Genomic DNA, 57,671 nt, shown 5'->3' on the forward strand with positions numbered 1-57,671 from the left:
CTGCCGATCACCGCTGCCGGTGTGCTGTGGGGATGGATACTGAACCCGGTTGGGGTTCTCAATATGATTTTGCACGCCATTGGCTTGGGTGATCTGGCACAAAACTGGCTGGGCAACGCGACCTATGCTTTGCCGGCGGTGTCGCTGGTGATCGTGTGGATTCAAGTCGGGTATTGCCTCGTTGTCTTTATGGCGGGTCTGTCTCGGATTGACCCTTCGCTCTACGAGGCTGCCGAGCTTGATGGTGCTGGGTGGTGGCAGCGACTGGTAACCATCACCATTCCCCTGCTCGCGCCGGAAATTTTCGTTGTGGTGCTGACCACACTCATCGCAGCACTCAAAGTGTTCGCGCCGATTTTCGTGCTCACTGCTGGCGGTCCGGACAACGCCACCATGGTGCCGTCCTACCTCACTTACTACCACTTCTTCACCACGCAACGTGTCGGCTATGCGGCAGCCATTGCTGTGGTGCAAACGATCCTGACCATTGGGCTCGCAGTGATCTTTCTGCGCTTCCAATCCCGCCAAGAGGGGAGGAGCTAGACCATGGCCGACGTTACAGTTCAAACGCTCACCTCGCCCAAAGTTGCAGTGGGACGAAAAGACCAACGCAAGCTAGGTTGGACGCGCTGGGTGGTCCTCACGATAATCACGCTCCTGATGCTTTTCACTTTATTTCCGTTTTTCCTAGCGCTCAGCAACGCTGTGAAATCGGGGACCGATTATGCCATCAACGGCCCCCTGGCTTTGCCGCAATCTATAGACATGACGGCATTGACCAGCTTCTGGCAAATGTCTGACTTCACTCGGAAACTGCTCAATAGCGCGATCATTAGCCTTGCTGTTGCTACGGTGGGCGTGCTGCTGAGCCTGTTTAACGCCTATGCAATTGGCATCGGAAGAGTACGTGGCTCGCGTGCCATCCTCGTGGTGCTGCTGATCGGCATCATGGTGCCGCAGGAGTCTATCGTCTATCCGCTCTATTACATGGCGAAGGTGGCAGGCCTCTACGATAGCCAGCTGGCTGTCATAATCATCTGCTCAGTGCTGCAATGTGCCTTTGGCACCTACCTCCTCTCGTCAGTCCTCGGCAGTTTCCCGCGCGAGATCATCGAAGCAGCAGAAATGGACGGGGCCAGTCGCTGGCAAATTCTGTGGCATGTGGTGGTGCCAGTGTTGCGGCCATCGCTGATGGTGCTGGGAACCTTCTTTTTCATCTGGACCTGGAACGAATTCCTGATCCCGCTGGTGATGTTGGTGTCCAATAATAATCAGACGGTCTCTGTGGCAATGGCCCTAACGCGTGGCCAGCAAACGTCCGACCCAACTTTCCAAGCGGCTGCCGCTTTGCTGGGCATGGCACCTACCCTGATCTTCTTCCTCATTTTCCAGCGCACTCTGACGCGTGGCGTCGCCGTAGGCGCGGTCAAATGACCCCTATTAGAACTGCTTACATTGGAGACCTCAAGTGAGCGCTATCCAAATCGAGTTGACCAATATCGACAAGCACTACGGTGCCTATCACGCCCTCAAGAACGTAAGCTTGCGGATCGAAAAAGGCACTTTTGTTGCTTTGGTCGGTCCATCGGGCTGTGGCAAGTCTACCCTGCTGCGCTCGCTAGCTGGGCTCGAAACCATAACAAGCGGAAACATCACCATCGCCAATGAGGACGTGACACATGTGCCCCCTAGAAAGCGGGACGTGGCGATGGTGTTCCAATCCTATGCGCTTTACCCGCATATGACCGTGGCCGACAACCTGACTTATTCGCTGCGCATTAAGGGCGTGAAAAAGCCTGAAGCGCGCAAAGCGGCCGAAGAGATCGCCCTAACCACCGGCCTCACCGGCCTTCTGGATCGGTATCCGCGAGAATTGTCCGGTGGCCAGCGACAGCGCGTCGCCATGGGGCGGGCAATCATTCGCCACCCCAAGGCATTTTTGTTCGATGAACCACTGTCCAACCTTGACGCCGCGCTGAGGGTGCAGATGCGCAAGGAAATTCGGGCGTTACACGACCGCTTGGGCGCAACGTCTGTCTACGTCACACACGACCAGATCGAAGCCATGACCATGGCTGACCACGTTGTGGTCATGCGAGACGGAATTATTGAGCAACAGGGTTCGCCATTGGAGCTCTACGATAGTCCGGTAAACCAGTTCGTCGCAGGGTTCATCGGGTCGCCTGCAATGAACTTTGTTTCAGCAACAGCGCAAGCCGATGGACTGTCGGTCAAGCTAAACCTTCCTACCGCACCAGTGCTTGAGGTGTCGAAACGTCTCGCTCCTGGAAGTGAGGTCATTGTTGGACTACGGCCTGAGCACCTGAAATTACTGAGTCCGGACGAGCCGTCTGCGCAAGCTATAGCGGCGCAAGTCGGCATCGTTGAGTCTACTGGTTCAACCACTTTTGTCACCACTGTCGGTGAGCCCTCCCTTACCATAGTGGATCAGGGATCACGCAGGCTCAAACGCGGCGACCAGATCCGTCTCCACATCGCCCGCGAGCTCGTCCACGTTTTTGATAAAGATGGCCATCGGACGGCATAGAACAGCTACAGTATGAGAGGACGTTCTGCCTCTGAAACCGTTCGCGTCTTATGTAAATTGAGCCGACACCATTGTACGCGAGAGCTGCAATTGAGCGAGACGTTGCGCCCTTCCATAGCGGCGCAGCGTCTCACATAAGCGAAGTGCTACGCGATCAAGCAGATTCGTACCAAGATGTGAACCGCCAAGACGTTGGGGGCCCGCACGAGGCAAGCCGACGACCACTATCCCTGAGTTTTCTGATTACTCTAGGGACTTAAGGTATTCGACGATTGCCGCGGCCTGCTGGGGATCAAACTCAAACTCGGGCATGTCCGGATGGCCAGTGAAGATACCTTCAACCAATGCCTCACTGAGGAATTCGACGTCATAACGTAGATGTAGATCGCGGAACGCTGGCGCGATGGCGTGTGAGCTCTCGCCCTGACGACCGGTGGCGTGGCAATCGGCGCAATACATGGTTACCAGTGCTCGTCCCTCTTCGACCGGATTATACTCTTGCGCGGTCATGCCTTGTATCATCAATATGGTGAGTAGGCCCACTGCCGCTGTTTTCGATGCACGGCTCAGCTTTGACAGGCTCCTTTGTGGCACGGCGAAAGCTGTCATGCCGCGCTCCATCCCATATCGACCGGCAATACTGCGCCATTGAGATGGCGCGCTTCATCCGAGGCAACAAACAGTACGGCATTGGCGATGTCGTCCGGATCAAGCATCCCCGGATTGCTAGCCTGATAGGCACCCAAGCGCCCTAGCGCGGCTTGGTCCAACGCTTGGCCCTTAACGCTGTCCATGATGTTGGTGCGAACGCCTCCCAAAGCCAACGCGTTGCAGCGCAGGCCATACTTTGCATATTGAAAGGCGGTGCTCTTTGTCAGCCCAATGAGGGCGTGCTTTGACGCCGTGTAAGCGGCTCCCGCCGCGCCACCACCAATTGCCGCTACGGAAGCGATATTCACAATCGAGCCGCCACCTTGCGCGAGCATCAGCGGCACGGCCCGACGCATGGCATACATTGGCCCATCGACATTTACTGACATGCACCGGCGCCACGTGGCATTGTCGACGTCAGCGACCGACTGAAACAGGTCCATAACGCCAGCATTGTTCACCAAGATATCGAGGCGACCGAAGTCTGCGACAGCCCGGTCGATCATCGCAATACAGTCGGCTTCTTGGGCGACATCCCCCCTCACGCCGACAATAGCGCCATCGATCTCCGTGACTGCCGCATCAACAGCATCGGCATCCAGGTCAACAGCAACCACCTTCGCTCCTTCGGCTGCAAACCTTTTTGCAATTGCGAAACCTATGCCAGAACCAGCACCTGTAACGACCGCCACCTTGTCCTGTAACCGCATAGAGAACCTCCGTATCGCCCCCAATCTACGACCATCAAGTCGCTGCGCGTTGACGCAGATCAATCGCTCGGCCTAGGCCATGAGCATCCCAAGAAAGGATCCTCGCCGGCAGCAGCTGCCATGAACAGCACACCGTATAGGCACGGCGGCATCTATGATGCGCACGCCCTTCGCTAACGCAGTCAATTGACTCGCAGCTTGCGGCCCCGTTCCCTGCCAGCATCACAGACCAGCACCGAGGCCAGGAGCCGGATATAACGGCAGAGACAACGATCGTGATATCCACGCCCCCGTCGTGATCAAGGTTTCTGAGACCGCCTCGATTTCAACTGGCACCCCGATGAACCCATGATTAACCCCTGGCATATGCAAGTGGGTCACACATGCACCTCCCGAATCCAGATGCTGCACCAAAGCAGCCCCTTCGCTACTCAAGACGTCAAACTGCGCTGTAAGAATGGGTATTGGCGGTAGTGTGTGCACGTCAGGCATGTAAAGCGGCGAGCACCGCCAATCGAAACGATCAGCCTCCAGCGGTAGGTGTGGTTCGCATTCCACTGCATATCATCCGTAGACAACCCGACAGCGCCATCACGAAACTCACAACAGCTTTGTGATTTCCCGATTGTAGATATGTCGGTACTCGCGGCCCGACTCTTTAAACCATCCCAAACCGGAGCTCGTACCTGCCTTAGGCTTGTATTCGGCGCCAACCCAGCCGCTGTAACCCGCCTCGTCTAGCACCCGGAAAATATTGGGGTAATTGATTTCACCGGTCCCGGGTTCGTGGCGACCCGGATTGTCGGCAATCTGGACGTGAGCAATGCGGGACTGCAAGCGCTTAAAGCCGAAGATCAAATCCCCCTGCACGATCTGCATGTGATAGAAATCATACTGCAGATAGAGGTTGTCATGCCCCACGGCTTTGGCAATCCGCTCATAGTCATCGGTGGAGTTGATGAAAAAACCGGGAATGTCGCGGGTGTTGATCGGCTCGAGCAGGAGCTTGATACCGGCGGCTGAAAGGCGCGGTGCTGCGTAGCGGAGATTGTCGATGACCACGGCTTCTAGGTCGTCCCGCCCCATGCCAGTCGGCGCAATCCCAGCCAAACAATTGAGCTGCGTGCAGCCCGTCGCCTGTGCGTAGACAATGGCCCGATCCACGCCCTCGCGGAACTCAGCAATTCGGTCTGGGTGGCAGGCGATACCACGTTCGCCTCCGCCCCAATCGCCCGCAGGCAGATTGAACAGCGCCTGCGTTAAGCCATGGGCTTCCAGCTGAGCCTTAATGTCTTCCGGCTTGTGCTCATAAGCCCCCACATATTCGACCGCTTCAAAGCCATCAGCCGCCGCCGCCGCAAATCGCTCCATAAATGGCAATTCGCCATAGAGCATCGACAGGTTTGCAGAAAATCTTGGCATGTTGGCGTCCTTCAACGACTTAGGCAAGGGCTGGCCTCGCCGCCACGGCAAGCTTTTAGAGAGTTCAAAGCCGGACCCGACGCCGCCATTAGAAAAACCCTCATTGCTCAGAGCAGCGAATTCTTTCCGCGACGGACTGTAGGTCGACAAATGCGCCGTAGCGCTTCTGATGGAAAGATTGGCGGGCCACACTCGGTAAGATCACGTCTTGCGTGCTGGCCATTTGCGCCATTGCTTCGCTCAGCGCTTGATATGCACCAGCGGCAGTCGCGCCCAACATAGCGGAGCCGAGCAGCACAGGCTCAGGTGAACTGGTGACGGCCACAGGCACACCGACGCTATCGGCGAGAAGTTGGCGTACGAGCTTTGACTTACCAGCCCCGCCGCTAATGTAGATTGCTTCGACAGTGATACCGGACCCGGAGGACGCTTCAATGATCTGTCGTAGACCGTACCCAAGGCCCAAAAGTCCAGCAACATAGAGCGCCACAAGGCTCGCCTCTGTAGTGTCCATGCCGATGCCCGCAATGACCGCCTTCGCTAATGGGTTGGCATGGGGTGCCCTATTGCCTAAAAACTCAGGAACAACATGGAGGCCCTGCGCCAGCTGCGCAATGTCTGACGGTGTGGCTCCCGTGGCGTCGGCCAATTGTCCGAGATAGGCAGGCACGGACAGTCCTGCTGCAGTCGCCCTTTCACGCGCCGCAGCACCAAAAGGATGCAGAGTGACAAGATGGTCGAGCGCTGCACCGGCGGCAGATTGGCCACCTTCACTCAGCCATAAGCCCGGCACCATGGCGTCGTAATAAGGACCCCATACGCCGGAAACTGGCTTTGCCGTTTCAGTGGAGGCCATTGTGCAAGCCGAAGTCCCAAAGACATAGGCCATGCGCGAAATTATCGTCCCCGGCCCGCCTGCAGCGCCTAGCGTCCCAATGCCGCCGGCATGTGCGTCGATCAAAGCCGCGCCGACCGAAGTCCCCGCAACAAGGCCCAGTTCTGCACCCGCCTCTGCAGTCAGCCCGTTGCCCAATGGCGAACCGGGCGAGACAATGTCAGTGCCGATACGCGAAAAGCTTTCATCGGCGAGTGCACCCAAGCCAATGGCGCGGAAATAGCTCTCATCCCAACGCTGCTCGTGAGCCAAATAGGTCCACTTGCAGGTGACGGTGCAGGAAGACCGAGCAAGGCTTCCTGTTGCCTTCCAGGTCAGAAAATCGGGCAGATCGAAAAACTGCCAAGCACTCGCAAATACTTCCGGCTTGTTCTCCGCCAGCCACAGCAGTTTTGGCGTCTGCATTTCCGGAGAGATCCGCCCGCCAACGTAAGCCAGAACAGCATGATCACCGGCATTGATCCGCTCGGCCTGATCCAGCGCACGGTGGTCCATCCATACAATGATATCGCGGCTCGGATCGCTACTGTCACTGATTGAAAGTGGCTTCCCGCCTTCGCCCAACACTACCAAAGAGCACGTTGCGTCAAAGCCGATGCCATTGACATCGGCGGGAGCAACGCCTGCAAGGGCAACAGCCTCGCGGACCGTTTTGCAGACGGCCCGCCAAATATCGGCGCTTGAACTTTCCGCCCGTTCGCCGGGCTCTAAACAGAGTTTTATCGGATCAACCGCCGAGGCGAGCATTGTTCCTTGAGCATCGAACACCCCGGCGCGTGCGCTCGCGGTCCCAACGTCGACACCGATAAAATACTGTTTTTTCATGGCTTAAAGATCGTTGCGCTGCGGAAGAATGACGAGATCACGGATGGTAACACTGCGCTTACGCGTGAGCATAAAGACAACCGCGTCAGCGACCTCTTCTGGTTCCATCAGGTCACCTGCCGCCAAAGCGGCTTCCAGCTTTTCCTTTGGCCAGTCAGCAATCAGTGCTGTCCGCACCGGGCCGGGACACACTGCGCCGACGCGTATACCTGCCGGAGCCACCTGACGGCGCACCGTATGTACGAAAGCCTGCACGGCAAATTTGGAAGCGGTGTAAATCGGCTCCCATGCAACCGGGACAACGCCAGCAATCGAGCTGGTCATGATGATGTCGCCGGTTTTGCGCTCTGTCATATAGGGCAAGACGGCATGAACGGTGCGGAAGGCGGCATTGATATTCAGGTTCAACATCCGGTCCCAGTGGTCCGGATTGCCCTCGACAATTGGCCCGCCGATATAGGCGCCCGCATTGGCGTGGAAAATATCGAGCTTACCTGCACGATCAAGAATTGCGGGCAGCATGGTCGCAACACTGTCGGGCGAGAGGAGATCGACTTCGACGGCAAAAGCACCCTGCCCCAATTCTGCGCATGCCGAGGCCAGTGCAGCGGCATCGCGGTCAACCAAGGCGACCTGCGCTCCGGCCTCCGTAAGCGCCTTGGCACAGGCGAAACCGATTCCAGAGGCCGCCCCAGTAATCGCTGCAACTTGGCCCTTCAAAGACAGGCTCATTCGGTGGTCCTTTGTATGGTCGTAACGCAATCGAGCCACGCCTTAGCGTGGCCCGAGCAACTGTCATCTGCGCCAGCTTTAACGTGAAGTAAATGCCCGAAGTCGCGCAAAAAAGTCCCGAAGGATCGGATTGCGATCAACATAGGTCACATAGCGCAGCAAATGGCGGCCGCGATCTTCTGAGTAGGTAATATTGTCGGTCATAATCGGGGTATGCGCGATCACGCTTGGCGTCCAGCTTTCATCAAGCAACCAAGCCACAGCGGCCATGTCCCAAATCTCCTTAGCCCAACCGGTGTGGTTGTCCGAGTATTCTTTGAAACGCATCGACAAGAAGGCACCGATGTCGCCGCATGGCTCAACGTATTTCTCGATTTCAGGAACCGTGCTGTGGAGATGCGAAGTTACGCCCATGCAGGGAACGAGAACCAGCGGCACACCGCTGTCGTACAGCACCTGAACGCCACCAACGTCCTGCTTGAGATTGAACTCAACCTGATGCGGCCATTCAAACGCGTGCCCACCGAGCCACACAACAACTGTCCGATCGATAATATCCGGAGCCTTGAGCAGAGCCGAGGCCACGTTGCTGATCGCCCCGATGGCAACAACATACAGCGGATCTTCTGGTGTTGCAGAGCGGGCACGGGCAATCAAATCGTCGACCGCAGGAGCCTCGCGGGCAATTTTCTCGAAGCCGACATAGTCCGTAACGCCGCGATGAACCAAGCCCTCGGGATTGACATCCATACGCTTGAGGAGCTCAAGAATTTCCTGATAGCTCAGCTCCATTCCCTCGCCCGGACCTGAGGACCGATCATTGAAGAATGGCGCTGCGTAGACCGCTTCGAGGTTGATGCGCTCGGGCGACAGCAGAAGCTGCACAAGCGCAAACTGATCATCGATCTCGTTATAGGTATCGGTGTCCAACACCACGCGGAGTTTGCCGGCCCGAGGAGCGAGCAGCGCAAGACGCGCTTCGACAGAGAGCTGCGGCGCAGATTTTGCGGAAAGGGACATAGTTATTCCTTGCTACCGGTGGCTGCCACCGAGTTCGAAAAATACGGCTGGAAGAAAACGAGGATGATCATGGGAACCAGCGAAATAAACATCGCGCCGGCCATGATGGGACCAAAGGCGATGCCCCATGCGCTGCTGAATTGCGCGATAGACACAGCCGCAACCTTGTATTCGGTCGCTGGGGCAATCAGCAGCGGCCACAGATAGGCCTGCCACTGGAAGATGAACATGATGAGCCCGGCGCTGATCATGGCTGGGCCGGAAAGTGGCAGGTAGACGCGCCAGAAAACCTGGAACCACCCCATGCCGTCGACCATCGCCGCTTCGCGCAATTCTTTTGGAAGGCCAAGGAAGAACTGACGTAGCAGGAACACAGCAAGGCCATTGCCGAGACCTGGCAAGATGAGACCGAGGTAGCTGTTCTGCAGTTCTGCCCCCCGCATGATTTCATAGAGCGGCAGAGCAATTGCGTCGAACGGGATAAGGAAGCTGATGATCATGATCGTGAACACAAGATTCCGGCCCGGAAATTCGATCACTGACAGCGCAAATGCCGCCGTTGTGCAGACGACCAAGCCGCCCAAAACCGTCACGACGGCAACAAACAGCGAATTGAACAGTGCCTGACCAAATGTGCTCTGGAAGAGAGCAATAACGTGCTCGAACGTCCAGCGCGTGGGCAGGAAGGTCTCAATCGTAATCGGATTGAGGAACTTGAAAATGTCCGCTTCGGGACGGAAGGCACTGATAAAAATCCACCAGAGTGGCAGGAAAAAGATGATGCCTGTCGCAGCGATGACAGCGATATGCAGTACGGTTGTCGCCTTCAAGTTTTGCATCACTTCTCTCCCTTGTCGCTCATCATGCGGAACTGCAGCGCAACAATCGTGAGCATGAGCAGAATCAGCACGACGGTCGCGGCATAAGCACTGGCCTTGTCACCCGTCCCAAAAGCGCGCGTGTAAACTTCATGCATGATCAGATTGGTCGACCGCTGCGGACCGCCGCGCGTCAAAATCTGTACCGGCGCGAAAACGAGGAAATTAGATACGGTGTCTGCGACCAGCACGAACGTCAGCGGGCGCCGCAATTGTGGAACGGTTATCTTGGTGAACTGCTGCCACCAATTCATCCCGTCGATACGCGCCGCCTCGTAGAGCGACTTCGGGATGTCCTGCAACCCTGCCAGGAGAATAGTCATCCAATACCCGACCCCAATCCAGCTCGTCACCAGAATGATGCAAGCCAGCGCCTGTGATGGCGAGGTCAAGAACGGTTGCGGGCCAATCCCGAAGACGCCCAACAAAGCGTTAGCGAGCCCGTCAGGCCGGAGTGCAGCGGCCCAAACGACTGCCGAGACTGAAGCCGGGATCGCCACTGGTAGCAAAACCAGCGTGCGCCATAGCCCTGTGCCCGGCAGCTTATTGTTCAACAGAATTGCCAATCCGAGGGAAACGGCAATCTGCAACGGGTTCACAACGATGGAAAAGAATAGCGTCGTCCAGACCGAGGACTGGAAAACAGGATCCCCAAAAATATAGATATAGTTATCAAAACTGTAGGTCGTTGCCCGCGGAGCGAGCAACGATTCATGGACGGAAAGAAGCGCAGGCCAAATTCTCAGACAAATGACAGCCAGTAGTGCCGGAGCCAAAAAGGCCATGGCTATAGTTAGATTTCTGGTTTTAGACACGCGCTTCCCCCTAGTCGGTCTTACTGGATACGCGAGAGCGTCGAGGTCAGCTCACGCTGAGCATCTTCCAGCGTTGCCTTCACGTCAGCGCCGTTACGCAGATCGCCAAAGACGCGGTTCATGACTTCTTCAAATGCAACAAAGCCTGCAGAGAGCGGACGGCTCACAGCGGTATCGCGCAGTTCGTAGCCCATGATCTTCTGGGTATCATTGCCGTTGACTGGGAACTTTGGAGCGAACCACTCCGAGTAAATCTTGAAGGCTTCCAAGTTCACTGGCGGAATTGGGTTGGCCTCAACGGTCTTGAACGCACCCTGCGGATCAAGCGACATGAACTTGGCCAGCTTCATGGCTTCTTCTGGCTTTGACGAGTGCGGGCTAACTGCCAGCGCCCAAGAACCGGTTGGTGTCACAGCCTTACCACCAGCGTGGTAAGGAACTGGTGCAACGCCGAAGTTCAGGCCTTCCGTATTAGTGTAACCAGCGAGCTGCCATGGACCGCCGACGATGAAGGCCATTTCGCCTGAGGCGAACAGTGGCGGGACCTGGCCAGTGGGGATACCACGTGGCGAGATGCCGTCTTCAAACATCTTGGCGTAGAATGTCGCGCCTTCGATCCACTTGTCATTGGTAACGTCAGGGGTGAGGTTACCTTCCCCAGTCAAACCCGAGCCAGCACCGAGACCTTCAAAGATTGGCTGGAGCTGATAGTAGCGATCGATCTGCTCGAATGCGAAACCATACTTCGCACCAGCTTCCTGAGCCTTCTTGGCCTGCTCAAAAACCAGATCATAAGTCAGACGATCTGCCTGTTCCGAACTCGGATGGGCAATGCCAGCCTTATCGAGCAGGTCCTTGTTATAATACATGACCTGCGTAGAGGTCCAAAGCGGCAGCGTGTAGATCGTCCCGTCAACGCTGAGCGCATCAAGAGCGACTGGCGTGACCAAAGGTTCGATTTCCGAACGCAGATCTTCGAGCGACTTCAGGTAACCGCGCGAAACCATTGCGGCAACGCGTGGGCTATCGACCAGCAGCACGTCGATGCTGTCATCACCGCCCCCGATACGGGCTTCAATCGCCGCGTTCATGCTCTCGAACGGGATCGACTGATGCTCGACCGTAATGCCCGGATTGGCTTCTTCGAAGGCCGCAATAACCGGAGCGAGAACATCGTCGCGTTCAGCCGAAATAAGGGTCAATTTTACGTCTGCGGCAAGAACCGCACCCATGCTGACAGAGCTCAGGGCAGCCGCAAGCACAGCAGCACGAGCTGCTTTCTTCAAAATGATCAAGATTTCCTCCCACGGAAATGGCGAGTGTTTCTGCACCCGTGTGCAGAAACTTAGGAAGGAATGTCGCACCCTGTCAAGTACGACGAAGGATTGATCAGCGAGTCGTGCTGCGCAGCACCAATTGAGGGGTTATATCGATATGGCTCACGTCTACCGGACGGCCGTCGATTTTATCCATCAGGATACGGACCGCCTCTGCCGCCATCAGCGGCAGGTTCTGATCAACGCTGGTGAGTGCATGCAGAGTTGATTCTGCCAGAGCGGTATTGTCGTATCCGACGATACCAATATCGTCAGGAACAGCCTTGCCGAACTCCCCCTGGACAACTTCCATCGCTGCCAACGCCATCAGGTCGTTGGCGCAAAAGATTGCATCAGGAGGATTGGGCATGGCCATAAACTGACGCATGACCTGCTGCGTTACATCGCGGCGATCCTCGCCACTGGCACGCGCAGCAAGCGCTAAGCCGTGCTTGGCTAGACCATCCTGCACACCCCGGCCACGATCGACTGCCGAAGAGGTATCCTGTGGGCCTGACACGTAAGCGATACGTGAGAAGCCTTTTGCCACCAGCAAGTCAGCGACCATGACGCCGCCGGCATAGTTGTCACCCCCAACGGTAGTTACACTGCCCTCTCGTAGGTGGTGATTGACCAAAACAACCGGCCGTCCGCTCTGGTTGAGCTGTACCGCGAGTCGTGACGTGAGCTTAGAGGCAGGCAATAGAATGCCGTCGACTTGATAGGACAACAAGCGCTCAAGCAGCTCATCCATGCGTGAAGCATCACCGACGAGCAGAAGAATTCCGAGACCGCGCTGCTGCAAAGCAGTGGAGAGTAGCTCCAAAAGCTTCGCATAGAACGGATTGTTCAGATCAGAACAAACGACCCCAACCAGACCGCTGCGCCTCTTCGACAAAGAGCGAGCGATGGCGTTTGGCCGATAGCCCAGCATCTCTGCCGCTGCCATCACCTTCGCCCTTGTTTCAGCCGATACATATGCGTTTGGCGTAAAAGTCCGCGAAACAGCAGACCGAGAAACGCCTGCAAGCTTCGCCACATCCGCTGATGCAGGTTCTTTTTTCTTCATCCGGCCATATCGCCAGATTACGGCTTGACCGTCAATAACTCTCCACAATAGTCTGCACGCGGGTGCAGGAGGATATTGCATGAGTACGTTGACACTTCGCGGTGTGAAGAAATCCTATTCCGGGACGCAGGTTTTGCATTCCGTCGACTTGGATGTGGCGGAGGGCGAATTCGTCGTTCTTGTCGGCCCATCTGGATGCGGGAAATCGACACTTCTGCGAATGATTGCTGGCCTTGAAGATATCACCGAGGGTGACGTTCTGATTGACGGCAAGGTGGTCAACGCCGCTTCACCAAAAGAGCGAAATATCGCCATGGTGTTCCAGAACTACGCGCTTTATCCGCACATGAGCGTGCGTGAAAACATCGGCATCAACCTCAAAATCGCAGGTCTTTCAAAGGACGAGGTTGAAAAGCGCGTGCTCGACGCCGCAAAATTGCTCAATATCCAGCCCTACCTCGACCGTCGGCCGGGCCAGCTGTCTGGCGGCCAACGCCAACGCGTCGCCATGGGCCGCGCGATTGTGCGCAACCCAGCCGTGTTTCTGTTTGACGAGCCGCTGAGCAATCTTGACGCCAAGCTGCGCGTCCAAATGCGCTCCGAGATCAAGGCGCTGCAGACCAAGACGCCGCGCACATCCATCTACGTTACGCATGATCAGACCGAGGCCATGACGCTGGCTGATCGTGTGGTGATCATGAATTCGGGCCGCATCGAGCAAATCGGCTCAGCGATGGAAGTTTACTCCAAGCCCACCAATGTCTTTGTGGCGAGCTTCATCGGCTCGCCCGCCATGAATATTTTCGAAACCAGCATCACCGGCTCGTCGTTTGATCTTGGCGGAACACCGGTCTCTCTCGGCACCAAATCCGTAGCCGCCCAAACCGCGCTAATCGGGCTCCGTCCAGAACACATTCTCCTTGATGCCAATGGCCCGATCTCCGGCGAGGTCCAATTTGTTGAACCGATGGGCGCCCAAACGCAACTCAACGTGCGCGTTGGGTCCCGGGATCTCGTTGTCGTCTGCGCAGGTACAGCCATGCCCGTGCCCGGAGAAATTATCCGTCTCGCCGTCGATCCTGAGCTCATCCACGTCTTTGACGCACAGTCATCTCAGCGCATCTAATCAAGAGCCGGGTATCCATCCATGACCATGATTATCGGCCACCGTGGAGGTCGCAACCTCTGGCCTGAAAACAGCATCAGCGGATTTGTGAAAACACGTGACCTCGCGTTAGACGGCGTTGAGTTCGACGTGCACCTTACCAAAGCGGGTGAGTTGCTCGTCATCTACGATGCCACTCTAGAGCGCACAACCTCGGGTACAGGCCCGGTCGCCGACCTCCCACGAGGAGCGCACCAGACCACCCTTCTCAAAGGCACCGAAGAAGGAATTCCTCTCCTTAAGGACGTTCTCGCCCTCTTTGCCGACTCTGCCGGCGAGCTTCACATCGAGTTGAAAGACAACGTCAACGGCATCCCCTACCCGGGCCTCGTCGACGACATTTACGCCGAAGTTGAACGACACGGCCTATTGGGCCGTTCATTTCTGACAAGCTTTTCAGTGTCAGTTCTTGAAGAGCTCCGCGCAAAATACCCCCAAGCACGAACTCTTAACTCCATGCACGGCCCAAATGTGGACGCTGAGGGATTAATCCCAGCTATCGAAAAACGCCTGGCGGTCGCCGACGTCATCGCCATTCAAATTGACACCCTCAGGGATCATTGGTCCACGATCACCAGTCTTGTTCCGCTGGACAGGCTCGGCGCATGGGTCCCCAATAGCGAGGCAGATCTCAGCACCTGGCTGGATCGCGGCATCCGGCAGATTACCACTGATGAACCGGCGTTAGCACTACAAGCCCAAGCGAAAACATCGGCCTGACACGCCCTCAAAAGCAGAGACAGCAAGCCGCGCGCACCGCCCCCCGCACGACATAGTAATGAAGTGCTAGCGCGCGGCCAATGCCGCAAAACTGAGCGGATGGCAAAGTAAAGTCTCGCCCAGCTACGGGACAGACACGCGATTGAATGCGAAAACGATTATCTACTTTTGATCTGCTCCAACGAGGCTCAAAAGCTAAGGAGGCGAAACTGTTCGACGTCTGACGATGGGACAACCGTAGGCGCAGAATGCAACGAGCTAACACGCAACGTGTGCCGACAGAATTATACGCGTTCTTTTCACGCAGGTGACCGCCTTACCTTTGCCCACCCCGCAAACGTGGAAATGCTCGTATCAAAGCGTTGTAGCCAGTCACGCTGCGCAGGTATTTCAAGGCAGCCCATGGCGTTGATACCCTCTTCTTAAGCTCGCAAAAGGTATTTGAGCAGACCTTGGAGGGTGTTCACCCCTGCCCTCATTAGTTTGCCAGCATTAGTTCCCCAAAACTACAGACTAGAACCTGATTGGTAGTCACATCGAGATTTCGCCAAGCGCCCATCTGAGGGCCTAACAACGGGCAGTCTTCACTTTGATGAGCAAAGGCCGAAAGGACCTCGTTACGCACTCTCTATCCGGGTTGCCTAGCTCAACACACCGCCTAACGCAGAGCGATACTTTCGCTGCGCAGGCCGGCATAGGTAGCGGAAAGATTGTCCCTGAGCTGTCATCTCCAAGAATTTATGACTCCCAACCAAATACACGACCTCAGACACGATTGAATTGAAGTGTTGTTGGGTCTGAAGACGGTGCCTGAGTTCGGTTGCCTTGCGTCGCCCCCTCGGACGGCGTAACAAAACCTAGGTGAAGTCACGTTCGCGCCCGAGGCAAGCCTCCGTCCTTTCCGCTACAGACCATCAAAATCTCAAGCTCGCATGTTTCGACAGGCTCTAGGGTGACAGCATGGATATTGCTGCCTTCTCGGCGATCATTATGGTCGGAGAATTGGTATTGCCCGAGGTGATAAATGGCATCGCCGAGGCGTCCACCACACGCAACCCCTCGACGCCAAACACCTTGAGTGTCCCGTCAACGACGGCACTTGGGTCTGTCCTAACGCCCATCTTGGCCGTTCCAACAGGATGGAAGATTGTCGTCCCAATATCACCAGCGACTTGGGCCAATTCTGTGTCGCTTACCAAATGTGCACCAGGGCGATATTCTTCCGGCCGATACTTGGCCATAGCTGGTTGGGACATCACCTTACGGGCCCAACGAATGCTCTCCGCCGCCGTCTGTCGGTCGCCATCCGTTGCCAGATAGTTCGGCGCAATCTGTGGCGCTACCGCGGGGTCCTTAGATGTCACATGGACCGCACCCCGGCTCTCAGGACGCAAGTTGCAAACGCTCACGGTAATGGCGGGGAATTTGTGCATCGCGTCGCCAAATTTATCGAGCGACAACGGCTGAATATGAAACTGAATATTGGGCGTCTCGTGCCGCTCTGAAGAGCGTGTAAAAGCTCCCAATTGCGAGGGCGCCATGGTCAGTGCCCCACGACGACGGAACAGATACTCGGCTCCCATCATGCCGCGCCGGAATAGCGACTGATAGCGCATGTTCATGGTCGGCACATCATGAACCTTGTAGATCGGCCGAAGTTGCAAATGGTCCTGCAAATTCTGGCCCACCCCCGGCAAGTGCTGGACCACGTCAATGCCAAGACCTTGCAGACGTGCGCCATCACCAAGGCCAGACCGTTCTAGAATTGCCGGGCTAGCAACGGCACCAGACGACAGGACCACCTCGCGCCGCGCCCGGATGACTTCAGAACAGCCATTGCGCATCACCTGCACCCCAACAGCTTTGCCGTCGGCGACGATGACACGGTCCACCATTGTGCTTGTCAGCACAGTCAAATTGGGCCGCTTCAACGCTGGTTTGAGGAACCCGCGCGCCGAGCTCCAGCGCCGTCCAGTCTTCTGATTAACGTCAAAATACCCGCAGCCCTCATTGCTGCCCGTATTAAAATCGTCACTCTTGGGAATCCCAGCGCTTTCAGCCGCTTCGATAAATGTGTCGAGCACCTCCCAACGCAGGCGTGGCTGTTCCACACGCCATTCGCCACCAGCGCCATGTAGCGCCGAAGCGCCACGCCAATTGTCTTCATGCTTCTTGAATATGGGGAGCACATCATCCCAGCCCCACCCTTCGAGGCCCGCGTCTCGCCAGCGGTTATAGTCTGCCGCCTGGCCGCGCATATAGATCATTGCGTTGATTGCCGATGACCCACCCAAGACCTTGCCGCGCGGATAGGCCAGCTCACGCCCGTTGAGCCCGTCCGAAGGCTGTGTCCGGAACATCCAGTCCGCCCGTGGATTGCCAATGGCAAATAAATAGCCGACCGGAATATGGAACCAGATCCAATTATCCTTGCCACCTGCTTCAAGCAAAGCGACGGAGTATTTTCCGTTCTCAGACAAACGATTGGCCAACACGCATCCAGCCGAACCGCCACCACAAACGACGAAATCGAATTCCATAGAGCTCATCAGGCACTCCCTTTGGGCAAGGAAAATACTGCGCAGCCTGAGCCGCGGAAACAAATCGTTCTGAACATATGCTTTTCATAAATGGAGAAGATCAGACGCAGCCATGCGCCAAACCCGCGCCGGCTGCAAAGGTCCTGCGCATCAAGTCCTGTTGCCTTCCCTCCTTAGCGCAGTATGGTCATGTTTATATTCGGGCCTTGGACCACCTCGTGACCACTATAGACTTTCTGCGCCCCGGCCTCACCCGCCTCGACTGCCCCATGCCACGCTTCGCTTCGGTCAATGCCTATGTCATTGGGTCCCCCGGCCACCAATTGCTCATTGACACCGGCATGCCAGGTCTAGCCACGGAGGCAGTCTGGAAAGATGCAGAAAATCAGGGGCTTGTTTCTGGAGTTACCGATCTGGTCTGCACCCATATGCACCGCGACCACACAGGTCAGGCGCCGCGCCTCTTGGCACTCCACCAAGCAAAGCTGCGCATGTCACCGGCGGAACACAGCCACATCACTTGGGCCAGCTCCGCTGAGGAAAGCCGCCGGCAGTCCGCCACGCAGCGTTTCCTCCACATGGCGGGCGTCAACCCCGAACACGCCCAAAAATCCCGACCCATCGACTATTCAATGCTGGCCCCCTTCCCGCCTGATTATGCCCCCCTCGCAGATGGTGATCACCTCGCAGCAGGAGGCATCAACTGGGAGGTGATCATTGGCGGCGGTCATTCCAGCGCTGGCGTCTGTCTCCTCTCCGAAGACGAAACGCTCTTCGCGAGCGGAGACCAAATTCTCTCAGGCGCGGGTCCGCATGTGTCGGTCTGGAGCGAAACACCCGATGCCGATCCACTCGGGGACTATTTCGCTTATCTCGATCGCTTAGCATTCATCCCCGAGACGACGCTGGTATTGCCGGGGCATGGCAAGCCCTTCGCCAATCTGTCCGCTCAGGTCACGAAAATCGCTGCGGCGCATCACCGCCGACTTGATGCCATTATGGCGAGCGCCAACAAGGCGATGACTGTGCAATCCCTTTCAGAGTTTGCCTTCTCCGCACGTGCCGCTCAACGGTTCGGAGATCTTCTTCCCGGCATGGTCATGAGCCTCGCCAACTATCTTTGGCACCGCGAAAAACTCATCCGTACCGTTACCGATGATGGTGTCGCGCTCTTTGAGAAGGCCTAATTTAGAACGCGGATCGGAGCGTCCTTAAGAAACGCTGCGATATTCTCAACTGCATCGCCAAAATAGGCGGCAAAGTTCTGGTCGGTAACATAGCCCAAATGAGGCGTCGCCAACACTCGGTCAAAGGCAAACAGCGGGTTGTCGGCCTGCGTCGGCTCCGTAGCAAAGACGTCCAGCCCTACCCCGCCAAGTCGGTTGCTCTGCAAGGCCGAGATCAACGCGGCCTCGTCAATGAGGCCAGCACGCGAGGTATTCACTAAGAGCGCGTGTGGTTTCATCGCCGCGAGTAGATCGGCATTGACCAGACCTAGACTTGCCGCATTCAAGGTCGCATGGAGCGAAACAACATCACTCTGCTCGAATAGGGAGATTAGGCTTTCAGCACGGATTACCCCCGCTGCTGCTGCTCGCTCATCATTCAGCCGCGGCGACCAAGCCATGACGTTCATGCTAAATGCAGTTCCAACCAAGGCCACAGCCGTTCCAACGCGGCCTAGTCCCACAAGGCCTAAGACCCGCCCCTTCAGGCCCAGCCCTAAGCTGGACTGCCAAGCGCCAGCTTTAATGCCATTGGCTTCGGGCACGATGTTGCGTGCAAGTGCCAAGATCAGGGCCCAAGCGAGTTCGGCCGTCGGAGCTCCGGCATTGCCGGTACCACAAACAACAATGTTTCGCGCCCGGGCCGCCGCCATATCGATTGCTGCATTGCCCATGCCGGTGGTCACCAACAGTTTGAGCCGTGGCAACGCTGCCAAAACCTCACTATCAAACAGCGTCCGCTCACGATTGGCGACCACAATATCCGCAGCCGCCAACCGCGCAATCAACGCCTCTTTGCTCGCCAGATAACGCGTCTCAAACACCACATCGACGCTACCTTCCAACACCGACCAGTCCGCGCACTGCGCGGCAACTGATTGATAGTCGTCAAGCACGACGCAGTTGAAACGCTCATCTGCCATGTTCAATCCTAACTTGCCGCCTTGGCTTTGCCAAACGCCCCCGCAGCACGAAACGCCGCCACCTGCTCGGTTGAATAACCGAACTCGGCGAGCACTTCATCAATATCTCCACCCAATGCGGGTGGCGCGGTCACTGCACTGATGTCGACATCGGAGAACAAGAACGGCGAGGCCACTGAACCAATCACATGCTCGCCGACCTGCAAGTCAAGTCGCGCCCCAACAGCGGCCAATTGCGGATGGTCTGCTGCTTCGCCAATCGTGTTGACCTTGGTCGCCACCACCTTGGCCTCTTCGAGAATGGCCAGCAACTCAACACAGCTCTTGGTTTCGGTGATCGCCGAAACCGCTGCCACCAGTGCTACACGATTGCTTCGGCGGTCGAACACCCCGGCGAATTCCGGTCCACCCAGTTCATCTGGGCCAAGAGCCGCAACCAGCCGCTGCCACATGTCATTGGTAGAAGCGATGATAACCACTTCGCCATCGCGGGCCGGAAAGGCTTGGTTCGGCACAGACAGATGGTTAGCTGTGCCCATGGGCTTATGCATTGCCCCATCCATCCAGTACTCGGTGTAAAAATAGCTCATCAGATGGGCTGAGCTCAGGAGCAGGGAAGATTCAACGCGCTGCCCGACACCGGTTTTGACCCGGTGGAATAGCGCGGCCAGAATACCTGAAACGATAGCCAGCGAACCGTGGAGATCCACAATGGCCGAACCGCATCTTACCGGCGAGCGGTCTTCTTCACCCGTAATGCTGATCAGGCCACTATGTGCTTGTAGCGCGAGGTCATTCGCACCCGCTTTAGCCAGCGGCCCCGTGGTGCCAAAGGCTGAAAACTCCGCAAAAATCAGTCGAGGATTGATCGCTTTTAGATCTTCGTAGCCCAAACCCAGCCGTTCCATCACGCCGGGGCGGTAGTTGTGCACCACCACATCGCAATCCTTGGCGAGCCGCCGAGCGATCTCTTTGCCCTCATCAGTGCGCAGATCGATTTCCAGGCTGCGCTTATTGCGGTTCAACGCCAAGAAAGACGGGCTGACCCCGCCAAACTTTTCCAGACGCTCCTTCGTAACGCCGTAGTAGCGCGCCTCATCCCCGCCAGGCGGCTCAATTTTGAGAACATCCGCGCCCATATCGCCGAGCACTTGAGTGGCCGCAGGCCCCGCAAACACACGCGAGAAATCCAGAACCCGAATACCATCAAGAACATTTCCAGACATGAAGCACTCCCCAGAACCAAGCACGGCTATTGCCGCTTGAACTTGGTCAGAGTGCTAACACCCCGCTACTACCCCGATAATCACCGAATGCTGACTAGATTTATTGCAGAAAATGAAAAGGTCAGATGGACACGGTCTGGAAATGCTTCGCGAGAAAATCGATAAACACCCGCGCTTTGACCGGCAAATGTTTCGTAGGCGAATAGACCGCGTAGACGGCATTCTCAAATGAGGTGAAACTGATACGGTAATCTGGCAGCACGCGCACCAATTGCCCAGAGGCCAATTCCTGAGCAACTGCCCAGTCTGGCATCAGGGACAAGCCAAGGCCTTGCATCATCGCGACGTGCAAAGCAGGCCCATTGTTAGTCCGCAAGGACCCCTGCACCGCCACTTCGGTCAGCGCCCCATCTTCGGCCAGAAAACGCCAGGTCACCCCGCCCAGATTAATGCGATATGTCAGGCAATTATGCGCCAGTAAATCGTCCGGGGTTTTAATTTTCGGCCGGGCGGCCAGATAGTCCGGTGTCGCACACAAAATGCGTTCACTGGTCACCAGCTTCCTTGCAATCAACGAGCTGTCGGCAAGCGTGCCGATACGAATATCGACATCGATGTTATTCTCAACAATGTCGATATCCTCATTCGAGAGCGTAAAGTCGACACTGATTTCCGGGTATTGCTGCAAAAACGTTGGTAGCGCGGGTGCAATATATTGCAATCCGACCAGCAGCCGGGAATGCACATGCAGCACGCCTTGTGGCCTCACATGTTCTTGCGTGACCTCAATTTGCGTTTCGCGTACGTCGTTGAGAATACGCTCGGCACGCTGGTAGAAAATCGTACCCATGTCACTGAGTGAGAGCTTTCGACTGGTCCGATTGAGCAGCCGCACCCCCATGCGGTCTTCAAGCGCATTAATGTACCGCGAGACTGAAGCAGGTGAGAGGCCGAACCGACGACCTGCGGCAGAAAAATTCCCCGCTTGGACCACGGTGACAAACAATTCCATATCCCGGAGGCTGGGCAAGTCTTCAATGCGACGGCGTTCGCTCTGCACACCCGACTGTGCTGCCAGCTTACTCATTCCTCATCCCCCAATCTCGCCGAGCCCCTTTGGGAGCCTGCGCTCTTTAGAGCGTCTTCGGCAGCTGCTAATGCATCTAGCATATCAGTTTACACGTTTAATCACAGAGACTTTGGAGAACTCCTCCCCTAAACCCTCAGCTGTTTGAAGCATCTCAATTTGCCACTTTGTCGAAAGCGCATCAGCTTATGGCAAAACAACTTTGCAGATTATGCAAAATTGCACGCACAAGAAAAGGATTAAATGCGAGAGAGAAAATAGGCTTTCCTAGGGACCTCTATGACCGACATCCTTTATGCCGATAGTGCCATCGCATTGTCACCGGCAGTTAAATTTGATCGCCGGGAGAACATCGCGCTTATTTACATCGACAACCCCCCGGTGAACGCGAGCTCAGTTGCCGTGCGCCAGGGGCTCATGGCAGCCTTTGACACCATTTCAGCAGATGCAAGCATTAGTGGTGTTGTCATCGTCGGTGCAGGCAAGAGCTTCATCGCGGGCTCAGATATCAAAGAGTTCGGCAAGGCCCTGCCGCCGCCAGAACTGCCTGCAGTTCTTACTGCAATCGAAGCTTGTCATGCCCCTGTCATTGCCGCCATTCATGGCTCAGCGCTGGGTGGTGGTTACGAGCTAGCTTTGGCTTGCGATTGGCGCATTGCGGTTCCCGATGCTGTTGTGGGCCTTCCAGAAGTTAGCCTTGGCATGATCCCTGGCGCAGGTGGAACTCAGCGCCTTCCCCGCCTTATCGGCATTCCGCAGGCCATTGATATAGTAACCTCCTCTCGACGCGTTAATGGTGTTGAAGCTGCCCAATTGGGTATGGTCGATGCTATCGCATCTAACGATCTTGTGGCCGATGCCATTGCTTTCCTTTCGGGTAAACCCAAACGGCTCAGCGCTCAGCTCGTGGCCCCGCCTGCGTCTGCAGAAGCGATTGAATCTGCGACCAATACCGCACTCGCTAAAGGTAAAGGAAGAGAATGCGTAACAGAAGCTATACGTTCTGTACGCCTCGTCGAAACCACGCCGGTGGCCGAGGCGCTGGAGATTGAACGTGCCATCTTCCAGCGCTTGCGCACCGGCGAGGAAGCGTCAGCTTTACGTTACAATTTCTTTGGTGAACGCGCCGCTGCAAAACCACCAGTTACCGCCACAGCACTGAAGCCAAATGTCGTCGGCGTCGTTGGCGCTGGCACCATGGGTGCAGGTATAGCTCAGGTACTGCTCACCGCAGGTCTCAACACCGTCCTCGTCGACAGCAATGCCGAAGTAACCGCCCGCGCAATCGCCTCGATTACCAAGGGACTGTCCGAGGTCGAAAAGCTCGGCAAGCTCAATGGCGACACCGCCGAAACCCGCTTGGCCTTGCTTACCACATCCAACGACCTCTCGGCCCTCGCCGAAACAGATCTCGTCATCGAAGCCGTTTTTGAAGACCTCGCTGTCAAGACCAATGTGATCGCTAAGCTCGGCCAACTCATGCGCCCAGATGCCATTCTGGCGACGAACACCAGCTATCTCGACATCGAAGTCTTGGCTGCCGCTAGCGGGCGCACGGATCGCTTTTTCGGCCTACACTTCTTCGCTCCAGTTCCCCGCATGAAACTGCTCGAAGTCGTCCAATGCGCAGCGACAACCGACACGACGCTGGCCACCGGCTTTGCCCTTGCTAAGGCCATTGGTAAGCTGCCGGTGCTCGCACGCCCCTGTGAGGGCTTTATTGGCAACCGCATCTACGCCAAGTACCGCGCCCAGTGCGAATACGCCCTCGATGATGGCGCCCTCCCTAAAGCCATTGACGCAGCAGCGACAAAGCTTGGTTTCGCTATGGGCCTATTTGCCGTTTCCGACATATCGGGGCTCGACATCGCTTGGCGGCTGCGCCAGAGCAAAGCCGCGACCCGCGATCCTCAAACTCGCTATGTCACCCTCCCCGACGCCTTATGCGAACTTGGCCGTCTTGGTCGTAAAACCAATGCTGGCTGGTATGACTATGATGACAACGGCAAGCCAGTGCCATCGCCCATCGTCAGCGCACTGGTTACCGCCAATGCAGCCCAGCGCAACACCACAGCACCCGATGCCAATGCAATAAGCGCCGCCATTCTCGGCGCCATCGTCAACGAAGCGGCACTGATCTTTGCTGAAGGCATTTCCCGCTCCGCGAGCGACATCGATGTTGTCCTCACGAATGGGTATGGTTTCTCGAAAAACAAGGGTGGCCCGCTGTTCCAAGCCTCCCGCATGAGCCAAGCCCAGGTCGAAGCCATGGTCGACTTGGCAGCCGCAAATACCGGTTTCGGCTTCGTGCGTGGCGACACCGCCGCTCTACTGTCCAGCATTCGTCAAAGCTAAACCAAGAAGGCCCCACGTTAGTGGGGCCTTCTAATTTTTATCCAAACAGCGTTGCGCTTAGCGCCGCCTCGCCAGTGCATCCATAAGCGGCGGGATGGTTGTTGTGCAGGTGTGAATGGCAATAGCGGCCGTCAGCTGCAGCACATCGGCGATTTCCTCTGGTGTGGCCCCGTGCTGCAACGCCAACCCAATGTGTCGCTCCAATCCCTTCGGCTCGGGACAGACGGGCGACGCACAGATGGCAATGCGGACAAATTCCTTTACCTTCCGCTGCAGTGGCCCATCCCGATAAGGGATCTCAGCATATTTAAGATAGGCATCCATAAAGTCAGGAGCATAGCGGAAGAGCGCGTCGCCTCCTTCCGGCCAATAGCCGACTAGTGCCACAAAGGAAGCTTTTCTGTCCTCCTGCGCCGCGCTCAATGTGATCTGATCGACCAGGCCCGCTAATGCCAACTGACGAACCAAAGCCCCCATCCCCGCCTCCATCGTCATATGGGAAGAGAGGGTAGTCAGCTGGATCACTTCTAAGACTTCCCCCTCAGTCGCGCCCTTCTCAATAGCCATTTCAATGTGCCGAGCTGCCCCGGTGGCATAAAGATGGCTCACTGCACCATCAGCAGCGATATAGATAAACTCGCAGACCTTTGACTCAATCCGCCCCGTAGCAGCCGGCGCATGCTGAAATTGCAAATAGGCACTGAGGTAGTCAGGTGCTGCACTGAGCAAACCATCATGAAACCTATGCCAATATCCACGCAGCGCGATGACGTCAGCTTTCAGCTTCTCCCGTGAGACAGTATCCATCGTCATCCCCTCATTCTTCTTCACTTGGCCGCGTCAGCAGCGAACAAAAAAAAGGGGTGAGGTCGGAGCGATGAAGCTCCCAACCCCACCCCAAGTTTCAGCGGCCGATCATTGATTATCTTCGACAGCAACCTCGTTAGAAACTTTGCGGATGCCCTTTTGCAGCATCGGCAAACCAGCGGTCGCTACCAGCGTCACCACGCTCAAAATGATAAAGCTGGCGGAAACTGGGGTGGATACGAACACATCGAACGACCCGCGTGACAACAAGAGCGCGCGGCGCATATTCTCTTCGATCATCGGCCCAAGGATAAAGCCCAACAACAGTGGGGCTGCTGGATAGCGTCCAAGGATCATGAACACGCCGACGACGCCAAAACCGATCACCAAGAAAATGTCGAAAACATTGTTCCGGATCGAGAAGACGCCAACGCAGATGAAGAACAGCATGGCCACATAGAGCGCGTCGTATGGGATCTTTAAGATCCGAACAAACACGCCGATGAACGGAAGATTGAGGATCAGCAAGATCACATTGCCAATCCAAAAGCTGGCAATAAGTCCCCAAAACAATTCTGGATGCTGATTGACCAGCCCCGGCCCCGGCGAAATGCCATGGATCATCAATGCACCGAGCATCACCGCCATGATTGCGTCGCCAGGAATACCGAGGCTCAAAGTCGGAATAAACGCCGATTGAACCGCTGCATTGTTGGCCGCCTCTGGCGACGAAATCCCTGCCATGGCTCCTTTGCCAAAGATTTGGGGTGTCTTCGACACCCGCTTTTCCGTGGCATAGGCTATGAACGACGCAATGGTTGCCCCGGTCCCTGGCAGAATACCCAATACCGTGCCGATCAATGTGCCACGGACAGTCGGCATCGTGCTTTCTTTGACGTCCTGCTTGGTTGGTATCAGAGAGCGCAGTGTCACCGAGTGCACCTTGAACGGGCTACCGTCACTGCGCATCAGATTGACCAAAATCTCCGCCACGCCGAAGAGACCCATGGCGATCGCCACAATGCTCAGACCATCGGAAAGCTCATTGCGGCCAAATTGGAAGCGCTGCACCCCGGTGTTCATATCCATGCCCACAGTGCCGAGCACCACGCCCGCCGCCACCATGGCCAGCCCCTTAAGCATTGAACCACCCGAAAGGGTCGATGCCGCAATCAACCCGAACACCATGATGGCCGTGTATTCGGGAGCGCCAAAAGCAAGTGCCACATCGGCCAGCATTGGCCCCATCAGCATCAACACCAAAATGGCAAAAGACCCACCGACGAAGGAAGACAGCGTAGTTACTGCCAGCGCCACACCAGCGCGGCCATTGCGAGCCAACGGATAACCATCCAAACAGGTAATAGCATTGGTCGCTGTGCCGGGAATATTGAGCAGAATGGAAGCAATCGAACCACCATACTGCGCCCCATAAAACACCCCGGCCAACATGATGATGGCGGTCGTCGGTTCCATGTAAAAGGTCAGAGGCAGCAGCATTGATATTGTCGATAGCGCCCCGATCCCAGGCAGCAAGCCGACAATCGTACCCAAGGCCACACCGACAAAGCAGAACACCAAATTGTTCCACTCAAAGGCTGTCGCGAATCCGAGCTGAATAGCTGAAAAATAGTCCATGATGAGTCCTCTCCCAGACTACCAGGGGAACGCGCGCAAAGGCATGCCAAGCCCGTAAACGAACAGCGCCACGGCCATAATGGGCAACAAAATCACGGTGATCGCGATGCGTTTCGGATTGGGCTTCGGGTAAGCAAAGGCCGACAGCAGTGCCATTACCACTGTAGAAATCACTAGCCCGGCGGGACGAAGTAGCAGGGCCCAGGCCAACAGTCCGGCAAAAATGAAAACCGCAGGCCGGAGATTTTTCAATCCCTCATCTCTTGCCTGGCCAGAGTCCGGCGTTTTCCAAGCAATTAATCCGCCGAAAAACGCGAGCACGAAACCGGCAACAACGGGAAAGAACCCCGGCCCCATCTTGCCGACAGTGCCAAATGGGTATGACTGTGCTTGTGCCGCAACGGCCAAGCCGATGGTGAGTATGACCAGCCCACCGATCCGATCGGACCAAGGGGACACTGTATTTGCGCTCACGCCGCACCTCCCAGACTGCCCGCCAGTTGCGGCGAGCCTTATTGGCGCCAGTTCTGACGCATCTCCGTTTGCAGCACTTCTACAAATCTGAGGGAACCGGCGATCCTCACACACGATCTATTCAGCATTTGCAAAGTCCTCTCCAAGACTCGACAAGCCTGCTATCTCCTTGTTCATAAATAGATTTAGACTACAATTCATTTACGTGATTTCGCACCCAAAGCAGTCCGAAAACGCTTCCGATGCGGATCGAGGTCCCAATCAGCACGCCCATAGCCAAAGCCGGCGAGGGAAACACTGTTGCGAACAGACCGATGCAGAATCCGGTGCCGATCTGCATAAAGCCATGGAGCGCTGAAGCTGCGCCGGCCCGTTCAGGATGCGTTGCAAACGCCGCCGTCATCACCGCGGGTGCGGCATGAGCGTAGCCAAAAGCATCGAGCGCCACAGGTAACATCACCGTCCAAAAGTTGGGTGGGACAATGACTGTGCCCAAAATCAATGTCAGGGCAGCGACCAGCACAGTACATGCGCCCCAGGGAACCAGAACTTCAGCCGGGAACCGTTTCAACAGCTGCCGGGCGCACAACGACCCAGCATGTACACGCCGGACTGCAAAAACATACCGACGCCGAACACTTGTGGAGACACGCCAATCTCAATGATCAGGAGGAAAGGCAGTATGCTTGCCTGGCCATAGATCGCCCCGGCACAGCCCGCTGTGCAAAGCGCAGGCCACATAAATTCCTTGCTTCGTACCAAGACCCCCATCGACTGGGCCATGGCTACGGGCCTGATCCGCGACAGGTCAATCGTCACTGTTTCTGGGATCAGCGTCGCCGCGATCACGAGAGCCACCACTCCATGGATGACCATGGTCACGAACGGCAATTGCGCCCCACCGAAAAGCAGCAAAACACTTCCCAGTGCAGGCGCAAACGCTGGCCCCGCGGCAATAATGATCGCCATCAAGTTGAGAATGCGGGATGACGCTTGTCCGGTAAACAAGTCGCGCACCAAGGCGCGGGAGATCACCAGTCCCGCCGCGGCCCCGGCCCCTTGCACAGCCCGATAACCAATTAGCCACTCCATGCTGGGCGCAAGTAAGCACCCAATCGAGCCGATCAGATAGAGGCCGAAGAAACCAAGGGCAACACTGCGTCTCCCCAAACCATCGGCGAGTAGTCCGCAGACCAACTGGCCCAACGCCAAACCGACATAGAATATGGAAATAGTTAGCTTGCCAGCAACGTCACTCGCTTCAAAGCCGGCTACAATGCTGGGCAGCGCAGGGGTATATATTGCAACAGAGAGTGGGCCAAGCGCGACCATTATCGCACCGCCCCACCCCAATTGTCGTTCGGTAATGCTCACGCTAGACATGGCAAACGCTGCACCACCGAACAGTCATTACCCGGCGACAACCATAGCTGTGCCCACGGTCAGCTTTTTGGCAACTTCGTTTTCGCACCATACGTCGAGCGTGTAGACGTTCTTGCCCTCGGCATTGACCACAACCGTGTTTACCTTGGCGCAGGCAATCACTGTGTCGTTCTCATAAATAGGAGCGATGTACTTGGTCGACAGACGGCTGCGGCAGGCAAACTGCGGGCCGAACACATCGACCAACAGGCCTTGGATCCAGTTAGTCGAAATCATGCCATCGGCGATAATGCCAGGCAGACCCTGTGACTTTGCATAATTATCATCATCATGGATCGTTGGTGGCTGAGTATGCACGCGACCATCGTCAGCGCCTATGGTTGGCTGACCATCAACATACCAGCGCATTCGTTCACGTGTCATGGCCCGAGGGCGAGTACGAAATTCAGTACCGGCTTCAAGAGAAAGCGACATCGGTATAATCCTTAAGCAGCGGCGTCAGACTTCTGGGCATAAGCGAGGATCACTTGGTCGCGATAGCGCACCAGCAGCTCGCCGGTTTCGACATTGCTCAATTCCATCTCAAGCAGCACATACTCACGGCCCTTCTTGAGAAAGCGCTCCTTGATGCGACCAATAACGCTGAGCTTGTCGCCCACACGCGCCGGCGCAAAAACCTCCGCATCATACTCGTAGTGAATTCGGGCCGTCGGTCCGGTCCCAGCCGGACACGCCGCATTGTAAAGACGTAGCTTATCGAGATGGATAAGCGTCGGCGGCATGATCAGCCCATCGGCCCCCTGAAAGCACTCATGGTGCATTTCTACGATGTGCGAGTATTCACGGATCACGAAGGAGCTCAGCGTGTATTCGACTGGGCCGAGCACATCGCCAACGTCCAGATCGGTAACATAACGACCGGTAGCCATTTGAACCTCTGTTGGGTTTAAGGTGTTGGAAGAGCAGCACCCTAGGCGGGTGCCCATGAAAAGACGTCAGTGATGACATCGAGTTTGGTTTGGTAAGCGGCCCATACCTGAGCCAAGTTTTCCGCGAACCAGTCTTGGGTCCACCCACCAGAACTGCGCACATCGCGGACCGCTCGCGGCTGGCTGTAAAGATACAGCTCATTGCCACGCGCACCGACAATTTGCCCGTTGAGCTGATGTGCAGCGTCGCTTCCGAGAAAGCCGATAACGGGAGCCATGTTCTCTGGCATTGATGCCAGACGTGCGAGGCGCAGTTTTTCCGCTGCTTCCGGCGTCAACAGATGCTTACGCGCATTGTCGGTCAGCTCGGTCATGCGGCTGGTGCTCGATGGCGCGATGCAGTTAGAGCGAATGCCCAGCGGCCCAAGGTCACGTGCCAAAGCGCTGGATAGCCCAACAATGCCAAGCTTGGCCGAAGCATAATTGACTTGCTGCGTGCTCCCGATCAGCCCACTCGCCGAGGTCAGATGCACGTAGGACCCACTCCCCTGTTTGACGAATTGCTGGGAAGCAGCGTGGCTGAGATAGACAGCACCCAACAGATTGGTGGCAAACACGGCCTGCCAATTGCTGAGCGTCATTTCTTCAAAAGGCGCCATCCGGATGATACCGGCATTGTTGATGACGATGTCTAACTGGCCGAATTCATCCATAGCCTGTTCGACAATCGCCGGACCGCTCGTACGGTCAGTAACACTCATCGTGTTGGCAACGGCCTGCCCGCCCTTGGCACGAATAGCCTCTACCACCACATCGACTGCGTTGACCCCGGCCTGATCGCCCGCCAGCGTCACCCCAAGATCATTGACGATCACCCGAGCCCCTTGCGTGGCCATATGCTCGCAAACGGCCCGGCCAATACCGCCGCCACCGCCGGTCACAACAACAACTTTACCGGCGAGTGTCGAGTTCAAGGTGCTCATTGTTGCCTCCCATTCCCCAAGCGGGGCAAATCATCAGCCCAATCAGCGACCTGCGCCGCCAGGGCCGCTTCCGACCAAGGCCCATCGCTATGGCCGATCCGAACCGGCCGTGGCTGACAAAACAGCTGCAAACGATCCGCTTCGATCAGCGCCATCTGTCCGGAAATCGCTCTGCCCGCCGGGCCGCAGAGATGTTTCAGGAAAGCCACAAAAGCGTCCATATCCGCTGGATTGGGCGAAACCGCTACGACATTACTGGCGACACGCTCCCGCATATCCAGTGCTGTGCCACGCGACAGTCCTGCCGCAGCATAGGCGGCAATCATACTGGCCCCTTGCCCCGTAGCACCGGGCAATGCCCTAGCATCCACCACGTGAACAATTGCCCCGCCACCAGCACTTGCCATCATCTGGAAAACGCGCTGCGACAGGGCAAACCGCTGATCGGTCTCTGTCTCTTGCTGCGCACACCAGATATCCAAATCGAGCTGGTCAAAGCGTGCCACGGAATAATCCTGCGGCAGCAGCACTACTGCGTCCGGCACCCAGCCGTCGGGAAAATCCAGAGCCGCACCATCGCCCGTGGCAATCAGAATATCTGCGCCAGCCTGTTTCAAACAGTCAGCAACGATGGACCACGGCCCTGCAGGGACCGCTCCAAGAACAATTCGCAATGTGGGGGACATAATCTTCTGCCAGTTGGGCGAGGGTTTTACCAAAACCCTCGCCGGGAGATGACGCGTTTAGTCGATCTTCAGACCGGTATCGGCCAAAGCCTGCCAGTCGGCAATATCCGCACCCAAGGTGACATCGGCGTCATAGGGGCTCGAACCAGTAGGGGTCATCCCAACAGCGAACAGACGCTCGGTGATGATTGGGTCAGCCACAGCCGACGCAATCGCGCCGCTCAGCTTTTCAACGACATCATCCGGCGTTGCCTTCGGCACAAATGCACCAACCCAAATAGTCACGGTACTGTCGGGATAACCCGCCTCGGCAATGGTCGGCACATCAGGCAAATCAGCCCAACGCTCGGGCGACGTGACTGCCAATGCCTTTAGCTTGCCTTCCTTGATCAACGAGGTGGCGGTCAGGGTATCGAACACCAGCTGCACTTCATTGGCCATCAGGCCAACTTGCGATGGGCCACCACCAGCGTATGGAATGTGGACCATTTCCGTTCCAGTGGCCTCTTGGAAGCGTTCGCCGATCAGATGGCCAGAGCCGCCCAGACCAGCCGAACCCATGTTCAACACGCCCGGATTGGCCTTGGCATATTCAACCAGTTCTTCAACCGAGTTCACGGGCAAGCTTGGGTTCACCACCAGCACGAATGGCCCACCGGCCACAATCGACACCGCACGCAGATCATCTGTCGTGTTATACGGTAGGTTTTGGTTAAACGCGGCGTGAATGCCAATCGCCGAAGTATGGAACAGAACAGTTTGTGCATCCGGATCGGATTTCGCAACAAATTCAGTCCCGATCACGCCCGACGCGCCCGGCTTATTCTCAACCACAAAAGGCTGACCGAGCTGTTCGCTCAGCGACTGTCCAACCAGACGCGCTGCCGCATCGGTTGAACCACCCGGATTGTAAGGAACAACGAGAGTAACGGGGCGCTGCGGATAAGACGCAGCATCCTGCGCCATTGCGCCACCAGCCAGCACTAGGCTCGCGGCCATTACGCACGCCGAAATACGGAAAGACATTTTTTCTCCTCTTGAAATGTCTTGTTACATTTCCCCTGAACCTATTGGCTCTTAACGGGAACCCTCAACGCCCAAAAACCTGCAAACATCTTCATAAATTTTGCAAAGATGTGGGCACGGCCGCGCTGGGGAAAACAAATGGGAGCCTTCGATCTGGGAAGCGGAAGAGGCTCCCACTTCCGGCTTATTGCACCGGAATATCGGCCTTCTCGATCACATCCGCCCACTTGGCGCGATCCGTGGTGATCTTGGTATTGAGTTCATCTGGCGCCATCCGTACCAGTGTGATGCCGAGATCGTTGAGGCGCTTTTCCAACTCTGGTGAGTTCACAGCCGCGGTATGGGCTTCGCGCAGACGGTCAACAACGTCAGTTGGTGTTGCTGTCGGCACAACGAAATAGTTCACCGCCGTAGCCGAGAACCCCGGTACTGCATCGGCAATTGGCGTGATTTCCGGGACCAGTGGGTCAGCGGCAAGGCTAGAAACGCCCAGAGCGCGCAGCTCCCCAGTCCGCACATAGGCGAGCATGGACGTCATCGAGTCGATTGACCAATCGACGCGACCGGCAATTACGTCAGGCAGCGATTCACCCGTGCCCTTATAAGGGATGTGTTCAACGTCGATCTCGTTCATCAGTTTGAACAGTTCCGACGCCATATGAGCGCTCGAGCCAACACCGGGGCTGGCATAAGTCATGTCGCCCGGCGCGGCCTTGGCAGCAGCGACCACATCTTCAACCGACTGGAATGGCGAATCCGCAGGCACCACCAGTAGGTTCGGCGAGTCAAAAATGGTACCAAGAACCTGGAAAGCGGTATCCGGATCGTATGGCAGGTTCGACTGCAGCAGTGGCCCGGTAATCTGGGTCGATGGCGTTGCCATCAAAAGCGTATACCCATCTGGCGTCGCAGTCGCTCCGGCGGCAGCGCCCACCGAACCACCTGCCCCAGCGATGTTTTCGATCACTACATTCTGCCCCAGCGCCTTCGCCAATTCAGGCGCATAAATACGCGCAACAGTGTCGGAACCACCACCGGCCGCAAACGGCACAATCAGTTTTAGCGGGCGCTCCGGAAACTGCGCATAAGCAGCGCTCGGCAACACAAACACCGTCGCAAGGGTCAAAACCTTTAGCGCATTAAACATCAAATCTGTCCTCCTCACAGGTCGAAACGACCGGATGAACAAGGACTAACTCAACTTCGCAGCACGCAACTTTTCATAATACGAACAGCTCCTTCTTAAGCTCAGTCATTGCCCAATCGCCGCACCAAGGCTGACAACTACGCAAAAATTCGGCGCTAAAGACAGTGCCACAGGAGGATTGCGTGCGCGAGATACAACGCGAGCTCGTAACAGCGGCGCTGTTCATGGGCTCCGGGCTCACCTATGCTGGTTGGGCCTATTTCAATTATGACTTAGGCACCTTACGTCGTGTCGGTCCTGGCCTATTTCCTGTTGGCCTCGGTACAATCCTGGCCGTCATTGGTGTGTTCTTAGCTGTTCCCGCCATGCGCGGTATGAGATTACAACCAACTGTCCCAAGTGTCTCCACTGAGGCCGGGCCGTCCCACGAAAACGCGACTCCCAATACGTTTCGTGCGGGTATTTTTGTTCTCGCCAGCCTCATTGCTTTTGCATTGGTCCTGCCAAACTTTGGCGCAATCCCCGCTATTTTCGCCCTGACGTACACTGCCGTTCTAGCTGAGCCCGGTCGCGACTATCGTACCACCCCGGCCCTTATCGCTGCACTTCTGTCAGCATTCGTCTGGCTGCTGTTTAAGCAGGCACTGAGTCTCCCGCTCACCATGTTGAAGTGGCCATTCTAATGGATTTGATCGCCAACATCGGCTTGGGGCTCTCTACTGCGCTCTCTGCCACCAATCTGTTTTATTGCGCCCTCGGCGTCGTTATCGGCATGATCGTTGGTGTCATCCCGGGCGTTGGAACAATGGCCTCCATGGCTATGCTCTTCCCGCTCTCCTTCTACATGTCGCCGGAAACCGCGCTGATTATGTTGGCGGGAATTTGGTATGGCACTGGCTATGGCGGCAGAACCGCCTCCATCCTGCTCAATATTCCTGGCACCCCCGCCAATGCCGTCACCTGCCTTGATGGCTACCCAATGGCCCGCCAAGGGCGCGCAGGCGTCGCGCTTCTGCTCACCACAATGGCTTCATTTGTTGGTGGGACTGTTGGCATTGTCCTGCTCATGGGTTTCTCGCCGATCATCGCCAAATGGGCGCTAGCCTTTGGTCCAGCAGAGTATTTTACTCTTATGGCGCTCGGTCTCATTGCCGCCTCCGCCATAACTGAAGGCTCGGCACTCAAGGGGCTGGCTATGGTGATCGTAGGCATGATCTTTGGCACGGTAGGCGCAGACGTTTATACAGGCACGCCGCTTTATACCTTCGGCATGCTCGAACTCTATGATGGTATTGGCCTTGTTCCCTTGGCAATGGGTCTATTCGGCATTGCCGAAGTCATCGCCAGCATTGGTCGCATCAAGACTGGCGACATCGACAAATCCTCCGCCAGCTTCAAAGCGATGAGGCCCACGCGGGATGATCTGCGGCGTTCGTGGTTCCCCATGTTACGCGGCTCCTCCGTGGGCGCCTTCTTCGGCACCCTGCCCGGCACCGGCCCATCGGTTGCTTCGTTCCTATCGTACGCGTTGGAAAAACGTGTCTCTAAAACCCCAGAACGCTTCGGCAAAGGCGCTGTCGAAGGGATCATGTCGCCGGAAGCGGCCGACAATTCTGCCGAAATGACCTCTTTCATCCCCACGTTGGCGCTCGGCGTGCCTGGCAGTGCCTCCATGGCCCTTATGCTCGGCGTTCTGATGATCCATGGCATCCAGCCCGGACCCGGCCTCATCAATGATGAACCTCAGGTATTCTGGGGTCTTATCATGAGCTTCTGGATTGGCAACATTATCCTTGTCTTCCTCAACATCCCCCTGATCGGTGTCTGGGTCCGGATGTTGATGATCCCCTATCACCTGCTCTACCCAGCAATTCTCGTCTTCGTTGCTATCGGCACCTACACCGTCAGCAATTCCATTTTCGATATTGGCATTGTGTTGCTGTTCGGGGCTTTGGGTTGGCTACTGCGCATCCTTAGCCTGCCCGCAGCCCCCCTACTGCTCGGCTTCGTTCTCGGCCCCTTGATGGAAGAACATTTCCGTCGCGCCATGCTCTTCTCAAAAGGCAGTTTTGGCACCTTCTTCGATAGCGGCATCACCAAAGTCGTCGTCATCCTCTGCACCATCCTGCTGGTCTGGAGCGTAACCTCCGCCTTCCGCGCCAACCGCATCGCTAAACCCGCTGCCTCCGCCCAGCCAGGGAAATAATATGACCTACAATTTCTACACCGTCGCCATTGCTGAGTTCATCGCCACGGTCACCATCGCCCGCCCGCCGGTCAACGCCCAGAACGGCCCAATGCGCGAAGAGCTGATCACCATCTTTGAAACCCTTGGCGAAATGGAAGAGGTCCGCGTCATCATTCTCACAGGTGCCGGCAAAATCTTCTCTGCCGGGGCGGACATCAAAGAGCGGGTTGGCATCACTGCCGGCGCTGGCGACTACGCCCGCAACAACCGCATTGTCCGCAATTTCTTCGATGTTGTGTCCGATTGCCCCAAACCCGTCATCGCTGCCGTCAATGGCCCAATGATTGGCGCGGGATTTGTGCTCGCCCTCTGCGCGGACATTATGATCGCCTCCGAAACTGCAAGCTTCCAAATGCCTGAAGTCAATGTCGGCCTTGCGGGCGGCACCGCCTTTATGACGGAGCATTTCGGTCGCTCGCGCGCCCGTGCGATGTATCTCACCGGCCGCACTTATCCGGCTTCCGAGCTTTATCGCCTCGGAATCGCCGAAGCGGTCGTGCCCAATGAGCAGTTGCTCGATGAGGCAATAATCTACGCGCGCGAAATCGCCTCTAAAAGCCCACTGGCCATTCAAGCGGCGAAACAAGGCTTTATCAACGTCAAGGAAATGCCCGTTCGCGATGCTTATCGCTACGAACAAACCTTAACTGTTGGCCTCTCCAAAACCGACGACGCCAAGGAAGCACAACGCGCCTTCGTCGAAAAACGCCAAGCCAAATTCGTCGGTCGCTAATGCATTTTTTCGAGCCTGGAGTAGAACCCGCCGTAAGGTAACGGGCAAAACGCCGGTCTAGCGCAGTTAGCGAACGTAGCAGATACAGGTTGATTGTGATGGAGGCGAGACCGGAAAAGTCTCGCCTCAAGTCCAACCCGCCAACCACAACGCCGTTCCGCTCGTCGGTGGAATGCAGGAAGCCGACGCTGTGATGGGCCGCGATTTCAACGTCGTCTATAAGCAAACATCGGGCATTTTGCCTGCCTTTTTCCCGAATATGGACAGCCTACGCGAAGATGTTTTCAGCGCTGGCCAAGAGCTAACGCGCATCCTGCTTGAACGGATAAATGGCGCAAAACCGTCTCTGCTCCAAACTCTCGCAAGCCCCCAACCCCATTGGCGGCCACAGCCAGCAGAAGACCTCAGCAATCACGATCCGTCGTGACTCTAGGTCTGCCGCCCCGACCCCCACAGGCCTAAGTAGTCAAATGCGTTTTTAGCAGCGTTTTCAAAACCCGGCACTGAAATCAAAAGCGAAAACAGATCTGGTGCGCGACAGGCGCCAGATCAATGACGATGCTGGCTCCAATGGTCATGCAGTCAGGTCCGAACCAGCATTGCTCCCTCAATTTTGTCAGCGATGCGCTAACCGATGGTAGGCGCTTCCAAATCTTGCGCACCGTCGATGACCATACCCGGAACTCTCGTCGCTTGATCGCCGATACGTCACTGTCCGGGCCTCGGGCGGTTCGAGAGTTGCACTACACAGCTCCCGCAAAGCCACCCAGAACGCGCTCGTGGAGTGCTTCTATGTCAACTTGAGGGACGAACGGCTCAAGGGGACGCTATTCACCTCACTGGCCCACGCCCTTTTCAATCTAACGGCTTGGCAGGAGGACTACAATACGGTCAGGCCACGCGGCAGCCTTGAAAATTTTCCGCCGGTCATCTACGCCAAACTCATCGCTCCCAACATGCAATGGGATGGAGCGCCGAGCAAATGAGAGCCTCAGGCCCGCTCCTATCGCATGATCGAACCTAAAAGGCTCATCTAACCAAAGGACTCTGTTCTCGGCTGGATAAGCTATGGGGCTAACGTCACCAGCCAAGCGCCTTCTTGCTCTGTGACCATACATCACTGCAGAGATCGGTACGACAGTGCCAATGCAATGTGCTGCCTCACCGCGGCAGTACTCTAGCAAAATACACTGCTGTAAGATTTACATCCTTTCGAGATCAATTCAGTCAGGTCCGCTAGGCTCAACTACGAGCGGAATGCCTGCTATCCGATTGCGCAAATAGTCTACTGGGTAACAGAAATGGCTTGGACTCCAGACCGACTGCATACCCCCCCACATCTGTCAGTATGCAGCGCTCGGAGAATGCCTATGAACAGACATTCATTGCAGGCAATGTGAATTTCCCGCTAGGACAGCACACCGCCTCACACGCATCGGACCCAGTGCGCACGAGAGCATGTCCGTTAAATCGCACTCCGCAAGAGATAGTCTGCTGACCACGTTGCGGACGAGTTCCCTATTTCAAAAACTGCCAATGCGCACCGGGCGGTCCCGACAAGCTGCGAGGCGCGCTTGCCTCATCGCACTCTCGAAAACGCTTAGGTGTTTCGAGTAAAGCGAACGACCTCCCACCTATCTGGTCGTCGTTGATGGTGGGAGGATGCGTTTCTTCACAGTGCGGAGCGATAGATCGCTTCGATGTCGCTAAGGCTGAAAGTGCGGGGGTTGTTTTCGATCAGCCGTTTGATGGCGAAAGCCTCTTCAGCCCACAAAGCAAGTTCATTGGCACTAGCGCCGTGGGCTCCTAGTGACATCTCTACGCCCAGCTCACGACAGTAGGCTAAGCTCGACTGTAACAGTGTCGCCTCACTGCTTGCGTCGAACCCCAGGGCATCGGCGATTTCTTGGGTCTTCTCAGGGCATACGTTGGCGTTGTAGGCCAACACATGCGGGAAGATGATCGCATTGGCCAAGCCATGCGGCAACTTGAGGCGCGTTCCTAGAGGATAGGCCAGTGCGTGGCCACCAGCGGTGTTCACCGGGCCAAGGCAAATGCCGCCATAGTAAGAGGCCAGCATCATCCCGGCACGCGCTTCGGTATCGCTGCCATCGGCAACGGCACGCTTCAGATAGCGCCCGACCAGTTCGATGCCAAGGCGCGCATAGCCGTCGATCAACGGATGAGCCCTGATATTGGTGAAAGCCTCGACACAGTGCGCCATTGCGTCAACGCCAGTCGCCGCCGTGACGGCGGGTGGCACCGAATACGTCAGTTCCGGATCAAGAATTGCAATGTCGGCAAGCATATGCGTGCTTTCGACAGCCATCTTAGCCAGCGTATCCGGATTGGTCACAAGGGCGCGAATGCCTGCTTCCGACCCCGTCCCAGATGTGGTGGGGATCTGCGCCAATGCCGTCGAGCGACCTGGAATTTTGCCTGCTCCGACGACATCGGGGATAGATAAGTCCTTATCCCACAGCGCCGCCAAGAGCTTGGCTACGTCCATCACCGAACCACCACCAAGCCCGACCACGAGGTCAGGCTTGAATGTACGAGCAGCTACGAGGGCAGCATTCACTGCTGGCAAATCTGGCTCGGGCGGAAGATCGGTGTAAACGCTCACTTCACCCTTAAGGCCGAGGCGTTCGACGAATGCCACAGTTGGGCCCATGGCGACGACGAGGATGCGGTTGTACCCCATCGCCCATTCAGCGAGACGAGACGCCGTGCCCGCGCCAATTTCCAGTCGTGCCGGTTGCACCAGCGTAATGGCGCGCGATAAAGATAAAGCGAACTCAGCCATTGTCTTCCGCCTCCAGACGATCCATTTGCGCCCAGACGGTTGCGATCTCCGCTTCGGTCAGCTCCACCAGCGGCGGACGTACACGCGTCCAACCGGCATGGTTGCGGCGCCGAGCCAACATGGCCTTGATCGTCGGCAACTGCACATAGGCGTTCGAGAGGTCGCGCCATGCATTAATCCGGGCCTGCGCCGCCTCAACTTTGTCTGCCTGTGCAGTGTCGAACCAATTGTCGAATACCACGCGCAAATGCGCGCCAATCAGGTTCGAACTGGAGGTGATGCATCCCGCACCGCCTGAACGCAGCAGCGGCAACATGAATGGATCCGCACCCGCCAGCACTGAGAAATTGTCAAAAGCACCGGTGAAAGCCTGCATGCTTTCGAGCTTGCCGGAGCTGTCCTTGACGCCGACGATTATGCCAGGGAAGGCCTCCCGTAGCCGCGCCGTCAACTCAAGCGAAATACCGATCTGCGCGATGGGAGGGATATGATAGAGAATGATCCGCAGATCATCGCTCCCAACGCCTTCGATTACCTCGGCATAAAAGCGGAACAGACCTTCGTCGCTGACGCCCTTGTAGTAAAACGGTGGCAACACCACACAGGCCTTTACGCCCGCATCGACCGCATGGCGCACGAGCGTCACGCTGTCGGCGACATTGGTCTGCGACGTGCCGGGCAGCAAGCGCTCGGCATCGACCCCAGAGGCGGTAACGCCTTCGAGCAGGGCCATCCGTTGAGTAAGGCTGAACGAGTTGGCTTCACCAGTCGTGCCAAGCAGCGCCACCCCATCGCAGCCCTCTTCAATGAGTGCTTGGGCGTGGATATTGAATGCCGACTGGTCGGGAGCACCGTCTTGTAAAACCGGCGTTGCCGCAGCGCAAAAAACACCCGAAACGGGAAGTGCAGTGGCGGGGTTCATGCTGATTTTCCTGAAACAAGGCGACACGCATAGGCAATCGCAGACTTCATGTTGACGTGGTTGGCTTTGCCGGTGCCGGCAATGTCGAAAGCAGTGCCGTGGTCCACCGAGGTGCGATCAATAGGCAGCCCCAGCGACACGTTCACCGCGGTGTCGAAAGCCACGAGTTTGATCGGGATATGCCCCTGATCGTGATACTGCGCGATCACTAGATCAAACGCGCCTGTATAGGCACGGTGATAGACAGTATCGGCCGAAATCGGTCCCTGCACATTGATGCCCTCCGCCTTAGCCATAGCCACGGCAGGCACCACTTGCACATCGTCTTCAGTGCCGAATAGACCCGACTCCCCGCAATGGGGATTGATCCCGGCTACAGCGATGCGCGGATTTTCGTAGCCCATGCGCTTGAGGTGCTCATTGCCTGCGCGAATGGTCGCCAGAATGCGTTCTGGCGTCGCCCGATCAATCGCCGTTTTCAGCGATACGTGGGTCGAGACATGGATCACTTTGAGGCGGTCAGATGCAAGGAGCATGAAGGCGGACTTCTGCCCTGTCAGTGCGGCCAGCATACCGGTGTGGCCGTCATAGTGATGCCCTGCGAGATTCAGAGCTTCCTTGTTGATCGGCGCGGTAACAATGCAGCCGATCTCGCCAGCTTGCGCATCACGCACGGCCTTTTCGATAAAGCGGAAAGCAGCATCGCCACAGCGCGGGTCGAGCTTGCCCCATTCCAACTCTGGGCCTTCGATGTCGAGATTGACCACAACCGCATCGAGATCAATCGAGACCCCGGTCACGGCACAGGCTTTTTCCAGAATGGCGCGATTGCCGTAAATACGGGTGAGCGCACGTTCGTTGGCGCCCATTTCCGCCACCGCTTTGACTGCGATTTCAGGGCCGACGCCAGCCGGGTCGCCCATGGTGATGCCGAGGATTTGGCTCACGACTTACCTCCGTCGATCCATCCCACGGGGAGACGGACGTATTTGATCGCACGCCGGAAGTAGGTGTAAGCGACATGCAATTCGCCAGCCGCGCCTTCCAGAATGTAGGGATAGGACAGCTCCTGATTGCGCCCATCTTCCGAGTTATTCGAAAGGCAAGCGCCTGAACTGCTGTCGACAACCCGACGCAGTGGCCAGGTCAGGCCGGTGTCATCGGAAATGCAAAGGGTCAGCGGCGCACGAGGAACGCCCCAGATGGGGTTACATCCCCCACTCGCGTCTGGCCGATCGTCACCCGCTTCGATTTCGTCATAGAGTGAAACCCGACGATCATCCGAGGTCGCAGCCGAGGTGGGATTACACACCATCGCCAAGCGTCCGTCCGCAAGTCGAATAACGTTGATGGACGAGTTATTGTTCGGCACATCGGTCGGCTCTGGCGCAGACCAGGTCATGCCGCCATCCAGACTTTCCGAACGATGCACAAAGTCCGATTGGCGACGGCGATAAAAGGCTACCATGTGCTCGCCATCGAGCGGCACAATGGTCATATGCACCGAGCCGATTGATCCCGGCACATCATGCAGCGTCCAGTTTGCCCCTTCATCGTGGCTAATGCCGACTGCTGCCGTATCATGGCTGCCGTTCCAGCGCTGCCCCGGCCGCGACACGCAACGGAAAATCGGCATCATCCAAGCGCCATCCTTGCGGCGTACAAATCGTCCCCGAATGAAGCACCCCAGTGGCAGACCAATCACGCGTGGCTCCGCGCCACTTAGGGCCACTCCATCAAACGCAATTTCTCGCGCCCGCAGCAGACATTCGTCCTGATTACCGGCGGGCTGCGCCGTGTGCAAAAGCTGCCACACGCCATGGCCATTCTTCCACAAAACCGGGTTTTGCTCAGACCGGTCGGGGTCATTGCTCAGCTGCGAATAAGCCCCCCAAGTCGTGTCTCCTAGCGCCAACACCGCGCTAAAAATCGAAATGTCAGACTTGCCTTCCAACGTGCCGCCGAACCAAAGGCAGGCAAGGGAACCATCATCTAAAGTCGCGAGAAACGCTGCATGGTTCTGCACCATTGGCGAAGGCAGAAGCGCTTCAAACGCGCCATTCTCACCTTCCTGCAAAACCCCATCCATCCGGACTGCTATTTCGGTCGGCAGCATGTCCCCTCCCAAGGTATAAAATCGACCATCAAACTCAACGCACAAACACATGTTGTCAAGTTTGTATTCTAACGTTTTACCTCAAACACGTCAGTCAGATCACAAGTCTTTGAGTATTTTCAGTATTTTAGATCAATTCAAAATCACCCTCGCCGCAATAATCGGTTTTTCAATTGACAACATTTATGAGTTTTCAGATAGTGCAAGCCAAGAGCTGGCAAACCAGCCCTTTTGAGGAAATAGGCCACGCGCTGCCGCAGCAGCCCATGCGCCGATCGACAACTGCGGAGGGAGGCAAACATGTACTTGAAGCCGATTTTCGTTGGCGCGCTTTTGGCGTCCACGTCCATCGCCCCGGCAATGGCCCAGGCAAACACCGACATCACCGTTGTTCTGAGCGAAGAGCTCGATCTGGTGGAGCCTTGCATGGCCACCCGTTCGAACATCGGTCGCGTAGTGATGCAGAACATCAGCGAAACGCTGACCGAACTCGACGTGCGCGGTGACAAGGGCCTGACAGGGCGCCTAGCCGAAAGCTGGGAAGATCTCGGCGAGGGTACTTGGCAGTTTAAGCTGCGTCCAAACGTGAAGTTCTCTGACGGCACCGACTTTGACGCCGCCGACGTCAAGCACTCTTTTGATCGAGTTTTCAGCGACCAGATCACCTGTGAAAGCAAGCGCTACTTCGCTGATACCGCGCTCACCTTCGACATTATCGATGCCCAGACGATCAATGTGAAGGCGGAGCCTGCGCAGCCAATTCTGCCGCTACTGATGTCGCTCGTCACCATCGTTCCGTCAGAAACACCAATCGAATTCGTCCGTGACCCTGTCGGTACAGGCCCATACGCCCTCACCGATTGGACCGCTGGTCAGCACATTATTCTTGAGCGCCGCGCCGATTATTGGGGTGAGCAGCCTGAAGTAACCAAGGCGACCTACGTCTTCCGCTCGGAAGCCACCGTTCGCGCCGGCATGGTGGCCGCTGGTGAAGCCGATATCGCCCCCCAGATCACCGCCGAATCCGCTGATAACAAGGCACTCGATTTCGCTTACCCGAATTCGGAAACCGTCTACCTGCGTATCGACAGCCAGGATGCACCGACCAGCGACATCCGCGTTCGTAAGGCACTCAATGCCGCTATCGACCGTGAAGCGTTCATCGGAACCATTCTGCCTGAAGGCACTGAACTGGCTGTTGCCATGACTCCGCCCACCACTCTGGGCTGGAATGCAGCACTCAAGCCGCCAGCCTACGATCCAGAACTCGCCAAGCAGTTGCTTGCCGAAGCTGCAGCTGATGGCGTCGACACCAGCCTGCCGATCGAAATTATCGCCCGCACCGAGAATTTCCCGAACGTCACGGAAGTTGCTGAAGCGATCACCCAGATGCTAGGCGACGCAGGCTTTAATGCATCGGTACGCATGGTTGAAGTGGCCGAACACGAACAGTTCTACTCCAAGCCCTACCCAGAAAGCGAAGGCACGCGTCTAATCATGGCGCAGCATGACAACAGCCGCGGCGACCCAGTCTTCTCGATGTTCTTCAAGTATGCGAGCGATGGCACCCAGTCGGGCGTTGCCGATCCCAAGCTTGACGATATGATCGCTAAGGCCTCTGCTGCGACTGGCGACGAACGCTCCGCGCTCTGGTCCGATGTGTTCGCCTATGTCCACGATGAAGCCGTTGCCGACGTCCTGCTGTTCCACATGGTTGGTCTCAGCCGCGTCAGCGAGCGCCTCGACTTCACCCCGACCATTGCGACCAACGGTCAGCTACAGCTGAGTGAAATCGGCTTCAAGTAAGCACGATACAACCCTGGCGGTGTCGGTTCGCCGACATCGCCGAGACGTCTAAGGGACACTCTGTATGATCAAGTTGATTGGGCAACGCGCCATCGCGAGCACATTATCGCTGCTCGTCCTGATGGTGCTCGTTTTCTTTCTCTCACGGCTCACCGGGGATCCCGCTGTGCTGTTCTTGCCCATCGATGCGACAGACCAGATGAAGGAAGAGTTCCGACGCTTGCACGGCCTCGACCGTCCTGTGATCGAACAATTCTGGTTCTATCTCGTTGATCTGAGCCAACTCGATTTTGGCGAGAGCCTGCGCAAAGCGCGGCCTGCTCTCGACATCGTGCTGGAAGCCTATGCTTGGACCCTGCCCCTAGCGTTAATCACCATGACCCTAGCTGTTGTGGCGGCCATCATACTTGGCTCTCTCGCGGCGTATAACGTTGGCGGTTTCTTTGATCGCTTAGTGTCCATCGTTTCTTTGATCGGCGCGTCAGCACCTGATTTCTGGATCGCGATTGTAGCTATCGTCATCTTTGCCCTGGGCCTGGGTTGGCTCCCCACCTCTGGCGTCGGCACGCCTTGGCATTGGGTTCTTCCCATTGCCGTGCTCTTCATTCGCCCCTTCGGCCTGATCGTTCAGGTTGTGCGCGGCTCAATGCTCTCCGCACTTGCTGCTCCCTACGTGAAAACTGCCCGCGCAAAGGGCGTTAAGAACACGCCGCTGATCTTCGTTCACACGCTTCGCAACGGCATGCTGCCGGTCATTACGGTCATTGGCGACCAGGCGGCTGCCATGCTCAACGGGGCAGTTATCGTCGAAACCATTTTCGGCTTCCCAGGTATCGGCAAGTTGATGATCGACAGCATTTTGCAGCGCGATTTCAACGTGGTTCTCGCGGCGATCATGATCACCGCGCTCGCCATCTTCATCATGAATATCCTGATCGATATCGCCTATGGCTTGCTCGATCCGCGTATCCGTCACTAGGAGCTTCCGATGGCCGATATCGCCGCACAGCCAAACTCCGCGCCCGAAAGCAAAGGCACCTCGCTGCTCTCCATGCTCTGGCGCGACAAGCTCGCTTTCTTTTCTGCTATCATCCTGCTGCTGATCCTGATCGCCGCGATTATTGGGCCTACCCTCCTCGGCGAGGTCGCAACACGTCAGAACTTGCGCGGGCGTAATCTGGAGCCGTTCAGCTTAGAGCGCGGCTGGGTGTTCTTCCTTGGCGGAGACTCATTGGGGCGCCCGATGCTGGCACGCCTCATCGTGGCAGCGCAGAGCACATTTTTCATCGCCTTGGGCACCGTAGCCGCTGCGCTAACTGTTGGCGCAGGCCTCGGCCTCGTCGCTGGCTACATGGGTAAAAATACCTCGCAAGTCATCATGCGTCTGGCTGACGTCATTATGTCCTTCCCCTCGCTGCTCATCGCTGTCGTGGTGCTCTATGTGCTCGGCCCCTCGATCCCAAATATGATCCTCGTGCTGGCCATCACCCGCATCCCGATCTATTTGCGAACCACCAGAGCGGAGGTGCTCGAAGTACGCGAGCGCATGTTCGTGCAGGCAGCGGTCGTCATGGGGGCTAACCACGCCCGCATCATTCTCAAGCACATCTTGCCGGTTGTGGCTCCAACACTGGTCACTATTGCAACGCTCGATTTCGCATTCGTAATGCTCGCTGAATCTTCGCTATCTTTCCTCGGCATCGGCGTGCAGGCACCCAACATCACTTGGGGCCTTATGGTCAGCCAGGGCCGACCCTATCTTAACACCGCCTGGTGGCTCGCGTTCTGGCCCGGCCTGATGATTGTGCTCACCGCTCTCTCGCTCAATCTGCTTTCGAACTGGATGCGCGTTGCGCTCGACCCGGCCCAGCGCTGGCGTCTGGAAGCCCGGAGGACCAAGAATGTCTGAAGCGCTGCTGACCGTTAAAAACCTGTCTGTCGACTTTCACACCGCTCGCGGCACATTCCATGCGGTCAAGAATGTCAGTTGGTCCGTCTCGCGCGGTGAAACTCTTGCCATTTTAGGCGAGAGCGGCTCGGGCAAATCTGTCTCCGCCAATGCGGTAATGAACCTGCTCGATACTCCGCCCGCAGAAATCGTCTCTGGCGAAATCATGTACGAGGGCAAGGACCTTCTCAAGATCAGCGCCGAGGAGCATCGCGCCTTGAATGGCAAAAAGCTTGCCATGATTTTCCAAGACCCGCTTGGCCACCTCAACCCGGTCTATACCGTTGGGTGGCAAATTGTGGAGATGATGACGGCGCACGGGCGTCCCCGCGACATGGCACGAAAGCGTGCACTTGAACTGATTGCGCGCGTCGGCCTGCCCGAACCGGAAAAGGCCATGCGCAAATACCCCCATCAGTTCTCTGGCGGCCAACGCCAGCGCCTGATGATCGCCATGGCACTCATGCTCAAACCCGATATTCTCATCGCCGATGAGCCCACCACGGCGCTCGACGTGACCATTCAGGCCGAAGTGCTCGCGTTGCTCAAAGAGCTACAAGCCGAAACCGGTATGGCGCTGGTACTGATCACGCACGATCTCGGCGTTGTCGCCGAAATCGCTGACCGCGTGGTCGTGATGAACAAGGGTGAGATCGTCGAAACCGGCACAGTGCATGAGGTCTACCACACGCCCAAGCACGCCTACACGCAAAAGCTCATTGGGGCTGCACCGGGCAAAGGCGACATCAAGTTGCTTGATCGCTCGGCCCCAGTGCTCTTGAGCGTCGACAATCTTAGCAAAACCTACGGTCAGTTCCACGCGCTCAAGGGCGTTTCTTTCACCCTATCACGTGGCCAGAGCTTAGCCGTTGTGGGAGAGAGTGGGTCAGGCAAGTCTACCTTGGCACGCACCCTCCTCCGTCTCGAACAAGCCGACAGTGGCCGCGCCCTCTGGAAGAACAAAGACCTCATTACCCTCAGCGCGCGCGATCTTCTTGCCGTCCGCCGAGAAATCCAGATGGTGTTTCAGGACCCCACCCAATCGCTTAATCCGCGCATGTCAGTTTACAACCTGATTGCAGAGGGATGGGACATCCACAAGCTGATGCCCAGTAAGCAAGCGCGCCGCGACCGGGTGCTCGAACTGCTCGATCAGGTCGGCCTCTCTGCCGAGCATATTGATCGCTACCCCCACCAGTTCTCTGGTGGCCAGCGCCAACGCATTGCCATCGCCCGCGCGCTCGCGCTCGAGCCTGAACTTATCATCTGCGACGAGGCGGTCTCGGCTCTCGACGTATCGATTCAGGCTCAAGTGATCGCCCTGCTCGATGATCTGCGCAAACGCCTTGGTATTTCGTTCCTCTTCATCGCCCACGACCTCGGAGTGGTGCGTGATTTTGCCGATACGGTCATTGTCATGAAGTCCGGCGAAATCGTCGAAATCGGTCCGACCGCCCAAATTTTCGATGCGCCACGCGAGCCCTATACCCAAAAGCTCCTCGCCGCCAATCTCGATCCTGACCCGACTGTTCAAGCCCAACGCCGCGCAGTTTTGGCCAATGCTTGAGCTGGCCATCATCGCCGATGACCTCACCGGTGCCCTCGACGCTGCTGCGCCCTTCGCGATGCGTGGCATCTCCACCCGTGCTGCTTTGGACATGGAGGGGTTCAACCAAGCCCTCTCCAGCCAGCCACGTGTGATCGCTATCTCAACCGACAGCCGCGAAGTCTCGCCTGAGCGAGCACAAGCCCGCGTCGCGGAGGTTATTGCAGCCCTACCCGCCGGCATAAAACTTTTCAAAAAGGTGGACTCACGCCTCAAGGGCAATATCGAGGCCGAGCTCTCTGCAATTCCGTACGACCGTAGTGTGTTGCTCCCCGCCATTCCCGATTTCGGTCGCGTGGTCGAGAATGGATGCGTCACCGGCTTCGGGGTCGCAACACCAATTTCGATTGCGCAAGTGCTTGGCTGTCATGCGGCCCGCGCCACCATTCCCGACACAGCGTCCCAGGAGGACATAGAAACGGCCCTTACGGACGACTATGACCTTCTCATCGGCGCGCGCGGACTCGCAAACGCGCTGGCCAAAACCATGTGCGGCACTGCCTCTCGCGCGCCAGAATACCCACTCAGCCCGGCCTATGTAGTGATCGGCTCCACGGACCCAATAACCCTGGCGCAAGTGGAGCACCTCCGCTCCACCTACTCCGATCTCACCTATATCAGCGCCCCCAATGGAGAGGCCCATCCCAGCGGGCTTGCCGAACGGCCGCTTACCATTTTGCAAGCAACACCCGGTGCAGTGCACGCCACTGGTCCTGAAGTTGCCGCAGCTCTTGCCACGAGCCTAGGCGGCCTCGCTCCCAAACAGAACGCCTTGCTTGTGCTGTCGGGCGGCGCAACCGCACAGACCATATTGCAAGATCTTGGTCTGCACGCCCTCGAACTCATAGGCGAAGCGCTACCGGGCTTGCCCATCTCGCGCGCAGACGGCTTGACTGTTGTTTCCAAATCAGGCGGTTTTGGCGCTACCGACGCCCTCGTCCGCCTTCTCTCACCCTCCGCCTATGGAGTTAGCTCTTCCCATGTCTGACACTCCAGCAGGTCGCCGCAGCCTATCCGAAACGGTGTTTGACCGTATCCAGAAATCGATCAAATCCGGTGCCTATGCCGTCGACGAGCGCCTCCCGACGGAACACGCCCTTGCTGCAGAGTTTCAGGTCTCTCGCCCGGTCGTCCGCGACGCACTGCAAAAACTGCGCGATCAAGGCCTGATCTATTCCCGCCGCGGCGCAGGCAGTTTCGTACGCGAGCAAGGCATTCGCGAACCTCTCGGCTTTGGTCAGATGGAGAACCTTTCCGATCTCCAGCACTGCTATGATTTCCGCCTCACTATTGAGCCTGAAGCCGCTGCCGTTGCCGCCCAGCGCCGCACTCCGGAAGCGCTGACGAAGATCAAGACCGCACTCGATCTGCTGCGCGACGCCACCAACCGGCAAGCGCACCGCGCCGATGCCGATTTCATGTTCCACCTCTCAATCGCTCAGGCCTCGTCGAACCCCTATTTCGTCACAGCCATGCAGGCGCTTGAGGAGCACATCGCCGTCGGCATGCGCCTACATGGCCTCTCGCTCCGCCGTACGTCTGATGGTCTTGCACATGTTTTTGTTGAACATACCGCCATTACCGAAGCTATTGCGCAGGGTGACAGTGAGCGAGCCCGTCAGTTGATGCGCACCCACCTCGCCGGCTCCCGCGACCGCCTCTTCGCGCCATCATCGAACCACCAGGTCGGCGAGTAGTCCGTTCCTACACGAACGTCGTTTGGAGTTCCGGCGAAAACCACAGGGCGTTCCGGCACAGGCAAGTATGGAAAGTGTGCACCTGCAGCGTGACGCCGCGGTCAGCTCTTTTCCGTCGCCATGATCCGCTGCCCGAAACGGACTTAGCCAATCTAGTATATGCTTGCTGGATTTCGCGGCATCAAAGTCGTATTCCTTCCCCTGCCGCCGTCAACCAGCTCGGCACATGGCTCCCCAATCCGGTCATTCGCAGGGTGCTGAAACACGAGATGCGTCGCATAACGCACGCAGCAACAGCCGTCGCGACCGTACCGATCAGTTTAGTTGGCGGGTCGCCTGTTTTAGCCAGTCGAGGAGATGCCGGACCGCTGGCCGCATGCCACGGTTCCCCAAATGCACGGCGTGGACAATGCTTATCGGTGGACGAAAATCTGTTTTGATCTCCACCAAGCGCCCAATGGATAGATCATCTTGGACATAGACGCGCGGAATTTGAGCCATCCCCAATCCGGCAAGTGTCGCATCGCGCAATGTGTCAATATCGTCGACAATTAGCCTTGGCTGCAGCGCGACGTTTTTAGGATTGCCAGCATTGTCGTAGAGCGTCCAATGGCTCTCGCCTTCTGTGCCGCTCCAAGCCAGAACCGGTATGTTCTCACGCGCCTGCTCCAAGGTTTGAACCCATTTTTCGGTCCACTTTGGCTGGGCGACGATGGCAAGCTCCATCGCCGCCAGTCGCACAGGTACGTAATCGAGGGGATAGTCTAAATTCGACCGTGCGCGAATAACGAGGTCGACATTGTCGTGCCGTAAGTCAGCGACCCTATTTGTTGCTTCGATCTGCACCCGCACATCAGGCGCTTCTGCCAAATACTTTAAAATCTCTCGGCCGATGAGCAGTTGCAACAGCGAAGGCGGAACGGTTATGCGAACCAGGCCTTGTGGCCGGTGTTGGCGATCTTCGATTACGGCAACGGTCTCATCCAGACCCGCGAAGAGTTCGACAGCGCGCTCGTAGAGAATGCGCCCAGATCCTGTCAGACGAAAACTGCGGGTGCTGCGCTCAATAAGCCGAGCCCCGAGTTCCTCTTCCAAGGCAGCGATATGCCGACTGAGCGTTGCCCGACTTTGACCCGTCTGTCGATATGCAGCAGCATAGCCCCCCGCCTTTACGACATCACGGAATATCCGAAGAGAGTTCAAATCGCGCATATTGGTATCATAAATGGAACGATGAAGCTCAAACCTTGCTGTTTCCTTATAGATTGACCCACCCTTAAAACAATAGCCAACCGACGCGCAAAAGCGCCGAACACACACGGTAGGTCTGAAATGGAAAGCGTAATTTTAGTCGCGGCGCAGTATGGGCAGTCCGACGTACTCCAAACTATCCGCAATACACTGCCGCCACTGGCACCCGGGATGGCTCGCATTTCGGTAAAGGCGGCGGGCATCAACCCAATCGATGCCCGTCGGATGACTGGTGAGTTCAAGCATTCCGCCCTGCCGCAGGCGTTTGGCACCGAGTTTGCAGGCGTGATCTCGGAATTGCCTCCGGGCACCCAAGGCTGGGCCATCGGCGATGACGTTTTGGGGTCAGGCAATGGTTTCACCCACGCTACGGTCATCGACGTACCGCTGAGCAATCTGATCCGCAAACCAAAGGATATGCGTTGGGATGTGGCAGGCTCACTAGCCGGCGCAGCGCAAACGGCGATGACCATACTCGACGAGCTGGGTGAGATTTCGTCGCTGCTTATCCATGGAGCTTCAGGTGGTGTCGGCTCCATCTTGATTCAGCTGGCTCAGGAGCGGGAGATCAAGGTTGTTGCAACCGCGTCCGAGAGAAATCAGGACTATCTGCGCGCAATGGGGGCATCGGCCACAGTTTACGGCCCAGGGCTTGTTGAACGGCTCCGGCTGATTCAGCCACAACCGTTTGATGCATCAGTGGATATGTCCGGGACGGAAGAAGCCACTCTCGCATCGCTAGCGACAGTCAAAGCTGACGGCATCGTGGCGACAATCGCAGGTAAACCAGTGTCATCCCCCCGGGTGCAAGCCATTTGGGTGAAACGAAATCCCAAGAACTTGCAACACGTCGTTGATGGTCTTGCCACCGGACAACTGACTTGGGAAGTCAGCCAATCCTTCCCATTCTCAAAGGCTCGCGATGCTTATGCGGCCGTACTTGGTGGGCACACGCGTGGAAAGTCAGTATTGATTTTTGACTAAGCCTTAAAAACGCCCAATCACATGCTCGCTGCGGAATTCTGGAGCGAGCACCTTCCCAAAACAAACCTACGATCGAGCGCTTTTGGAAAGCACCGCGTCTGTCTCGAAATTCGCCATTCGTTGCGTTAAAAACTACTATCCGCTGACCGCTGGCAGGCTAACGATTGCGGCCAGACCACACTTGAGCCATGACCTTTGCACCGCTCCCTGGGCCGACCTGACAACCCGATCAACCATCTGCGTACCAAAGCCAATTCGGCCCTGATAATCGATCGCAGGACCTCCTGTTTCTGTCCATTCCAGGTCCAGCGAAGACCCTCGATTAGACCACGAGAGAATGACGGTCCCTTTGCTATTGCTCAAGGCGCCGTATTTGACCGAATTCGTGGCCATCTCATGCAAAATGAGAGCATAGGTTGTCACGTCACTGCGACGAATTTTTTGGACATCATCGCTCACGATCTCACATCGAGAACCATATGGTTTCAAAATGGCTTCGATGATGCTGCGGAAACTTACCAGATCTGAACCACCTGCGATGTCCGTTTCGAAAATGGCGTCCGAAGCGCGCGATAGCGCGTCTAGTTTACCTTGAAAAATTCCCGAGGCTGCGGCCTGATCCCCCTGCGAACGGGCCTCTGCTTGGGCGATTGCTGAAAGGCCAGATACAACCGAAAACATGTTCTTAATTCGGTGACGCATTTCGCGAGCCAAAATGCGCTCACGCTCAAGGGCGCGTTCAAGTTTGGTCTCCAAAGCGACCTTCTCTGAGACGTCCCTAGAAATACACAGGATGGAGATTACGCCTTGTGCCGGATCAATCAGAGGCAGGAGGAGATTATCCCAGAATATCTCTTGCCCAGCTTGGAGTGATTTCCCGAGAAAACGCGTGCTTTGTCCGGTGATCGCCACTTGCAGTGCGGCTGTTGCTGCCGGGTGGACCTCTTCGGGTAACAGTGACAGCCAAGTCATGCCGAACGGACTATCATCAGGAACATTAAGCGCTCTGCGTCCGGCCTTGTTGAGCGTTAGAACCACACCATCAGGCGTAAGCGCCTTTATGCAGTCAGGCGTCAAATCGAGTAGCATTTGCTGGCGCTCTGACACGATCGGCCCATGGAGGTTCATAAGCCTAGCGTAAGTTTCAGCGCCCGATGTACTCATCATTCCCCGCAAGCAAAATTCACAATGGCCAAGTATACTTGACGACCATTGCGTCTATTTCACTGGGGCGCAACATACCTCCGAGACAAGAGTGGGTCTAAGACGCTGAATTTCGATCACATTTGTGATCTCCAAGGCAGCGTTCAAGGGAAAGACCCCTGCATCGACCACCCAAAGCAGCCTAAGAGTTCGTAACTCACGTCAGCGGATGGCCAGCTCCTACTCGCTAGGAGAGCCCAGTAGACGTTGATCGCAATAAGGTCGCCCTTGCGAACCGTGACCACAGCTTCGCCAACGAACGCGGCTAAAGTCGCTGCTTGTGCTGCACGCCATAGACTTCGGGGTTGCCCGATTTTGATGGCTTGGTCACTTTGCTGACCCTCATATCAAGGGCACCGCATGCAACCCGATCTGACTGAACCTGCGCTGCCAGTGAACGAGCGGGCGACCTTCACCTGTCGACGACCACGCGACTTCACCGATAACAAGCACATGGTCATGGCGCTCGAGCATCTCCTCGACCACACAGGTGACATTGGCCAGAGCCCCGACCAGTTCGTGGCCCTTGCCCAGCAAAGACTGCCACGTCCCGATGCTGAACCGATCTGCGCCCACTAGCCCAGTTTGGCCGGAGAAGGCTTCGGCGACATGCTGCTGATCGGCAGCGAGGAAACTCACCGAGAACGCGCCCGTTTGCCTGATGAGCGGCAGCGTCGCAGATCGTTGATCAACCGATATCAGCAGACGCGGTGGCGCCACCGAGAGTGAGATAATCGAGGTGGCGGTGAAGCCGCCTCGATCATGACCACTGCCTGACGTGACCACTGACACACCGCCCGCAAGCTGCCGCATGACAAGACGAAAATCACCGCTCTGCGGCTGGAGCGACTGACTGGGATGGCCCATTACGCTTTCACCGCAGGTGGCAGCGGCTCGCCCAGCGACAGCATCAGACGGTTGGCCCAGTTAAAAAAGGCCGACGTGGCGATGACATCTGTGATTTCGAAATCATCGAGCCCGGCAGCGCGGAGTTTTTCGATCTCATCTGTGCCAAAGCGCACGGGAGTATCAGTCAGCGCCACCGCCGCATCTGTTACTGCATTCCAGCGCTCGCCAAGATCGGTATCGACGCCCTCGTCTAGGAGGCGCTGCACGTCGTCCCGGCGCTTAGAATGGCTCGATGCAAAGCGAGAATGCACCGAAGCGCAGAAAATGCAGCCGTTATATCGTGAGGTTGCCGACGCCGAGAGCTCACGCTCAGCGCGCGGCAGCCCTCCATGGGGATTATAGAAAATATCCTTGTCAGCCTTGGTGCGCGCTTCGACCACTTCCGGGTCATGCGCAAGAAGCATGAAATAAGGGGATTTTGAACGTGAAGCATCGACTAGCCCGGCACGGTGACGATCCGTCAGATCGCTTTCGGCCAGCGGATCAAGCCACGGCGTCCAGCCCAATTCTTCCTGCGTGAAAACATTAGGTACTGTATTGGAATGAGACATGATGGACCTCAGGCAATCGCGGATGCAGGAACGACATTGGGCAGGCGCGGCGCGGTAACACGCGCTGCCGCCAAAGCACTCAGCCCTTCGACAATGCGTGTCTGGAAAGCGAGATAAGACACGAGCTGCGATATGGTCACGATACCAGCCGTGCTCCACCCCGCCGCGATCAATCTGTCGAGCGCCGCCTTGCTCGCATCGCGTGGACGGAAAATCAGCAGATGCGCATGTTCGAGCGCCGCCGCGAGCCTTTCACCCAGAGCCTCGCGATGCTCGGGCGAAACGGCATAAATCAGTCCCGCTTTATTCTCAGTAGAGAGCGGACCTTCCGGATAATTTCCATAGGGGCCTTCGGTCGTCCCGCGCTCTCTCTCGGCATTGATAATGCCGCCAGTGACCACGCCGTGCTCCGTGGTCGAGAGTCTATGGGCATAGTGGTCCGCCAGCACCAGCTGACCATGCAGGCCTGTGACAAAGCTGGCGATAGCGAAACGCTCATACAGGCTCACCTCGCTCGCATCACGCGGCGAAAACAGCGCCTCATAGGCCTTCTGGATATTGTCGCGCGCCACTTCACGGTGCCGACGCAATTGGTCCAGATGCGAGCCGGGCGTGATCGACAGCACCAGATCGATAAAATCGCTACTCATTGTGTTTCCTCTCTTAACTGGCAATGGCGACGGCGGGCGCATTGCGCCAGCCCAGCGCCGGGGCTACGTCTCGCGCGGCAAGTTCGAGCGAGCGCAAAATGAGCGCGTGTGGCGGATCAACCGAATGCACCTGGAAGGAGATATCGGTGGCGCGATCGAGCACGGGGTCTTGCGACAGGCTTTCAGTCACCGCTTCGGCCGAGCCCACATGGGTATCGGTCAGCGTGATCAGCTCCTGCAGCGTTAGCGGCGCGGTGATCCCCGCAGCTTGCGCAGTTTTCGCGCCAAACCCACGCAGTCCTTGATCAGCCCAATGCAAGGCGCTGGCGTGATTATCAGCCACGAACAGTGTTCGCGACGCGAGTATGCGCGGCTCCACACCCTTGGGCAGGTTTTCGAGATAGGCGTCGATAATCGGCTGTTGCAGATCGGCAAGGCTGGCCTTGGGATTGTCATTGCTGCGCGGCTGAGTTCGAGACAGCATCAACCCATCGCCCGCCTGCCCGGCCCGAACACCACCTTCAACCGAAAAAGTCGCCTGCCAGATGCGATTGAGCAGCGCCTGGCCATCAGGATAAAGCCGATTGCCCCCGCCCACCTCCTCGCCGGCAAAAGCCTTGCGCAGAATAGTGAGGTTAGCGCCGTTGATCGGTCCGCGCTGCGCGCTGTCGAGGCCAAAGGCGGTAAAGGACTCTGGGGTGCCGCCACTACCGATGCCGATTTCGACCCGGCCATTACTCAACAGATTGAGTACAACGGCATCTTCGGCGACCCGCAACGGCAACTCCAACGGCAGGGTAATGATCCCCGTGCCGAGGCGAATAGTCTTCGTCTTCGCCGCCACATGGCTCAGGAAGACAAGTGGCGATGGTAGCCCACCCTCAGCGCGGTGAAAGTGGTGCTGCGCCACCCAAGCCGAGTCAAAGCCGAGGTTTTCGGCATGCACGATTTGTTCGGTGGCGAGGCGATAGCGCTCTGCAGGCGAAACATCGTCCAATAGGCGGGTGAAAAAGCCCAGGCGTTTTTGTCTGGTCATTGTGCCGCTCCAGCAAACTCGAAGTTTTGACGGGCGGCGAGTGCACGGCCTGGAATGGCCGCGAGCAGTGCGCGCGTATATTCAGTTGAGGGATTGGTGAAAACGTCGGAGACAAGTCCGGTCTCGACCGCCCTGCCTGCCTGCATAACCGTGACCGTGTGGGCGATCTGGCGCACCACTGAGAGGTCATGGGTTACGAAGAGGTAGGTCAGACCCAACTGCTCCTGGAGTTCCGTCAGAAGCTCAAGGATCTGCGCCTGCACGGTCACGTCCAGCGCTGAAACGGCTTCATCAAGCACCACAAAGCGCGGTTCGAGGATCAGCGCCCGAGCAATGGCCACGCGCTGGCGCTGACCACCTGAAAGCGCACGTGGGTGGCGCTTGAGCACGTCAATCGGCAGACCAATTTTTTCAGTTAACTCAGCCGCACGCTCATCGCGGTCGCGCCGCGAGACCGTGCCGAAATTGCGCAGGGGTTCGCCAACAATATCGATAATGGTCTGGCTCGGATCGAGCGAGGAAAAGGGGTTTTGATAAACGAGCTGCACATCGCGTCGGAACGTCCGCTTGGCCGCGCCGATGAGATTGGTGGTTTCCACCCCATTGATCACAATGCTGCCCGCACTTGGCTTCTGCAATCCAACAATAGACCGCGCCGTGGTGGTCTTTCCCGAGCCCGATTCCCCCACCAAAGCGTGCGTTGTGCCCGGTGCGATGGAGAAGGACAGGCTATCGACCGCCACCACTTGGCGCGCGCCAACTGGGAAGACCTGCCGCACCCCTTCAACAACCACCGCGGGCTCTGCCGCCCTTGGCGCCGGCTTGAATTGGGTCTTGGTCAGAGCTGGCGCGTCAGAGAGCAGTTGACGGGCATAGGCGCTTTTCGGTGCAGCCAAGAGCAGTCCTGTTGGCCCCTCTTCCTGCACTTCACCCTTGCGCAATACGACAATTCGGTCGGCCCGGTCCGCCGCCACGCCGAGATCATGAGTTACCAGCAGCACCGAAGTGCCGAACTCGGCGCGCAACTCGTCGATCAGATCGAGAATGCGGTGCTGCACGGTCACGTCAAGGGCGCTTGTGGGCTCATCGGCAATGATCAATGCAGGCCTCAAGGCAACCGCGATGGCGATGAGCACACGCTGCTTCATACCGCCTGAGAGTTCATGCGGATATTGGTGGTAGCGCAGCTCTGGTTCGTTCAGCCCCACACGGGTGAGCAGTTCAATCACGCGTTGCCGCCGCAATTTCCCATTACGCCAACCATGAAGCGCCAGAACTTCCTCGACCTGACGGCCAATCGGCTGCACCGGATTGAGGGTGCTGGCCGGATCTTGCGGGATAAGGCTGATGACCTGTCCGCGCACTGCATCGAGGCGGCGCTGCGACCATGCGCTGATGTCCGCCTCGTTGAGGCGAATTGTGCCCCCATCGATCCGACCGTTATCCGGCAAAAGCCCAATGACAGCCTGCGCCGTCGTGGTCTTGCCCGAGCCGGATTCCCCGACCAAGGCGACGACTTCCCCCGCACCGACTGTGAAGGACACGGAGTTGACGACCTGCTTCCGGCCGTCGGCCATGGCGTAGGAAATGCTCAGATTATCAACCGCCAAAACAGGCGGCTTGGCATGCGAGAAGAAGTGCATATTCATGACGATCTCCGCAGTGATTGGCTGATGCGATTTGCAGCAAGAACAACAAGGATGACGGCAAAGCCGGGGAAGGCCGAGAGCCACCAAGCCGAGGTCAGATATTTCCGACCCTCCGAAATCAGGAGCCCCCATTCGGGCGTTGGCGGCGGCGCGCCATAGCCCAGAAAACCCAGGGTCGAGATGGCGAGAATGGCAGTGCCGAATTGCAGCGCGGCGAAGGCAATCATGGTGCCGAGCGAATTGGGTAATACGTGCCGCCACAGCACCGCAGCAAAGCCTCCGCCGCTGCCGAATGCGGCTTCCACGTAATCGGCGCGGCGTACCTTGATCACCTCCGACCGCATCAAGCGAGCAAAGCCT

Annotated in this window: 55 protein-coding genes (2 of these 55 cut by a window edge); 18 read left to right on the forward strand and 37 right to left on the reverse strand. The window is 57.0% G+C overall.

The window, feature by feature from the left end; translation table 11 throughout:
- The 3 genes in view from JHC09_RS07985 to JHC09_RS07995 are tightly spaced (at most 34 nt apart) and all read left to right on the forward strand, a layout consistent with a single transcriptional unit that may run on beyond the window.
- A protein-coding gene (locus JHC09_RS07985) for a sugar ABC transporter permease (protein WP_349236531.1) crosses the window boundary here: on the forward strand, positions 1-543 show its 3' portion. The gene continues 366 nt to the left of window position 1, outside the view; the window shows 543 of its 909 coding nt (coding positions 367-909); its start codon lies beyond the left edge, outside the window; its stop codon occupies positions 541-543.
- A gap of 3 nt (positions 544-546) precedes the next feature.
- Positions 547-1,434 (forward strand): carbohydrate ABC transporter permease, encoded by an 888-nt coding sequence (locus JHC09_RS07990; protein ID WP_199531501.1) that lies wholly within the window; start codon positions 547-549, stop codon positions 1,432-1,434.
- A gap of 34 nt (positions 1,435-1,468) precedes the next feature.
- Positions 1,469-2,548, forward strand: coding sequence for an ABC transporter ATP-binding protein (locus tag JHC09_RS07995; RefSeq protein ID WP_349236532.1), 1,080 nt, complete (start codon positions 1,469-1,471; stop codon positions 2,546-2,548).
- 243 nt (positions 2,549-2,791) lie between these two features.
- On the opposite strand, the gene JHC09_RS08000 is transcribed toward JHC09_RS07995, so the two are convergent.
- The 10 genes from JHC09_RS08000 to JHC09_RS08050 form a co-directional block, all read right to left on the reverse strand.
- On the reverse strand, positions 2,792-3,157 hold the full coding sequence (locus JHC09_RS08000; protein ID WP_248308933.1) for a cytochrome c: 366 nt from the start codon (positions 3,155-3,157) through the stop codon (positions 2,792-2,794).
- A complete protein-coding gene (locus JHC09_RS08005; RefSeq protein ID WP_199531502.1) occupies positions 3,154-3,909 on the reverse strand; it encodes a glucose 1-dehydrogenase in 756 nt (251 codons plus the stop codon). Before JHC09_RS08005 ends, JHC09_RS08000 begins: the two co-directional genes overlap by 4 nt.
- Positions 3,910-4,509: 600 nt before the next feature.
- Complete coding sequence (gene otnI / locus JHC09_RS08015) at positions 4,510-5,331, reverse strand: 2-oxo-tetronate isomerase (protein WP_199531504.1); 822 nt, start codon at positions 5,329-5,331, stop codon at positions 4,510-4,512.
- A gap of 100 nt (positions 5,332-5,431) precedes the next feature.
- Positions 5,432-7,051 carry an FGGY-family carbohydrate kinase gene (locus JHC09_RS08020; protein ID WP_199531505.1) on the reverse strand — a complete coding sequence of 540 codons (1,620 nt, stop codon included), beginning with the start codon at positions 7,049-7,051 and terminating at the stop codon, positions 5,432-5,434.
- Positions 7,052-7,054: 3 nt separating this feature from the next.
- Positions 7,055-7,783, reverse strand: coding sequence for an SDR family oxidoreductase (locus tag JHC09_RS08025; RefSeq protein ID WP_199531506.1), 729 nt, complete (start codon positions 7,781-7,783; stop codon positions 7,055-7,057).
- A 78-nt stretch (positions 7,784-7,861) separates the two neighbouring features.
- Entirely contained in the window at positions 7,862-8,803 is a 942-nt protein-coding gene (locus JHC09_RS08030; protein ID WP_199531507.1) for a nucleoside hydrolase, read from the reverse strand.
- A gap of 2 nt (positions 8,804-8,805) precedes the next feature.
- A complete protein-coding gene (locus JHC09_RS08035) occupies positions 8,806-9,642 on the reverse strand; it encodes a carbohydrate ABC transporter permease (RefSeq protein WP_199531508.1) in 837 nt (278 codons plus the stop codon).
- On the reverse strand, positions 9,642-10,496 hold the full coding sequence (locus JHC09_RS08040) for a sugar ABC transporter permease (RefSeq protein ID WP_199531509.1): 855 nt from the start codon (positions 10,494-10,496) through the stop codon (positions 9,642-9,644). The genes JHC09_RS08035 and JHC09_RS08040 overlap by 1 nt, the downstream gene beginning before the upstream one ends.
- 20 nt (positions 10,497-10,516) lie before the next feature.
- Positions 10,517-11,791, reverse strand: a complete 1,275-nt coding sequence (locus JHC09_RS08045) for a sugar ABC transporter substrate-binding protein (protein ID WP_199531510.1) — start codon at positions 11,789-11,791, stop codon at positions 10,517-10,519.
- 94 nt (positions 11,792-11,885) lie between these two features.
- Entirely contained in the window at positions 11,886-12,962 is a 1,077-nt protein-coding gene (locus tag JHC09_RS08050; protein ID WP_349236533.1) for a LacI family DNA-binding transcriptional regulator, read from the reverse strand.
- On the opposite strand from JHC09_RS08050, the gene ugpC reads away from it, so the two are divergent.
- Together ugpC and JHC09_RS08060 are read left to right on the forward strand one after the other, a co-directional pair.
- The gene (ugpC, locus tag JHC09_RS08055) at positions 12,961-14,007 is read left to right on the forward strand and encodes a sn-glycerol-3-phosphate ABC transporter ATP-binding protein UgpC (RefSeq protein ID WP_199531512.1); all 1,047 of its coding nucleotides are present in this window, start codon (positions 12,961-12,963) and stop codon (positions 14,005-14,007) included. The two genes, JHC09_RS08050 and ugpC, sit on opposite strands and share 2 nt — an antisense overlap.
- A 21-nt stretch (positions 14,008-14,028) precedes the next feature.
- Positions 14,029-14,766: a glycerophosphodiester phosphodiesterase family protein gene (locus tag JHC09_RS08060; RefSeq protein ID WP_199531513.1), complete on the forward strand. Its 738-nt coding sequence runs from the start codon at positions 14,029-14,031 to the stop codon at positions 14,764-14,766.
- 947 nt (positions 14,767-15,713) lie between these two features.
- Here the strand turns inward: JHC09_RS08060 and JHC09_RS08065 are convergent.
- Positions 15,714-17,315, reverse strand: a complete 1,602-nt coding sequence (locus JHC09_RS08065) for a GMC family oxidoreductase N-terminal domain-containing protein (RefSeq protein WP_199531514.1) — start codon at positions 17,313-17,315, stop codon at positions 15,714-15,716.
- Positions 17,316-17,524: 209 nt separating this feature from the next.
- Here JHC09_RS08065 and JHC09_RS08070 point away from each other — a divergent pair, with 209 nt between their 5' ends.
- Entirely contained in the window at positions 17,525-18,493 is a 969-nt protein-coding gene (locus JHC09_RS08070; RefSeq protein WP_199531515.1) for an MBL fold metallo-hydrolase, read from the forward strand.
- Here JHC09_RS08070 and JHC09_RS08075 read toward each other — a convergent pair.
- The 3 genes from JHC09_RS08075 to JHC09_RS08085 form a co-directional block, all read right to left on the reverse strand.
- A complete protein-coding gene (locus tag JHC09_RS08075) occupies positions 18,490-19,455 on the reverse strand; it encodes a D-2-hydroxyacid dehydrogenase family protein (protein WP_199531516.1) in 966 nt (321 codons plus the stop codon). The genes JHC09_RS08070 and JHC09_RS08075 overlap by 4 nt on opposite strands.
- Positions 19,456-19,463: 8 nt before the next feature.
- Positions 19,464-20,681, reverse strand: a complete 1,218-nt coding sequence (locus tag JHC09_RS08080; RefSeq protein ID WP_199531517.1) for a CoA transferase — start codon at positions 20,679-20,681, stop codon at positions 19,464-19,466.
- Positions 20,682-20,802: 121 nt separating this feature from the next.
- Positions 20,803-21,768, reverse strand: coding sequence for a LysR family transcriptional regulator (locus tag JHC09_RS08085; protein WP_199531518.1), 966 nt, complete (start codon positions 21,766-21,768; stop codon positions 20,803-20,805).
- 279 nt (positions 21,769-22,047) lie between these two features.
- Between JHC09_RS08085 and JHC09_RS08090 the strand changes: the two genes are divergently transcribed.
- Entirely contained in the window at positions 22,048-24,123 is a 2,076-nt protein-coding gene (locus tag JHC09_RS08090; protein WP_199531519.1) for a 3-hydroxyacyl-CoA dehydrogenase NAD-binding domain-containing protein, read from the forward strand.
- A 57-nt stretch (positions 24,124-24,180) separates the two neighbouring features.
- Here JHC09_RS08090 and JHC09_RS08095 read toward each other — a convergent pair whose 3' ends face one another.
- From JHC09_RS08095 to JHC09_RS08145, 11 genes are all read right to left on the reverse strand, one after another.
- Entirely contained in the window at positions 24,181-24,936 is a 756-nt protein-coding gene (locus tag JHC09_RS08095; RefSeq protein ID WP_199531520.1) for a carboxymuconolactone decarboxylase family protein, read from the reverse strand.
- A gap of 102 nt (positions 24,937-25,038) precedes the next feature.
- Complete coding sequence (locus JHC09_RS08100) at positions 25,039-26,568, reverse strand: tripartite tricarboxylate transporter permease (RefSeq protein WP_199531521.1); 1,530 nt, start codon at positions 26,566-26,568, stop codon at positions 25,039-25,041.
- Positions 26,569-26,586: 18 nt separating this feature from the next.
- Positions 26,587-27,042, reverse strand: a complete 456-nt coding sequence (locus JHC09_RS08105; RefSeq protein WP_199531522.1) for a tripartite tricarboxylate transporter TctB family protein — start codon at positions 27,040-27,042, stop codon at positions 26,587-26,589.
- A gap of 190 nt (positions 27,043-27,232) precedes the next feature.
- A complete protein-coding gene (locus JHC09_RS08110) occupies positions 27,233-27,565 on the reverse strand; it encodes a hypothetical protein (RefSeq protein WP_199531523.1) in 333 nt (110 codons plus the stop codon).
- A gap of 44 nt (positions 27,566-27,609) precedes the next feature.
- Entirely contained in the window at positions 27,610-28,425 is an 816-nt protein-coding gene (locus tag JHC09_RS08115; RefSeq protein WP_199531524.1) for an MFS transporter, read from the reverse strand.
- Positions 28,426-28,452: 27 nt separating this feature from the next.
- Complete coding sequence (locus JHC09_RS08120; protein ID WP_199531525.1) at positions 28,453-28,899, reverse strand: MaoC family dehydratase; 447 nt, start codon at positions 28,897-28,899, stop codon at positions 28,453-28,455.
- Positions 28,900-28,910: 11 nt separating this feature from the next.
- Positions 28,911-29,354 (reverse strand): hypothetical protein, encoded by a 444-nt coding sequence (locus tag JHC09_RS08125; RefSeq protein ID WP_199531526.1) that lies wholly within the window; start codon positions 29,352-29,354, stop codon positions 28,911-28,913.
- A 41-nt stretch (positions 29,355-29,395) separates the two neighbouring features.
- A complete protein-coding gene (locus tag JHC09_RS08130; RefSeq protein ID WP_199531527.1) occupies positions 29,396-30,337 on the reverse strand; it encodes an SDR family NAD(P)-dependent oxidoreductase in 942 nt (313 codons plus the stop codon).
- On the reverse strand, positions 30,334-31,023 hold the full coding sequence (locus JHC09_RS08135; RefSeq protein WP_199531528.1) for a hypothetical protein: 690 nt from the start codon (positions 31,021-31,023) through the stop codon (positions 30,334-30,336). The genes JHC09_RS08130 and JHC09_RS08135 overlap by 4 nt, the downstream gene beginning before the upstream one ends.
- A gap of 57 nt (positions 31,024-31,080) precedes the next feature.
- Complete coding sequence (locus JHC09_RS08140) at positions 31,081-32,049, reverse strand: tripartite tricarboxylate transporter substrate binding protein (RefSeq protein ID WP_199531529.1); 969 nt, start codon at positions 32,047-32,049, stop codon at positions 31,081-31,083.
- A 184-nt stretch (positions 32,050-32,233) separates the two neighbouring features.
- A complete protein-coding gene (locus JHC09_RS08145; RefSeq protein WP_199531530.1) occupies positions 32,234-33,196 on the reverse strand; it encodes a tripartite tricarboxylate transporter substrate-binding protein in 963 nt (320 codons plus the stop codon).
- A 182-nt stretch (positions 33,197-33,378) separates the two neighbouring features.
- Between JHC09_RS08145 and JHC09_RS08150 the strand changes: the two genes are divergently transcribed.
- From JHC09_RS08150 to JHC09_RS08165, 4 genes are all read left to right on the forward strand, one after another.
- On the forward strand, positions 33,379-33,879 hold the full coding sequence (locus JHC09_RS08150; protein WP_199531531.1) for a tripartite tricarboxylate transporter TctB family protein: 501 nt from the start codon (positions 33,379-33,381) through the stop codon (positions 33,877-33,879).
- The gene (locus JHC09_RS08155; RefSeq protein ID WP_199531532.1) at positions 33,879-35,402 is read left to right on the forward strand and encodes a tripartite tricarboxylate transporter permease; all 1,524 of its coding nucleotides are present in this window, start codon (positions 33,879-33,881) and stop codon (positions 35,400-35,402) included. The genes JHC09_RS08150 and JHC09_RS08155 overlap by 1 nt, the downstream gene beginning before the upstream one ends.
- 1 nt (position 35,403) lies before the next feature.
- Positions 35,404-36,177 carry an enoyl-CoA hydratase/isomerase family protein gene (locus JHC09_RS08160; RefSeq protein WP_199531533.1) on the forward strand — a complete coding sequence of 258 codons (774 nt, stop codon included), beginning with the start codon at positions 35,404-35,406 and terminating at the stop codon, positions 36,175-36,177.
- A 172-nt stretch (positions 36,178-36,349) separates the two neighbouring features.
- On the forward strand, positions 36,350-36,604 hold the full coding sequence (locus JHC09_RS08165; RefSeq protein ID WP_199531534.1) for a hypothetical protein: 255 nt from the start codon (positions 36,350-36,352) through the stop codon (positions 36,602-36,604).
- A 1,245-nt stretch (positions 36,605-37,849) separates the two neighbouring features.
- On the opposite strand, the gene JHC09_RS08175 is transcribed toward JHC09_RS08165, so the two are convergent.
- From JHC09_RS08175 to JHC09_RS08190, 4 genes are read right to left on the reverse strand one after another with little or no spacing between them, the layout of a single operon-like run.
- Entirely contained in the window at positions 37,850-38,983 is a 1,134-nt protein-coding gene (locus tag JHC09_RS08175; protein WP_199531536.1) for an iron-containing alcohol dehydrogenase, read from the reverse strand.
- Positions 38,976-39,905, reverse strand: coding sequence for a dihydrodipicolinate synthase family protein (locus JHC09_RS08180; protein ID WP_199531537.1), 930 nt, complete (start codon positions 39,903-39,905; stop codon positions 38,976-38,978). Before JHC09_RS08180 ends, JHC09_RS08175 begins: the two co-directional genes overlap by 8 nt.
- Positions 39,902-40,852 (reverse strand): 4-hydroxythreonine-4-phosphate dehydrogenase PdxA, encoded by a 951-nt coding sequence (gene pdxA / locus JHC09_RS08185; protein WP_199531538.1) that lies wholly within the window; start codon positions 40,850-40,852, stop codon positions 39,902-39,904. Before pdxA ends, JHC09_RS08180 begins: the two co-directional genes overlap by 4 nt.
- Entirely contained in the window at positions 40,849-42,021 is a 1,173-nt protein-coding gene (locus tag JHC09_RS08190; protein WP_199531539.1) for an exo-alpha-sialidase, read from the reverse strand. Before JHC09_RS08190 ends, pdxA begins: the two co-directional genes overlap by 4 nt.
- A gap of 300 nt (positions 42,022-42,321) precedes the next feature.
- Here JHC09_RS08190 and JHC09_RS08195 point away from each other — a divergent pair, with 300 nt between their 5' ends.
- The 6 genes from JHC09_RS08195 (at position 42,322) to JHC09_RS08220 (ending at position 49,078) form a co-directional block, all read left to right on the forward strand.
- A complete protein-coding gene (locus JHC09_RS08195) occupies positions 42,322-43,827 on the forward strand; it encodes an ABC transporter substrate-binding protein (RefSeq protein ID WP_199531540.1) in 1,506 nt (501 codons plus the stop codon).
- 64 nt (positions 43,828-43,891) lie between these two features.
- Positions 43,892-44,806, forward strand: a complete 915-nt coding sequence (locus tag JHC09_RS08200; RefSeq protein ID WP_199531541.1) for an ABC transporter permease — start codon at positions 43,892-43,894, stop codon at positions 44,804-44,806.
- 9 nt (positions 44,807-44,815) lie between these two features.
- Positions 44,816-45,736 (forward strand): ABC transporter permease, encoded by a 921-nt coding sequence (locus JHC09_RS08205; RefSeq protein ID WP_199531542.1) that lies wholly within the window; start codon positions 44,816-44,818, stop codon positions 45,734-45,736.
- Positions 45,729-47,342 (forward strand): ABC transporter ATP-binding protein, encoded by a 1,614-nt coding sequence (locus tag JHC09_RS08210; protein WP_199531543.1) that lies wholly within the window; start codon positions 45,729-45,731, stop codon positions 47,340-47,342. Before JHC09_RS08205 ends, JHC09_RS08210 begins: the two co-directional genes overlap by 8 nt.
- Positions 47,335-48,369, forward strand: a complete 1,035-nt coding sequence (locus tag JHC09_RS08215) for a four-carbon acid sugar kinase family protein (RefSeq protein ID WP_199531544.1) — start codon at positions 47,335-47,337, stop codon at positions 48,367-48,369. Before JHC09_RS08210 ends, JHC09_RS08215 begins: the two co-directional genes overlap by 8 nt.
- The gene (locus JHC09_RS08220) at positions 48,362-49,078 is read left to right on the forward strand and encodes a FadR/GntR family transcriptional regulator (RefSeq protein WP_199531545.1); all 717 of its coding nucleotides are present in this window, start codon (positions 48,362-48,364) and stop codon (positions 49,076-49,078) included. The genes JHC09_RS08215 and JHC09_RS08220 overlap by 8 nt, the downstream gene beginning before the upstream one ends.
- A gap of 315 nt (positions 49,079-49,393) precedes the next feature.
- Here JHC09_RS08220 and JHC09_RS08225 read toward each other — a convergent pair whose 3' ends face one another.
- A complete protein-coding gene (locus JHC09_RS08225; RefSeq protein WP_199531546.1) occupies positions 49,394-50,290 on the reverse strand; it encodes a LysR substrate-binding domain-containing protein in 897 nt (298 codons plus the stop codon).
- Between the two features lie 120 nt (positions 50,291-50,410).
- On the opposite strand from JHC09_RS08225, the gene JHC09_RS08230 reads away from it, so the two are divergent.
- Positions 50,411-51,313: an NADP-dependent oxidoreductase gene (locus tag JHC09_RS08230; RefSeq protein WP_199531547.1), complete on the forward strand. Its 903-nt coding sequence runs from the start codon at positions 50,411-50,413 to the stop codon at positions 51,311-51,313.
- 135 nt (positions 51,314-51,448) lie between these two features.
- Here the strand turns inward: JHC09_RS08230 and JHC09_RS08235 are convergent, their stop codons facing one another.
- The 7 genes from JHC09_RS08235 to JHC09_RS08265 form a co-directional block, all read right to left on the reverse strand.
- Positions 51,449-52,480: a PAS domain-containing protein gene (locus JHC09_RS08235; protein WP_210338124.1), complete on the reverse strand. Its 1,032-nt coding sequence runs from the start codon at positions 52,478-52,480 to the stop codon at positions 51,449-51,451.
- A gap of 378 nt (positions 52,481-52,858) precedes the next feature.
- Entirely contained in the window at positions 52,859-53,383 is a 525-nt protein-coding gene (locus JHC09_RS08240) for a flavin reductase family protein (RefSeq protein WP_199531549.1), read from the reverse strand.
- Complete coding sequence (locus JHC09_RS08245) at positions 53,383-53,976, reverse strand: alkylhydroperoxidase domain protein (RefSeq protein ID WP_199531550.1); 594 nt, start codon at positions 53,974-53,976, stop codon at positions 53,383-53,385. The genes JHC09_RS08240 and JHC09_RS08245 overlap by 1 nt, the downstream gene beginning before the upstream one ends.
- 8 nt (positions 53,977-53,984) lie before the next feature.
- Positions 53,985-54,626, reverse strand: a complete 642-nt coding sequence (locus JHC09_RS08250; protein WP_199531551.1) for a CMD domain protein — start codon at positions 54,624-54,626, stop codon at positions 53,985-53,987.
- A 13-nt stretch (positions 54,627-54,639) separates the two neighbouring features.
- Positions 54,640-55,662 carry a putative FMN-dependent luciferase-like monooxygenase gene (locus tag JHC09_RS08255; protein WP_199531552.1) on the reverse strand — a complete coding sequence of 341 codons (1,023 nt, stop codon included), beginning with the start codon at positions 55,660-55,662 and terminating at the stop codon, positions 54,640-54,642.
- Positions 55,659-57,305 carry an ABC transporter ATP-binding protein gene (locus tag JHC09_RS08260; RefSeq protein WP_199531669.1) on the reverse strand — a complete coding sequence of 549 codons (1,647 nt, stop codon included), beginning with the start codon at positions 57,303-57,305 and terminating at the stop codon, positions 55,659-55,661. Before JHC09_RS08260 ends, JHC09_RS08255 begins: the two co-directional genes overlap by 4 nt.
- 2 nt (positions 57,306-57,307) lie before the next feature.
- On the reverse strand, positions 57,308-57,671 hold the 3' portion of the coding sequence (locus tag JHC09_RS08265) for an ABC transporter permease (RefSeq protein WP_199531553.1). It continues 476 nt past the right edge of the window; the window shows 364 of its 840 coding nt (coding positions 477-840); its start codon lies beyond the right edge, outside the window; its stop codon occupies positions 57,308-57,310.

Origin of the sequence: Devosia sp. MC532, assembly GCF_016461625.1 — a bacterium.
Taxonomy (GTDB): Bacteria; Pseudomonadota; Alphaproteobacteria; order Rhizobiales; family Devosiaceae; genus Devosia.

What these genes read in the sequence shown, in the direction of transcription:
- JHC09_RS08000 (WP_248308933.1), bottom strand. Translation starts at nt 3,157, where the DNA reads ATGACAGCTTTCGCCGTGCCACAAAGGAGCCTGTCAAAGCTGAGCCGT.
- JHC09_RS08230 (WP_199531547.1), top strand. Translation starts at nt 50,411, where the DNA reads ATGGAAAGCGTAATTTTAGTCGCGGCGCAGTATGGGCAGTCCGACGTA.
- ugpC (WP_199531512.1), top strand. Translation starts at nt 12,961, where the DNA reads ATGAGTACGTTGACACTTCGCGGTGTGAAGAAATCCTATTCCGGGACG.
- JHC09_RS08140 (WP_199531529.1), bottom strand. Translation starts at nt 32,049, where the DNA reads ATGTCTTTCCGTATTTCGGCGTGCGTAATGGCCGCGAGCCTAGTGCTG.
- JHC09_RS08245 (WP_199531550.1), bottom strand. Translation starts at nt 53,976, where the DNA reads ATGTCTCATTCCAATACAGTACCTAATGTTTTCACGCAGGAAGAATTG.
- JHC09_RS08075 (WP_199531516.1), bottom strand. Translation starts at nt 19,455, where the DNA reads ATGGCAGATGAGCGTTTCAACTGCGTCGTGCTTGACGACTATCAATCA.
- JHC09_RS08235 (WP_210338124.1), bottom strand. Translation starts at nt 52,480, where the DNA reads ATGATGAGTACATCGGGCGCTGAAACTTACGCTAGGCTTATGAACCTC.
- JHC09_RS08240 (WP_199531549.1), bottom strand. Translation starts at nt 53,383, where the DNA reads ATGGGCCATCCCAGTCAGTCGCTCCAGCCGCAGAGCGGTGATTTTCGT.
- JHC09_RS08090 (WP_199531519.1), top strand. Translation starts at nt 22,048, where the DNA reads ATGACCGACATCCTTTATGCCGATAGTGCCATCGCATTGTCACCGGCA.
- JHC09_RS08115 (WP_199531524.1), bottom strand. Translation starts at nt 28,425, where the DNA reads ATGTCTAGCGTGAGCATTACCGAACGACAATTGGGGTGGGGCGGTGCG.
- JHC09_RS08080 (WP_199531517.1), bottom strand. Translation starts at nt 20,681, where the DNA reads ATGTCTGGAAATGTTCTTGATGGTATTCGGGTTCTGGATTTCTCGCGT.
- JHC09_RS08220 (WP_199531545.1), top strand. Translation starts at nt 48,362, where the DNA reads ATGTCTGACACTCCAGCAGGTCGCCGCAGCCTATCCGAAACGGTGTTT.
- JHC09_RS08065 (WP_199531514.1), bottom strand. Translation starts at nt 17,315, where the DNA reads ATGAGCTCTATGGAATTCGATTTCGTCGTTTGTGGTGGCGGTTCGGCT.
- JHC09_RS08260 (WP_199531669.1), bottom strand. Translation starts at nt 57,305, where the DNA reads ATGCACTTCTTCTCGCATGCCAAGCCGCCTGTTTTGGCGGTTGATAAT.
- JHC09_RS08035 (WP_199531508.1), bottom strand. Translation starts at nt 9,642, where the DNA reads ATGCAAAACTTGAAGGCGACAACCGTACTGCATATCGCTGTCATCGCT.
- JHC09_RS08095 (WP_199531520.1), bottom strand. Translation starts at nt 24,936, where the DNA reads ATGACGATGGATACTGTCTCACGGGAGAAGCTGAAAGCTGACGTCATC.
- JHC09_RS08225 (WP_199531546.1), bottom strand. Translation starts at nt 50,290, where the DNA reads ATGCGCGATTTGAACTCTCTTCGGATATTCCGTGATGTCGTAAAGGCG.
- JHC09_RS08050 (WP_349236533.1), bottom strand. Translation starts at nt 12,962, where the DNA reads ATGCAATATCCTCCTGCACCCGCGTGCAGACTATTGTGGAGAGTTATT.
- JHC09_RS08025 (WP_199531506.1), bottom strand. Translation starts at nt 7,783, where the DNA reads ATGAGCCTGTCTTTGAAGGGCCAAGTTGCAGCGATTACTGGGGCGGCC.
- JHC09_RS08030 (WP_199531507.1), bottom strand. Translation starts at nt 8,803, where the DNA reads ATGTCCCTTTCCGCAAAATCTGCGCCGCAGCTCTCTGTCGAAGCGCGT.
- JHC09_RS08145 (WP_199531530.1), bottom strand. Translation starts at nt 33,196, where the DNA reads ATGTTTAATGCGCTAAAGGTTTTGACCCTTGCGACGGTGTTTGTGTTG.
- JHC09_RS08255 (WP_199531552.1), bottom strand. Translation starts at nt 55,662, where the DNA reads ATGACCAGACAAAAACGCCTGGGCTTTTTCACCCGCCTATTGGACGAT.
- JHC09_RS08130 (WP_199531527.1), bottom strand. Translation starts at nt 30,337, where the DNA reads ATGAGCACCTTGAACTCGACACTCGCCGGTAAAGTTGTTGTTGTGACC.
- JHC09_RS08210 (WP_199531543.1), top strand. Translation starts at nt 45,729, where the DNA reads ATGTCTGAAGCGCTGCTGACCGTTAAAAACCTGTCTGTCGACTTTCAC.
- JHC09_RS08205 (WP_199531542.1), top strand. Translation starts at nt 44,816, where the DNA reads ATGGCCGATATCGCCGCACAGCCAAACTCCGCGCCCGAAAGCAAAGGC.
- JHC09_RS08125 (WP_199531526.1), bottom strand. Translation starts at nt 29,354, where the DNA reads ATGGCTACCGGTCGTTATGTTACCGATCTGGACGTTGGCGATGTGCTC.
- JHC09_RS08200 (WP_199531541.1), top strand. Translation starts at nt 43,892, where the DNA reads ATGATCAAGTTGATTGGGCAACGCGCCATCGCGAGCACATTATCGCTG.
- JHC09_RS08190 (WP_199531539.1), bottom strand. Translation starts at nt 42,021, where the DNA reads ATGCTGCCGACCGAAATAGCAGTCCGGATGGATGGGGTTTTGCAGGAA.
- JHC09_RS08005 (WP_199531502.1), bottom strand. Translation starts at nt 3,909, where the DNA reads ATGCGGTTACAGGACAAGGTGGCGGTCGTTACAGGTGCTGGTTCTGGC.
- JHC09_RS08060 (WP_199531513.1), top strand. Translation starts at nt 14,029, where the DNA reads ATGACCATGATTATCGGCCACCGTGGAGGTCGCAACCTCTGGCCTGAA.
- JHC09_RS08020 (WP_199531505.1), bottom strand. Translation starts at nt 7,051, where the DNA reads ATGAAAAAACAGTATTTTATCGGTGTCGACGTTGGGACCGCGAGCGCA.
- JHC09_RS08180 (WP_199531537.1), bottom strand. Translation starts at nt 39,905, where the DNA reads ATGAACCCCGCCACTGCACTTCCCGTTTCGGGTGTTTTTTGCGCTGCG.
- JHC09_RS08120 (WP_199531525.1), bottom strand. Translation starts at nt 28,899, where the DNA reads ATGTCGCTTTCTCTTGAAGCCGGTACTGAATTTCGTACTCGCCCTCGG.
- JHC09_RS08135 (WP_199531528.1), bottom strand. Translation starts at nt 31,023, where the DNA reads ATGTCCCCCACATTGCGAATTGTTCTTGGAGCGGTCCCTGCAGGGCCG.
- JHC09_RS08085 (WP_199531518.1), bottom strand. Translation starts at nt 21,768, where the DNA reads ATGAGTAAGCTGGCAGCACAGTCGGGTGTGCAGAGCGAACGCCGTCGC.
- otnI (WP_199531504.1), bottom strand. Translation starts at nt 5,331, where the DNA reads ATGCCAAGATTTTCTGCAAACCTGTCGATGCTCTATGGCGAATTGCCA.
- JHC09_RS08160 (WP_199531533.1), top strand. Translation starts at nt 35,404, where the DNA reads ATGACCTACAATTTCTACACCGTCGCCATTGCTGAGTTCATCGCCACG.
- JHC09_RS08215 (WP_199531544.1), top strand. Translation starts at nt 47,335, where the DNA reads ATGCTTGAGCTGGCCATCATCGCCGATGACCTCACCGGTGCCCTCGAC.
- JHC09_RS08175 (WP_199531536.1), bottom strand. Translation starts at nt 38,983, where the DNA reads ATGGCTGAGTTCGCTTTATCTTTATCGCGCGCCATTACGCTGGTGCAA.
- JHC09_RS08155 (WP_199531532.1), top strand. Translation starts at nt 33,879, where the DNA reads ATGGATTTGATCGCCAACATCGGCTTGGGGCTCTCTACTGCGCTCTCT.
- JHC09_RS08250 (WP_199531551.1), bottom strand. Translation starts at nt 54,626, where the DNA reads ATGAGTAGCGATTTTATCGATCTGGTGCTGTCGATCACGCCCGGCTCG.
- JHC09_RS08165 (WP_199531534.1), top strand. Translation starts at nt 36,350, where the DNA reads ATGCAGGAAGCCGACGCTGTGATGGGCCGCGATTTCAACGTCGTCTAT.
- JHC09_RS08100 (WP_199531521.1), bottom strand. Translation starts at nt 26,568, where the DNA reads ATGGACTATTTTTCAGCTATTCAGCTCGGATTCGCGACAGCCTTTGAG.
- JHC09_RS07990 (WP_199531501.1), top strand. Translation starts at nt 547, where the DNA reads ATGGCCGACGTTACAGTTCAAACGCTCACCTCGCCCAAAGTTGCAGTG.
- JHC09_RS08195 (WP_199531540.1), top strand. Translation starts at nt 42,322, where the DNA reads ATGTACTTGAAGCCGATTTTCGTTGGCGCGCTTTTGGCGTCCACGTCC.